At 43.4% G+C, this 57671-nt stretch carries 49 protein-coding genes and 1 pseudogene (1 of these 50 running past the window's edge); 22 read left to right on the plus strand and 28 right to left on the minus strand.

Translation table 11 applies throughout. The features are described from left to right. Together ACWJAO_RS03545 and ACWJAO_RS03550 are read left to right on the plus strand one after the other, a co-directional pair. Positions 1 to 249: pseudogene (locus ACWJAO_RS03545) on the plus strand (hypothetical protein); the annotation flags it as partial. Between the two features lie 12 nt (positions 250 to 261). Next, positions 262 to 411: a hypothetical protein gene (locus ACWJAO_RS03550; RefSeq protein ID WP_153091428.1), complete on the plus strand. Its 150-nt coding sequence runs from the start codon at positions 262 to 264 to the stop codon at positions 409 to 411. Positions 412 to 486: 75 nt separating this feature from the next. Here the strand turns inward: ACWJAO_RS03550 and ACWJAO_RS03555 are convergent, their stop codons facing one another. The 8 genes from ACWJAO_RS03555 to ACWJAO_RS03590 form a co-directional block, all read right to left on the minus strand. Beyond that, positions 487 to 1032: a hypothetical protein gene (locus ACWJAO_RS03555; RefSeq protein WP_449139282.1), complete on the minus strand. Its 546-nt coding sequence runs from the start codon at positions 1030 to 1032 to the stop codon at positions 487 to 489. Between the two features lie 9 nt (positions 1033 to 1041). After that, positions 1042 to 1620, minus strand: a complete 579-nt coding sequence (locus ACWJAO_RS03560; protein WP_294823740.1) for a hypothetical protein — start codon at positions 1618 to 1620, stop codon at positions 1042 to 1044. Positions 1621 to 1771: 151 nt separating this feature from the next. Further along, positions 1772 to 2371: a hypothetical protein gene (locus tag ACWJAO_RS03565; protein ID WP_449139283.1), complete on the minus strand. Its 600-nt coding sequence runs from the start codon at positions 2369 to 2371 to the stop codon at positions 1772 to 1774. An 18-nt stretch (positions 2372 to 2389) separates the two neighbouring features. Further along, positions 2390 to 3433, minus strand: a complete 1044-nt coding sequence (locus ACWJAO_RS03570; protein ID WP_449139284.1) for a toprim domain-containing protein — start codon at positions 3431 to 3433, stop codon at positions 2390 to 2392. 110 nt (positions 3434 to 3543) lie between these two features. Next, positions 3544 to 4161 (minus strand): hypothetical protein, encoded by a 618-nt coding sequence (locus ACWJAO_RS03575; protein ID WP_294823747.1) that lies wholly within the window; start codon positions 4159 to 4161, stop codon positions 3544 to 3546. Further along, positions 4148 to 5479, minus strand: coding sequence for a helix-turn-helix domain-containing protein (locus tag ACWJAO_RS03580; RefSeq protein WP_449139285.1), 1332 nt, complete (start codon positions 5477 to 5479; stop codon positions 4148 to 4150). Before ACWJAO_RS03580 ends, ACWJAO_RS03575 begins: the two co-directional genes overlap by 14 nt. Positions 5480 to 5784: 305 nt before the next feature. Further along, the gene (locus ACWJAO_RS03585; RefSeq protein WP_119226721.1) at positions 5785 to 6063 is read right to left on the minus strand and encodes a hypothetical protein; all 279 of its coding nucleotides are present in this window, start codon (positions 6061 to 6063) and stop codon (positions 5785 to 5787) included. 5 nt (positions 6064 to 6068) lie between these two features. Beyond that, on the minus strand, positions 6069 to 6332 hold the full coding sequence (locus ACWJAO_RS03590) for a hypothetical protein (RefSeq protein ID WP_151201707.1): 264 nt from the start codon (positions 6330 to 6332) through the stop codon (positions 6069 to 6071). Between the two features lie 149 nt (positions 6333 to 6481). Between ACWJAO_RS03590 and ACWJAO_RS03595 the strand changes: the two genes are divergently transcribed. The 3 genes from ACWJAO_RS03595 to ACWJAO_RS03605 all read left to right on the plus strand — a co-directional run bounded on the left by ACWJAO_RS03595 (position 6482) and on the right by ACWJAO_RS03605 (position 8239). Next, positions 6482 to 6895 (plus strand): helix-turn-helix domain-containing protein, encoded by a 414-nt coding sequence (locus ACWJAO_RS03595; RefSeq protein WP_287835126.1) that lies wholly within the window; start codon positions 6482 to 6484, stop codon positions 6893 to 6895. A gap of 357 nt (positions 6896 to 7252) precedes the next feature. Continuing rightward, positions 7253 to 7480: a hypothetical protein gene (locus tag ACWJAO_RS03600; RefSeq protein ID WP_117727049.1), complete on the plus strand. Its 228-nt coding sequence runs from the start codon at positions 7253 to 7255 to the stop codon at positions 7478 to 7480. A gap of 111 nt (positions 7481 to 7591) precedes the next feature. After that, a complete protein-coding gene (locus ACWJAO_RS03605; protein ID WP_449139286.1) occupies positions 7592 to 8239 on the plus strand; it encodes a DUF3256 family protein in 648 nt (215 codons plus the stop codon). A 208-nt stretch (positions 8240 to 8447) separates the two neighbouring features. Here ACWJAO_RS03605 and ACWJAO_RS03610 read toward each other — a convergent pair whose 3' ends face one another. Continuing rightward, positions 8448 to 9020, minus strand: coding sequence for a chromate transporter (locus ACWJAO_RS03610; protein WP_449139287.1), 573 nt, complete (start codon positions 9018 to 9020; stop codon positions 8448 to 8450). 29 nt (positions 9021 to 9049) lie between these two features. Next, complete coding sequence (locus tag ACWJAO_RS03615) at positions 9050 to 9577, minus strand: chromate transporter (protein ID WP_449139288.1); 528 nt, start codon at positions 9575 to 9577, stop codon at positions 9050 to 9052. Positions 9578 to 9750: 173 nt separating this feature from the next. Here ACWJAO_RS03615 and ACWJAO_RS03620 point away from each other — a divergent pair, with 173 nt between their 5' ends. From ACWJAO_RS03620 to ACWJAO_RS03660, 9 genes are all read left to right on the plus strand, one after another. Beyond that, on the plus strand, positions 9751 to 11052 hold the full coding sequence (locus ACWJAO_RS03620) for an MFS transporter (RefSeq protein WP_449139289.1): 1302 nt from the start codon (positions 9751 to 9753) through the stop codon (positions 11050 to 11052). Positions 11053 to 11137: 85 nt separating this feature from the next. Further along, a complete protein-coding gene (locus ACWJAO_RS03625) occupies positions 11138 to 11701 on the plus strand; it encodes a hypothetical protein (RefSeq protein ID WP_449139290.1) in 564 nt (187 codons plus the stop codon). Between the two features lie 50 nt (positions 11702 to 11751). Continuing rightward, positions 11752 to 12507, plus strand: coding sequence for a 16S rRNA (uracil(1498)-N(3))-methyltransferase (locus ACWJAO_RS03630; protein ID WP_449139291.1), 756 nt, complete (start codon positions 11752 to 11754; stop codon positions 12505 to 12507). Positions 12508 to 12563: 56 nt separating this feature from the next. Continuing rightward, positions 12564 to 13961: a DUF4836 family protein gene (locus ACWJAO_RS03635; protein ID WP_449139292.1), complete on the plus strand. Its 1398-nt coding sequence runs from the start codon at positions 12564 to 12566 to the stop codon at positions 13959 to 13961. Between the two features lie 21 nt (positions 13962 to 13982). Beyond that, entirely contained in the window at positions 13983 to 14627 is a 645-nt protein-coding gene (locus tag ACWJAO_RS03640) for an ATP-binding cassette domain-containing protein (RefSeq protein ID WP_449139293.1), read from the plus strand. Positions 14628 to 14663: 36 nt separating this feature from the next. Next, on the plus strand, positions 14664 to 15863 hold the full coding sequence (locus ACWJAO_RS03645; protein ID WP_264910023.1) for an ABC transporter permease: 1200 nt from the start codon (positions 14664 to 14666) through the stop codon (positions 15861 to 15863). A gap of 218 nt (positions 15864 to 16081) precedes the next feature. Beyond that, positions 16082 to 19345 carry a TonB-dependent receptor gene (locus ACWJAO_RS03650; protein ID WP_449139294.1) on the plus strand — a complete coding sequence of 1088 codons (3264 nt, stop codon included), beginning with the start codon at positions 16082 to 16084 and terminating at the stop codon, positions 19343 to 19345. A gap of 89 nt (positions 19346 to 19434) precedes the next feature. After that, positions 19435 to 20625, plus strand: coding sequence for an alkaline phosphatase family protein (locus ACWJAO_RS03655; RefSeq protein WP_287819020.1), 1191 nt, complete (start codon positions 19435 to 19437; stop codon positions 20623 to 20625). A gap of 248 nt (positions 20626 to 20873) precedes the next feature. Further along, entirely contained in the window at positions 20874 to 24080 is a 3207-nt protein-coding gene (locus ACWJAO_RS03660; protein WP_287796988.1) for a TonB-dependent receptor, read from the plus strand. Between the two features lie 83 nt (positions 24081 to 24163). Here ACWJAO_RS03660 and ACWJAO_RS03665 read toward each other — a convergent pair whose 3' ends face one another. After that, positions 24164 to 25477: a serine hydrolase domain-containing protein gene (locus ACWJAO_RS03665; protein WP_264910027.1), complete on the minus strand. Its 1314-nt coding sequence runs from the start codon at positions 25475 to 25477 to the stop codon at positions 24164 to 24166. A gap of 129 nt (positions 25478 to 25606) precedes the next feature. On the opposite strand from ACWJAO_RS03665, the gene ACWJAO_RS03670 reads away from it, so the two are divergent. Together ACWJAO_RS03670 and ACWJAO_RS03675 are read left to right on the plus strand one after the other, a co-directional pair. Continuing rightward, positions 25607 to 26740, plus strand: a complete 1134-nt coding sequence (locus tag ACWJAO_RS03670; RefSeq protein ID WP_287819016.1) for a metallophosphoesterase — start codon at positions 25607 to 25609, stop codon at positions 26738 to 26740. Between the two features lie 261 nt (positions 26741 to 27001). Further along, entirely contained in the window at positions 27002 to 27607 is a 606-nt protein-coding gene (locus ACWJAO_RS03675; protein ID WP_449139295.1) for an epoxyqueuosine reductase QueH, read from the plus strand. A gap of 64 nt (positions 27608 to 27671) precedes the next feature. Here the strand turns inward: ACWJAO_RS03675 and ACWJAO_RS03680 are convergent, their stop codons facing one another. Continuing rightward, the gene (locus ACWJAO_RS03680; RefSeq protein WP_449139296.1) at positions 27672 to 29336 is read right to left on the minus strand and encodes a formate--tetrahydrofolate ligase; all 1665 of its coding nucleotides are present in this window, start codon (positions 29334 to 29336) and stop codon (positions 27672 to 27674) included. A gap of 115 nt (positions 29337 to 29451) precedes the next feature. Further along, positions 29452 to 31818, minus strand: a complete 2367-nt coding sequence (locus ACWJAO_RS03685; RefSeq protein WP_449139297.1) for a beta-galactosidase — start codon at positions 31816 to 31818, stop codon at positions 29452 to 29454. Positions 31819 to 32053: 235 nt separating this feature from the next. Here ACWJAO_RS03685 and ACWJAO_RS03690 point away from each other — a divergent pair, with 235 nt between their 5' ends. From ACWJAO_RS03690 to pflA, 4 genes are all read left to right on the plus strand, one after another. Continuing rightward, on the plus strand, positions 32054 to 32743 hold the full coding sequence (locus ACWJAO_RS03690; RefSeq protein ID WP_449139298.1) for a thiamine phosphate synthase: 690 nt from the start codon (positions 32054 to 32056) through the stop codon (positions 32741 to 32743). Between the two features lie 375 nt (positions 32744 to 33118). Next, the gene (pflB, locus tag ACWJAO_RS03695; RefSeq protein WP_317585508.1) at positions 33119 to 35365 is read left to right on the plus strand and encodes a formate C-acetyltransferase; all 2247 of its coding nucleotides are present in this window, start codon (positions 33119 to 33121) and stop codon (positions 35363 to 35365) included. Positions 35366 to 35526: 161 nt separating this feature from the next. Beyond that, complete coding sequence (locus ACWJAO_RS03700; RefSeq protein WP_233401292.1) at positions 35527 to 35748, plus strand: DUF6722 family protein; 222 nt, start codon at positions 35527 to 35529, stop codon at positions 35746 to 35748. Positions 35749 to 35851: 103 nt separating this feature from the next. After that, positions 35852 to 36580, plus strand: a complete 729-nt coding sequence (pflA, locus tag ACWJAO_RS03705) for a pyruvate formate-lyase-activating protein (RefSeq protein WP_449139299.1) — start codon at positions 35852 to 35854, stop codon at positions 36578 to 36580. Here the strand turns inward: pflA and ACWJAO_RS03710 are convergent. The 11 genes from ACWJAO_RS03710 to ACWJAO_RS03760 form a co-directional block, all read right to left on the minus strand. Beyond that, a complete protein-coding gene (locus ACWJAO_RS03710; RefSeq protein ID WP_264899142.1) occupies positions 36577 to 36960 on the minus strand; it encodes a response regulator in 384 nt (127 codons plus the stop codon). The two genes, pflA and ACWJAO_RS03710, sit on opposite strands and share 4 nt — an antisense overlap. Before the next feature lie 43 nt (positions 36961 to 37003). Continuing rightward, on the minus strand, positions 37004 to 38260 hold the full coding sequence (locus ACWJAO_RS03715) for a nucleotide sugar dehydrogenase (RefSeq protein WP_449139300.1): 1257 nt from the start codon (positions 38258 to 38260) through the stop codon (positions 37004 to 37006). Positions 38261 to 38351: 91 nt separating this feature from the next. After that, positions 38352 to 39668 carry a glycosyltransferase family 2 protein gene (locus tag ACWJAO_RS03720; RefSeq protein ID WP_144150542.1) on the minus strand — a complete coding sequence of 439 codons (1317 nt, stop codon included), beginning with the start codon at positions 39666 to 39668 and terminating at the stop codon, positions 38352 to 38354. 26 nt (positions 39669 to 39694) lie between these two features. Next, the gene (locus ACWJAO_RS03725; RefSeq protein ID WP_449139301.1) at positions 39695 to 41314 is read right to left on the minus strand and encodes a TackOD1 domain-containing metal-binding protein; all 1620 of its coding nucleotides are present in this window, start codon (positions 41312 to 41314) and stop codon (positions 39695 to 39697) included. A 3-nt stretch (positions 41315 to 41317) separates the two neighbouring features. After that, positions 41318 to 42499, minus strand: coding sequence for a multidrug transporter (locus ACWJAO_RS03730; protein WP_449139302.1), 1182 nt, complete (start codon positions 42497 to 42499; stop codon positions 41318 to 41320). A gap of 18 nt (positions 42500 to 42517) precedes the next feature. Further along, positions 42518 to 43930, minus strand: a complete 1413-nt coding sequence (locus ACWJAO_RS03735) for a hypothetical protein (RefSeq protein WP_449139303.1) — start codon at positions 43928 to 43930, stop codon at positions 42518 to 42520. A 106-nt stretch (positions 43931 to 44036) separates the two neighbouring features. Further along, positions 44037 to 46505, minus strand: coding sequence for a hypothetical protein (locus tag ACWJAO_RS03740; RefSeq protein WP_449139304.1), 2469 nt, complete (start codon positions 46503 to 46505; stop codon positions 44037 to 44039). A gap of 153 nt (positions 46506 to 46658) precedes the next feature. Further along, a complete protein-coding gene (locus ACWJAO_RS03745) occupies positions 46659 to 49070 on the minus strand; it encodes a hypothetical protein (protein WP_449139305.1) in 2412 nt (803 codons plus the stop codon). 1197 nt (positions 49071 to 50267) lie between these two features. Continuing rightward, positions 50268 to 50876 (minus strand): zeta toxin family protein, encoded by a 609-nt coding sequence (locus ACWJAO_RS03750; RefSeq protein ID WP_218487724.1) that lies wholly within the window; start codon positions 50874 to 50876, stop codon positions 50268 to 50270. After that, entirely contained in the window at positions 50876 to 51067 is a 192-nt protein-coding gene (locus ACWJAO_RS03755) for a hypothetical protein (RefSeq protein WP_022121808.1), read from the minus strand. Before ACWJAO_RS03755 ends, ACWJAO_RS03750 begins: the two co-directional genes overlap by 1 nt. A 294-nt stretch (positions 51068 to 51361) precedes the next feature. After that, complete coding sequence (locus ACWJAO_RS03760; protein WP_233457742.1) at positions 51362 to 51631, minus strand: hypothetical protein; 270 nt, start codon at positions 51629 to 51631, stop codon at positions 51362 to 51364. 480 nt (positions 51632 to 52111) lie between these two features. Between ACWJAO_RS03760 and ACWJAO_RS03765 the strand changes: the two genes are divergently transcribed. Then, entirely contained in the window at positions 52112 to 52978 is an 867-nt protein-coding gene (locus ACWJAO_RS03765; protein ID WP_449139306.1) for a GIN domain-containing protein, read from the plus strand. A 100-nt stretch (positions 52979 to 53078) separates the two neighbouring features. On the opposite strand, the gene ACWJAO_RS03770 is transcribed toward ACWJAO_RS03765, so the two are convergent. From ACWJAO_RS03770 to pyrB, 4 genes are all read right to left on the minus strand, one after another. Beyond that, positions 53079 to 53876, minus strand: coding sequence for a DUF5020 family protein (locus ACWJAO_RS03770; RefSeq protein WP_449139307.1), 798 nt, complete (start codon positions 53874 to 53876; stop codon positions 53079 to 53081). 90 nt (positions 53877 to 53966) lie between these two features. Beyond that, entirely contained in the window at positions 53967 to 55247 is a 1281-nt protein-coding gene (gene glyA, locus ACWJAO_RS03775) for a serine hydroxymethyltransferase (RefSeq protein ID WP_119226701.1), read from the minus strand. Between the two features lie 132 nt (positions 55248 to 55379). Beyond that, positions 55380 to 55844 carry an aspartate carbamoyltransferase regulatory subunit gene (pyrI, locus tag ACWJAO_RS03780; RefSeq protein WP_117587317.1) on the minus strand — a complete coding sequence of 155 codons (465 nt, stop codon included), beginning with the start codon at positions 55842 to 55844 and terminating at the stop codon, positions 55380 to 55382. A 175-nt stretch (positions 55845 to 56019) separates the two neighbouring features. Further along, the gene (gene pyrB / locus ACWJAO_RS03785; RefSeq protein WP_118062888.1) at positions 56020 to 56967 is read right to left on the minus strand and encodes an aspartate carbamoyltransferase; all 948 of its coding nucleotides are present in this window, start codon (positions 56965 to 56967) and stop codon (positions 56020 to 56022) included. Positions 56968 to 57082: 115 nt separating this feature from the next. On the opposite strand from pyrB, the gene ACWJAO_RS03790 reads away from it, so the two are divergent. Next, positions 57083 to 57671, plus strand: partial view of a penicillin-binding protein 1A gene (locus tag ACWJAO_RS03790; protein WP_449139308.1) — the 5' end (the start) only. 1742 nt of this gene lie beyond the right edge of the window; the window shows 589 of its 2331 coding nt (coding positions 1–589); the start codon lies at positions 57083 to 57085; its stop codon lies off the right edge, out of view.

Consider the following 57671-nt stretch of genomic DNA (forward strand, 5'->3'; position numbering starts at 1 on the left):
ATCGTGCGTTTCAAGGCTTCTAAGAAGGACAGAAGAATACAGTGGCTGACACTCCAACCTGCGGTGCTCGGAAGTTCTGATGCACAGAAAAAGGGATATCTCTCCTTCTCTGGACACAAGTATGGCAATCAGAGTTATCTGCTCACCATCCCGGCTTCAGAGCTTGAACCAGGAGAGTATGGAATCATCTATATGGCAGTAGCTTCTGCACAGGAGATTCCTTTTGGAACGTTTAGTATAACAAAGTAAAATTACAAGATTATGGAGACATTATTAATGATATTGTTTGTTGGTGCCTTGGCTAAGGGCACAACAAAGGCTGTTGTTGGTGGCGGTAAGAGAAGAAAGAAGAGAACCAACTGGGATCGTCTCAGCTATGAGCAGAAAGCATGGCTGCATGATCATTCATAAGCTATAAATTCATCATCTAAATAAATTTAAAAGGTTCGCATTAAGGTTCCTCCGGTTCGTGAGAATCGGGGGTTTTTATATCTCAAAACAAACCCTTTTTGTTATCACTTTTTTTTCTTCGTCACTTAAAACGCCAACAAGTTTTGTTATAAGAGGTATCAGTGTTTTTGAATGTGGAATATAATCTGTATATACCACAGTAGGGATTGATAGTCTGGAAAGAAAATCATTGCAGAATTTTTGAATTTCGGCTCCATCGTTGAATAAGTTGGGTTCGAAAAATCTAGGAAAAGCGATAGAGGATATATTTCTATCTTGATAAGTTTCAGCCAGTCTCATGAAACTTGCTTTCACCACTTCTGGTTGGGGGGCAAGATTCGAGATTTCTTTAATGGGAAAATTCAGTATATTCTTAGTCTTACCTTGATACACCCATAATTTACCTGGAGTAAAGAGTTTCTCTTTACAGAACTGCAGATACTTGGCATACATGGCTGGATATCTCATGAAGAACCTCTTTGACAGATAACTGTCAATGGTTCCATCACAAGATACTGGGTTTACTAAGGTTTGACAGTTACTAAACAAGATATCTCCTTTTTGGTAACTTAACAAATCCATTTTCTTTATCTATTTAACTTTTCCTTCACTCATGTACTGAGCATACAAAAGTGAATCAACCAAAATCGTTTTATCTATTGAGTCTTCTTTTTTCGACAAACTTGCAAGTGCCTTCCTAAAGACAGACTTATCTTCAATATATGCATCCATGATGAAATATCTGACCCATTCTGTCATATCTTTCGGATATTCCAGGTGCAAACGTCTTACAAAGTAAGCGGATAGCAGTTTGACCTTGGTCTTGTTGTTAAACCTCACAGGTAATGCTGTTTTCGGATGAATCCAGGTGAATAGCAGATGGGCTGTATTGCTTCCCCTATCGATAGCAATTTGAAAACAGGATATGTTATAATCATTTTCAATGTCGCTCAGCAACTCCTTAATTTGTCCTAAGGTTGTGCGTGATGTTATTTTAAAACTGACTTCTCTAATGACTTTGGTGTTGCGAAATGGCGGATATCCGGTTTTCGCTTCAACAAGCTTTTGCAGTTTACCTATCATGGTTTCGTAACTTTCCGAAGCCCAATATTCAGGAGTTTCTTTTAGATCCTGTTTGGCAACCTCAATTTTTAGAATATCATTTTCCATATTATTCTTCTATATAGTGTTCTCTGAATTAACTGTTTGCTGTTTCGTTATTTCTTCCATAATCCTCCGTCTCTGTAGGTATACTTAATTTCGTAGATGTAAGCTAGAACTAATGCTAGGACAACTACAATAAATACTATTACAATTGTGTTCATATTTTATTTTCTTTAATATATGATTGTAAAAATGTCTGCAAGCTAGTATAATCTTTGTATGTATATGCCCAGTCTCTAGCAGCAGCGTTTCTGTCTAATATAGTCTTTGTGAGGGTTTTACCTGCTTCTGTATTGGGCAAAAACATATCTATAATATTGTAATCCTCGCTTTCTACGAGGAAGTAGCCAAGATTCTTATGATTATTAAGAATAATACAGTCACAGTTATCATCATAGAATATGACTGGCAAATTCACAAGAGCTTTGTATGCCAGATAATCCGTAATGGTAAGAAACAGAATGCATCTATTCTTGCTTTCATTATTCGATGGAATAATGGAAATGCCTCTTTTGTGAAGAGAAATAGGATCCTTCATGTTATTAAAATTCAGAAATTCAACGCCACCATTAATATTTCTGATGCCAATACCATGATGAGGATGGTTAAAAATCTTGCAGTCTATAGCATAGACGCAACTAGGGAAAAAGGATGCTAAATACCCTTCTTCCAAAAGCTTTTCTTTATCGCTTTCTGATATAGCGGAAAAGCATATATACTCAGATGAGTATTGTAGAAAACCAATTGCTTGTTTCATATTCTTATTATTTACCTTTTATACTATATTCGTTATCAGACTAGAGAAATCCTCAGAACTATTTCCTAGAGCAAAATAATCGCTTATATCCTTCTCTGCCTTTGTTCCGGCAAGAGGTAGCTGCACTCTTTTTACATTATATTTATTCTTGTACTCCTCTACTCTTAAACTCGATTCCTTAACTCCTGTAGTATCTGTATCGTAAAGAAATATTATTTTATGAAATCTTTCAGAAAGTTCTAGAAGCTTATTTTCTGGTATCTTTGCTGTTTCACTATTAAAAGCGATGGCACTATATCCGTGCGCCGCAAGAGAAAGAACATCCTTTTCTCCACCGGTGATGAAGACAAACTCCCCCTTGGCAGGAAGCTGTTTCCAACCGAAGACATAAGGAGAAGGTAAGTTCCCGGCATAAAGGAATCTGTTCTCGGCTTTGGGGCGGTACACCTTAAGCCCTGTCATTTCATTGAAGAAATATCCGAATGCTGGGATAGTTTTGCTTCCATATACATTAAAGTCTTTACCTTCACTTTTTGTGAAGGAAACACTTTTCAAACTATGAACATTGTATCTCAGCAGCGTATCTTCATCTATACCATATTTCCCCCAATATTCCTTTTCTGAAGGTTGGAAATCCTGTATCACTAGTGTGAAAGACTTTATACTAGATGTACGCCCTTTAGTAATTTCCTTCTTTATCTGAACAATATCAACCAGCGGACGTTTCTCTACGTTTGGATTACTAGGTTCAATGATATTGAGGCACAAATCCTGGTCAATCCTCTTCAGTAGTTCATAGAAATCCGTATTGATATTTATGTTCAGAACCTTTGCTGCGATTTCAAAACAGTTTCCGCAACATCTACTGTCTCCAAAATCTTGCAAATAGTAGGTTGTCTCACCATTTTTATTCTTATTCTCATACAGATGGCAAGACGGTCGCTTGTCATCACTTCGAAACGGACTCTTAAATTTCTTATTAAGACATTCCTTTCCCAAATAGTAGATGAATATTTCAAGGCCACTATTGGTTTTTCTAAGAACTTCTTCGTAAATCTTCATATTAATTATCGTTTTTGCCGTTTACTTCGCGTTTCTAGACGTTTTCTCGCACCAGTTGTGCAACTTACAGTCTTTCCTCTTTTTGACGCTTCTGTGCTCGCTTATTCGATCTATGGGTTCCTGAAGTTTATGTCAGGCATGGTCACAACTTGCATCATTTCGTTGAAACGGTCTGCAAGGCGATCACCATACTTCTCACGGATAGCCTTACCGCTGAGATTGGTTGTCACTATCGTTGGCAGCATTCTTTCATACCGATAAGACAACAACTCCTCTAGCGGTTTATATCTATTCCCATACTGACAGAATTCACTCTCTTCTGTACCCAAGTCATCGACAGCGAGGATGAACGTATTCATACATCTATCAAATCTCTTTTTATCTGAGGCATACAGATGATACAGTTCTTTCGATGTCAGAAACGTAATACTTGCATGTGTATAGAAGACTGCCTCTTCTTCATTCAGAGGATTCTTGAACTTGCAAATATTATAAAAGTTCTGCATGGCTTTTACCAGAGTGGTCTTTCCGTTACCGGTAATACCATTAAGGACAAGCCCAAATCTAGACTTTGATGTTGCCATCCAGTCTGCTACCTTGTGTATTGCTTCTTGTTGTTGCTTGTGAACTTTGTATTCTCTATATCTCAGTTTTACTTCTTCGCTAAACAGAAACGTCAGCCATCTGTAGCAGTAATCAGTATCGTAATTGAAATCAGAAAGGACCATTGTATATACCTCCTTCCGAGCTTTTAGGAACAAATTTCTCTCCTTCCCAACGTTCTGCATTAGGAGTGCATTTGCGTTTGCGTGGAGATTGCTCCATCAGGTTAAACTTAAGCCAATCGCAAAAATGGCTTTTGTAATCAACTATATCTTTGTGCTCCTTATTGCCTCTACAGATATGATCCAAATCAAAGTTCTCCACTTTGTCTTTCACTTCTTCAATGCTTTTGAAAGCAAACTTCTTCTTTATTGCACCCAACCAAACATCATCGTGAAGAGAAAGCGAAAGAAAACTTTCTTTCTCACCTTTCTTTTGTTGGTTTTCTTTTGATGTTTCTTTTTCTGAAAAATCAACGAAATCTTCTTCGTGCGTGCGCGCGTTGTTGGTGTTGATTTTCTTACTTTCTTTATTTCTTATATTCTTATATTCTTTAGGTAGGGGCGACATTGGGGCGGCATTGGGGCGGCATTGGGGCGACATCGGGGCGCAATTGGGGCGCAATTGGGGCGACATCGGGGCGGCTTGTCGTTTTGTGTCGTTGTAAACATCTGTTATTCTGTTACTTACGTTGCAGTTTTGCTGTGTTGAAATTTCATCGTTTTCTATTTTTAACACAGTACATTCTTCCATCGGGGCGACATCGGGGCGGCATTGGGGCGGCATCGGGGCGATTTGTCGTTTTGATGTTTGGTAACTATCAGAGTTGCAGATGGTTATGATGCTTTGTAGGTGTGTTGGTAAAGTTCTAAACGTTATTTCTCCAGTTCTTTGTAACTTACCGATACAGGTTCTGATGTTCTGCAAGCTAAGCCCAGTTTCCTTGCTTAATATTCTCAAACTAGTACACAGCTGCCAGGAATCAGACAAATCACTTCCTTTCATAATACTTGCCTTCAACATCAAATGCACGAACAGATGAACCATCTTGGCATCTTGATACCACTGCCAGTCACATATTTTCCTGTAAAGTTTAATCCAATTAGGCGCAGGCTCGTCGATTCCTACAGGCTGAAACTTATCAAAGTCGAGAAGGACAATAATACGTCCTTTGCTCAATTTTTTGTAGCTGATATCTTTGGTATCCTTGAGCTTTTTTAGGTATCTCTTAACGGAATCTCGTGATATTCCTGTATCTCTTGAAAGAGTAGATAGAGATACCAGACATTCGCCTCTCTGTATGGATATTCCAAAGTAGAGCTTATTTTCTATATTAGCATTGAGCAACAGATAGAGATACAGATGAACCATGTTGGTATTTTGATACCACTGCCAATTCATGAACATTCGTGGAAGTTTTATCCAGCTGTTATCAGTATTCATATCGTATCAGTTTAATTCTTCTATATAAAAAACCATACATCCCTTTCCGGACTTGTACTTTACCTCTATTTTATCATCTAATAAGAGTATAGTTCGTATATGGGATAGAGAGAAAGAACCACGTCTCCATCGTACTGGTAAAGACCGTATGGTCTTATTGATTTCCATGAGACTTTTTCGACAGTCATCTTTAGCCTCATAGAGAGCGAAATGCTTAGGATTTATCTTTAGAAGCAAATCCACAACCCAAGGTTGTTTCTTTACAACTTGATATCTTCTTTTTATTTTGTACATATCACCTGTTTCTAAAAGTAATCTTGCTCTCTCCGGTGAAGCTCCTGGAGATCGCTAACCTTATATTCAATTTTACCTTTACGCTTTGAAAACGGTTTAAGTTTACCTTCCTTTAACCATCTTCTTACGTTTCCTACCCCGAAGACTTTCATGGACTCCCTTTGACTATAAAACTCCTTAGGAGGGTTCTTAATCATCAGGGCTATCTTAGGAGCCAGGAAGGATGCTAGGTCGTTCAAGAAAGTCTCATAAGAAACATTCTTGTTTTCAAAAATAACTCTCTCACTCATAATACTTATTTCTTTGGAAATATTACAGGATTAAATCGTCCTGCATAAACACCTTCTCGTCGAAGAATATTGGTTACTCCTGCTCTGGTTAAACCAAACTCTTTTGCGAGATTTTCTATCACTGGTGTTGGCTTTAGCTTGCATTCAAGAATGAGATTTCCGTACTTGTACAAGTAAGACTCTACCAGCTGTTTCTTCTTCTTTATCAGTTCACCTTTCTTTGTGCCTGAATAAATTTTATTCAAAATATCTTCGTTATTCTTGGTCATATTATAATTATTTTGTATATTTGCATACGAAATACGCAAGTATTGCGTAACACTTTCGTGATATTTATCTGCAAAGATAAGTAAAAACTGATAAAAATATAAATAATCAGTGATATTTTAAGAATATTTAACTACAATATAATTGTTTTATGAATGGTCCTGAACTTCGTCAGATCTTGACGAAAAGAAAAATTAGTATAAGTGAGTTGGCTGAGAAACTTCATATGTCTCAGCCTAACCTCAGCAATCAGTTCAATGTACAAGACGTTAAATCTGGTGTTCTTGAACGGATATGTGACGCTTTGGATGTGAAGATGGACTTCTTTTATGAAGGAACCAAATACTTGAATGATAGTTCTAGCTCGGACAATTCCCCAGGCCTGAACCATCAGGGTGAACAACCTACTGAAGAAATGTCTGATAATGATAAAGACAAGGAAATAAGTTATCTTAGAGGACAAATTAAGGTATTGGAAAAAATAAATGAGAAGTTGCTGAATATGACTCAAACTGTTGGTCAAACTGTTGATCAAAGTGTGGCCTATCAGAAAAAACATGCCTAGTTATTAAACATGACTTTCAGAAAAAGTAATATATATAATAAGGTACGTGTATATAATAAGGTATATGGAAAAGAAATTGTTGACAAAAAAGCATAAGTTGTTAAAACTATGTTTAGAGCAATCGCTGAAATGAGGCTTTCCTACGTGATTTATTGCTGCGGCGCAGGCTGCTGTAGAGGAGTAAATCTCTTCTGAAAGAAGATTGTACGATTAATGATTAGATAATTAGAGGAAAGTGTTTCGTAATGAAGCGCTTTCCTCTTTTTCGTCTTTTTTAGGTTAAATTTCGAAAGAAAATGAGCAAATCATTTGCAGATTACATTTATTTTCCGTAATTTTGTCGGAAAATAGAGAAATATGGCAGCAAAAGAAGAAAAGGAAAAGGCAAAGTTTGTCAGAGAAACAATAGTGAAGTATTTCTTTGATATGAGTAAATCCACTTTTACTGTAATGGTATTAGGTGGGATGGCGGCTCTGTTTGGTATAGTTCAGACCAATCAGGAAGATTCTTACTGGGCGATATTTTGGGGTGTTTTCTTAACTGTCATTTTATTTATAATAGGTTTGTTAATTTCTAAAAGGTAGATATATGAATACATTAGCTTTAACTTTTGCCGTTTGCTCAATAGTAGCATTGGCCTTTCTTGCATGGCTCTTTACTCCTTGGGGAAAGAAGTGGTCTAAGGAATTGTAGTGATGAAGAAGATAAAATATATATTATGCGCTTGCCTGATGATGGCAAGTATGGGCATGGAAGCCAAGTCGATGAAGGACTTGCTGGTTTCGATGCCCGATTCTGTTGTGCCTTATCTCAACCACAACCTGCGGCTGGAATTTGCTGAGCTGCAGGAGATGGGAGTGAAGGCGGAAGTGAAGAATCTTTTAGGCGAAACGAGTGTGATGGATACGCTGACTGCCGATTTCGTCCAGTTGAGAACGAGTAAGAGCGCTACTTTGCAGATGAAGAAACTGCCATCGGCTGATGGCGATTCGCTGCTTTGCGTGGTGAAGACTTTTGCCGGAGTAGAGAAGGAGAGTGAACTCTATCTCTATAATCAGGATTGGCAAGAGCAGGATGCCAGCAGAATTTTCGATGGAAAATCATTGCAGGAACTGGTTTCTTCGCTTGTAGCTAAACCCGATACGATGAGCGAGGCTCGGTTTGATGAACTCAAGGGGAAAATTGAACTCAAAATCGTGAGTGCTTTGCTTCTGCAACACGAAAACAGCCTCGTAGTGCGCTTGGCTTTACCTTTCCTGTCTGCTGATGATAAGAAGGCTGTAAATGCAATAAAATTGCAAAGAAAGTTTAATTGGGATGGCAAAACTTTTAAGGAGAGTTAAATCCTTGAAGTTTTTTGCTATAAACTATTGCAGGTTACAAGATTATTTGTACCTTTGCATCGTGTTTTTCATGGTATTAGATTATTAAGGTTAATAAAAGATTGGTTGTCGTGAGACAATCAATTTTTTTTTGTCCCTATCTGAAGGCTTCCTTCCCCTTGTCTTCCCCATCGGCTGGAGCCCGTTGGTTCAGACTGCAGGGCGATGTTTAGAAGACGATCATTCCGATGATACCGCAGATGAAAAGCAGCAGGATAGGGTTGGTCTTTCTGAATTTTGTGAAGTAGAAAGCAGCCAGAAACAGTACGATGCTTACTCCGAAGACAAACGGATTATCGGTTGGTGATCCGAAGTTCTCCTTATTCATCAGGAGTACGGCGGCTGCAGCTATCAGTCCGATGATGGCAGGGCGGAGTCCCGCAAAGATATCCTTTACGATTTTAGAATCCTTGTGCGTAATCAGATAGCGGCTGATGAGAATCATGATGATGAATGGCAGCCACATGATGGAGAGCGAAGCCAATATTGAACCCAGACAGGCTGCCCAGACAGGATAGCCATCGTGCAGACAGGCGGTATAACCTACGTAGGTGGCACAGTTGATGCCGATAGGGCCCGGTGTAGACTGGCTGATAGCCACAATATCCGTAAACTCGGCATTGGTAAGCCAATGGTTCTTCACTACCGTCTCGTTATGGATGAGCGAAAGCATCGCATATCCGCCACCAAAATTAAATGTACCAATCTTGGTAAATATCAGAAATAACTTTAGAAATAGCATAATCTCTATATTTTTACTTTTTTACCTTTTTACTTTTTTACCTTTCCATAAAGCCAGCCCAGCACACCGGCAGCTATGATGATGTAGATAGGAGAGACACCGAAAGCTGCAATCAGCAGACAGCAAACCACGGGAATCCAGATGTTGTAGCGGTTGATGTTTGCCGTCTTTGCCATCTTGAAGCAAGGTGCAGCGATGAGCGCTACCACGGCAGGGCGCGCACCCATGAAGAACTTACCCACCCAATAATTGTCTTTGAAATGCTGGAAGAACATGGCGATGATGAGAATGGCGATGATAGAAGGTAGGGCAATACCTATGGCACCCACAATGCCTCCCCAGACTCCCTTCAGCTTATAGCCGATATGACTCGCCATATCGATGGAGAAGATGCCCGGAGTGGTCTGCGCCACTACCATGATATCCATGAACTCCTGCTTGTCCATCCACTTGTTCTTGTCTACAAATTCCTGTTCCATGATCGGTATCATGGCGTAGCCTCCACCTAGCGTGAAAGCCCCGATTTTATTGCACGTGAGGAAAAATTTTACTAACATATCTGTTGTTTCTATATTACTTTTCTCTTATATCTGTTGAAATCGGCTGCAAAAATACACATTATTTGTTAAATATGCTAGCTTTCATGCGGATAATTTTCAAAATCGTGTGCTTTTTACCCGAAAATTTGTATCTTTGCAGCTAATATTTTATAATAAAAAGACATTAAACTATGAATCTGAAAGTGCGCCTAGCAGTGATGAACTTCCTGGAGTTTGCAGTTTGGGGAGCTTATCTCACGTCTATGGGCAACTATCTCGGCAAGGCTGGGATGGGTGCCGAGATTTCCTGGTTCTATACCATCCAGGGAATCGTATCTATTTTTATGCCTACATTGATGGGTATTGTGGCAGATAAGTATATCCAACCACAACGCCTTTTGGGCTATTGTCACCTTTTGGCAGGAGCTGCCATGATAGGTTTGTTCGGTATGGGACAGGCTAGTCAGACGCCTAACGAGGTCCTGTTTATTGCTGTTTACACCTTCAGCGTGGCATTCTACATGCCTACATTGGCATTGTCAAATACTTCGGCATTCAGTATATTGAAGAGCAACGGGCTCGACACCGTGAAGGCCTTTCCGCCAATCCGCGTGTTCGGTACCGTGGGCTTTATCCTTACGATGTGGATTGTGAACTGTGCTACCTGGGACAACGGTTCCCTCTCGTTTCTGTTGAGTGAGAACGCCCATAAGTTCCAGTATACCCACTATCAGTTCCTGGTATCGGGTGTGCTCAGCATCCTCCTCTTCCTCTATTGCTTCTCATTGCCAGCCTGTCCTCTCGTGAAGAAAGAGACAAAGAGCTGGGTAGAGACATGGGGCTTCGATGCCTTCAAACTCTTCAAGAGCCGCGAGATGGCGATGTTCTTCATCTTCTCTTGCATGCTCGGTATGAGTCTGCAGGTAACCAATGGCTATGCCACTCCGTTCATTACCAGTTTCAAGGGCGATCCTGCGATGCTCGATACTTTTGCAGCTAACAATGCCACGCTCCTGGTATCCATCTCTCAGGTTGCCGAGGCGCTCTGCATCCTGCTGATTCCGTTCTTCCTGAAGCGTTATGGCATCAAGGTTGTTATGCTCATCGCCATGTTGGCATGGGTTTTGCGATTCGGTTTCTTCGGATTGGGCAATCCTGCATTCCCGGGTGTTACCTTCTTCATCCTCTCATGCATCGTTTACGGTGTAGCCTTCGACTTCTTCAATGTGTCGGGCGGTCTGTTCGTTGACCAGAAATGTGATGTGAAGGTAAGAGCATCGGCTCAGGGACTGTTCATGCTGATGACCAACGGTCTGGGAGCATCTATAGGAACCATTCTCGCAGGTATGGTCATCAACCATTACTGCCACTGGACAGATGATGGCTACCTGATGGGTGACTGGAAAACCTGCTGGTTTATCTTTGCCGGTTATGCGCTCGTGGTAGCTGTTGCCTTTGCGGTTCTCTTCCGTCCAAAGAAAGAACAGAAATAAGAAAGAAAAGGTCATACTCAACGCGAGAGTAAGAACAGATATAACGTAAGAATATAAATAAATTTAAATAAAGAAAGGGTACATAATGATGTTGTACAAACTTAAACTTGCAGCCTGCTTTGGCATTCCGGAAGCTTTCGGGACATGTATTATTAGTTTGGTAGACGAAGCCGAAAAAAGAGCTTTGTCTATTATGACTAATGAATATGTAGCAGAGCAGCTGAAGGCATGTAATTCGAAAACTTCTGATTTTAATAATGATGTGATCTCTGTACTTTGGACACTATTTGACAGGCTCAATGTAGACGATTTCTATCTCGAATTCGATGCTACGCCAGAGAGGGGAGTATATGCTACTCTTGTGAATAAAATCACAAATGAACGTATGAGCATCAAGACTGACCAGGCTGTGTTGCTGTCTGTGGCTGCGGATATAGAAATGTATACAACAGAGCTGGTTATAAAGGAAATTTCTACTCCTTTTAATAAAAATGATATGAGTTCGACTTCTTGTGCGGTACCAATTTCGGCTTTGCCAGACCAGATGCTCGAAAAAGCATTGGATTGTGCCATTAATGAAGAAGATTACGAAACAGCCTCAGCCATCCGCGATGAGATAGAGCGCCGCAAAAGTAAAAAGGGTAAGTAATTGCAACGGATATTCTTACGGAATAACAGAAAAAGAAATAATAAGAGGAAATGAAAGAAGTTAGATTTTTCTATGTGCCAGATGCGGCAACACAGACAGAACTGCCTCAGGAAGAGGCTACTCATGCGCTCCGGGTTTTGCGTATCCAGGCAGGAGACGAATTGTTCCTGATGGATGGCAAGGGGGTGTTTTATCGTGCTGAAGTATCGCTGGCCACCAATAAACGATGCATCTATGAGGTGAAAGAGGTTATGCCGCAGCAGCCTGCCTGGCGCGGACACATTCACCTGGCCATCGCCCCGACAAAGATGATGGACCGCATAGAATGGATGGCAGAGAAGGCTACGGAAATCGGCTTCGATGAAATCTCTTTCCTCAACTGCAAGTTCTCTGAACGAAAGGTAATCCGCATCGACCGCGTAGACAAGATTGTGGTTTCTGCCGTCAAGCAGAGCCACAAGGCTTGGAAGCCTGTAGTCAATGAGATGCAGAACTTTAAAGATTTTATTACGGCTCCCCGCAATGGCAGAAAGTTTATCTGCCATTGCTATGAGGAGATAGCAAAGAAAGACTTTTTTACCGAGATTTCCAAGTCATGTCCAGCTGCTGATGTTGCCGGAGCAACCCCGGAGGGTACTGATGACATCACCGTGCTGGTAGGACCTGAGGGCGATTTCTCTATCGATGAGGTGAGACTGGCTCTGGAAAACGGATATGAGAGTGTTTCGCTTGGCACCAGTCGTCTCCGTACGGAAACGGCAGGATTGGTGGCTGTCAACATGTGCCATTTGGCAAGAAGAATATAGCAAGTTATAGCCATACGCCCTTGAAGGGCTGAAGCTTTAAAATATTTACTAGTGTGATGAAAAGATTGTATAAGAGTTTGATGTTCATGTGCTTGGCAGTTGTATTGGGATTGCTGAGCTCATGCTCGGGCACTGACTATCTCAATGCCATTCCAAAGAAAAGTACTGCGCTCATCTCTGTTGACATGCAGCAGATGGCATCCGGCAAAAGCGATGCAGACAAGGCGGGAATGCTCAAGTCTCTCTTGCATGTTGAGGATGCATCGATGTGTGGCATCGACATCTCTGAGAAGATATTCCTCTTTGAGAGTGCTGATGGCAACCTCGGACTTTGTGCCAAGGTGAGCGATGAGGGCGATGTGGAAGACTGGCTTGCCTCGCTTGCCAAACAGCATATCGCTACAGAGGTGAAAGAGCGCAAAGGCTTTCATTTCTCTGTATTGAAAGATTCGTGGCTGGTCGGCTTTTCTAATCAGGCACTCCTCGTTATGGGACCGGTTGTAGCCGATGCGCAGGCCCAGCTCCAGCAGCAGATGGTGAAATATTTGAAGGCTGATGAGGACGAAGGTATCACCGCATCGCCTATGTTCGAGCGTCTGGAAACCATCACTTCGCCTATGGCTATGGTGGCTCAGGCTCAGGCGTTGCCGGAGAAGTTCGTAGCTCCATTTACCCTCGGTACTCCTAAGGATACCGACCCTTCGCAGGTAGTAATTGCTGCCGAGATGGACGTGAAAGACGGTATTCTGCAGGTGAGGGGAGAAACCTTCTCCTTTAATAAAGAAATAGATGAAGCCATGAAGAAGGCGGCCCAAACCTATCGTCCGATTAAAGGCAGCTACGTCAAATCGATGCCTGCTGATGCCCTGGCGGGTATCTTCATGAACGTAAAGGGCGAGCAGTTCCTGCCGATGATGCAGAGCAACCGCAGCCTTCAGACTCTCCTGATGGGTATCAACCAGGCCATCGATATGGATAATATCATCCGTAGTGTGGATGGAGATATGGCTATCGTGATGCCTTCGCTTACAGATAATAACATGCAGATGACGATGGCAGCTAAACTGTCGCATGCCAAGTGGTTGGGCGATGTTGATTATTGGAAAACTTCATGCCCGGCTGGTGCGAAGATTGCCAATTGGGGCAAGAATGCTTACTTCTATACCGACGGCAAGACCTCGTTCTATTTCGGTGTAACAGACGACAAGCAGTTCTTTAGTGGCAGCGACCAGCTGATGGCGCAATATGCCGTAAAGCCAAGCAATCATCCGATAGATGCAAAGATTCAGAAGCTCATCGTAGGTCAGAAACTGGCAATGGTCATCAATCTAGCCAAGAGTTCTGATAGTGACGGCTCGGGCAAGGATGATGCCATCTCTACCGTTACCGGTCTGCTCACCCCAGTCTTCGGAAATCTTACTTCGGTGGTTTATACTTTAAAGGTAAAAAGATAAAACATTAAATAAAAGAACAAAGTGGAAAAGATTCAGCTTCATTCCGTTCTCCCACAGGTTTTTGCCCAGCGCAACGACCTTGATTCGGAGATATGGAAGCAGGATGTTACCTTCGAGAAAGGTCATCTTTATCTTATCGAGGCAGAGAGTGGCAGCGGAAAGAGTACTTTCTGCAGCTATGTGCTCGGCTATCGTCACGACTACAGCGGAAGCGTGATGTTCGACAATGATGTTACCGCCAACTATAAGGTGAAAGACTGGGTTGAGATGCGCAAAAAGCACATCAGCCATCTCTTTCAGGAACTCCGTCTCTTCCCAGAGCTTACTGCCCTGGAGAATGTAGAAATCAAGAACAAAATTACCGGATTCAAGACGCGTGAGCAGATACTGAAATGGTTTGATATGCTCGGTATTGCTGATAAGGTAGATGCTAAAATCGGCAGAATGTCGTTCGGACAGCAGCAGCGTGTGGCTATGATGCGTGCGCTCTGTCAGCCTTTCGATTTCATTCTGGCTGATGAGCCTATCAGTCACCTCGACGACAACAATTCGCGCATCATGGCAGATATCATGATGACCGAAGCGAAGGAGCAGGGGGCTGGCGTCATCGTTACCAGTATCGGTAAGCACATGGACTTGCCTTACGAGCATACATTTAAGTTGTAATTTAACATTTAACATTCAACACTTAACATTCAAAAAATGAATCTGGTTTGGAAATTACTTCGTCAGCATATCAGCATACCTCAGTTTGCGGGCTTTGCCTTCGCCAATCTCTTCGGTATGCTCATCGTTCTTTTCGGCTTTCAGTTTTATAAAGACGTGCTGCCTGTCTTCACTCAGCAAGACAGTTTCATGAAAGCCGACTACCTCATCATGAGCAAGAAGATAGGTATGGGAAATACCATCAGCGGCCGTTCCAATACCTTCTCCGGTTCTGAAATAGATGAAATCGGCGACCAGAAGTTTGTAAAGAAGATAGGAAAATTCACCTCTACTGAATATAAGGTAGATGCCCAGATGGGTGTAAACGGCGTGAACGTTCTTAATAGCGAACTCTTCTTCGAGAGTGTGCCTGACGGTTTTGTTGATGTGCCGCTCAAGGACTGGAAATATACGCCGGGAACTCAGGAGGTGCCAATCATCCTCCCGCGTACCTATATTAATATGTATAACTTCGGTTTCGCCCAGAGTCATTCGCTCCCTAAAATCAGCGATGGACTGATGGGCATGATTGATTTCAATATCCAGATTCAGGCTGGTGGCAAGAAAGAGCAGTTCAAGGGAAAGGTTATCGGTTTTTCTTCGCGACTCAATACCATCCTTGTTCCACAGGCTTTCATGGACTGGAGCAACCAGGAATTCGCTCCAAACCAGAAGAGCGATCCTAACCGTCTCATCGTAGAGGTAGGAAACCCGGGAGACGAGAACATCACCAAATACCTGGATGATAATGGTTATGAGGTAGAGACAGACAAGCTGGATGCTGAGAAAACTACCTATTTCCTCCGCATGATGGTATCGATGGTGATGATTATCGGTTTGGTTATCTCCGTTTTGAGCTTCTACATTCTGATGCTCAGCATCTATCTGCTGGTTCAGAAGAATTCTTCTAAGTTAGAGAATCTTCTTCTGATAGGCTACAGTCCGAACAATGTAGCAAAACCATATCAGGTGCTTACCATTGCGCTGAACATCGTGGTACTCATCATCGCATGGATCATCCTCTTCTTCCTCCGCGATTATTACATGGGCTTCATCGAAACCCTCTTCCCTGATATCGACGAGGGCACCATGCTTCCAGCCGTCGCCCTAGGTCTGCTCCTGTTCCTGATCGTTTCTATCCTGAACATCGTAGCCATCCGTCGCAAGGTGATGAGCATCTGGCAGAGAAAGGAGTAGGGGAGCCAACCCCGGAAAAAACTATAAGCAAACCCCTGTTATAAATAACAAATTAAAGGAAATCTGCGTTATTTGCTTAACGCAGATTTTTTTATATTATAAAATACTATTTTTCATGCTTTTGTAACAATTAAAAGAGATTTTTTTATTAATTTTGCAAACGATAACAATATAAGAGGGGATTATATCCCGTATTATTTAATTATTTATTTTAAGGTATGCAGAAAAGATTTTTTTTATTTGTGGCTTTGTTGTCCTTTATGGTTTCCACAGCCATTGCGCAGATTACTACATCTGGCGTCAAAGGTTTGATTAAAGCTAATGGTGAAGATGTAATAGGTGCAACTGTTACAGTGACCCATGTGCCAACAGGTGCTGTTTATCGTTCTGTGACTAACAGCGTAGGCCGCTTTACTATTCAGGGTATGCGCGCTGGTGGTCCTTACACGGTAGAGATTTCCTACATTGGTTACAAAACCAAGGAAATCAAGAATGTAACACTCAAACTTGGTGAAATGTCAGACCTTTCAACTCAGTTGGAAGAGGATGCACATGCTTTAGGTGAAGTGGTTGTTAAGGGTAAGTTAGGCTTGGATGCCAGCAAGACTGGTGCTGCTGCCAGCTATAGTGCCAAGGATATAGCCAATATGCCTTCTATCAGTCATAGTATCGGTGATATCACCCGCATGAATCCTATGGTAAGTGTCTCTCAGTCTGGAGCAATGTCTTTTGCTGGTGTTAATAACCGTTATAACAGCTTCCAGGTTGATGGTGCCGTAAACAACGATGTTTTCGGTCTTACATCTAATGGTCAGAATGGTGGTCAGGCTGGTACTCAGCCTATTTCTACAGAGACTATTGATCAGGTACAGGTGAGCGTGGCTCCTTTTGATGTCCGTCAGTCTGGTTTTACTGGTGGTGCCATCAATGCCATCACTAAGTCGGGTACCAATACCTTCCATGGATCTGTTTATGGCAACTGGTTGAACAAAGACCTGATAGGTTCTAAGTATACTTTGATGAATGGCAAGGATAGCCAGAAATATGATGATGAAACAGACTATCGTTATGGTGTAACTCTTGGTGGTCCTATCATCAAGAACAAGTTGTTCTTCTTTGCAAACTACGAGAAGTCAAACAAGGAATATCCAAATAACTATGGTTATGGTTCTGAGGCTTCAAAGTTAGGAACAGAAGGCTTTAATATTGCAGATGAAGTGCTTTCTATCCTGAAGGAAAAGGGTTACAATGCTTCATATAATAACCCTAAGAATTATACTAAGAGCGACAAGGCTGGTATCAAACTCGACTGGAATATAAACGACAAGCACAAGGCTACCTTCGGATGGCGTATGGTTAATGCTAAGCAGTTGAATAGCAACAGTACAGCCGGCTATCTGAATGCTTCTGATTATCAGTTTGATTTCATCTCAAAGACTAATACTTTTACTGCAGAATTGAACAGCTCTTTCAGCGACAAGATAAATAATCAGTTCCAGGCTTCTTATGTATCTGTAAGAGATCATCGTGATCCAAAGGGTATTGCACCAATGATTCAGATTAAGAATGTGGGTGGTGGTACTCTCTGTCTCGGTACAGAGCGTTCTTCTACAGCAAACTCTCTGAATCAGGACATCATCACCTTTACAGATAATCTGAACTGGTATGTGAACAATCATACTCTGACTTTTGGTACTCATGGAGAGTACTACAAGTTTAAGAACCTCTTTATCCAGGATAATTATGGTACTTACTATTTCAACAATTTTGATGATTTCAAAATGTTTGCTAATGGACAGACAGTTGCTCAGTCTGTTAATTCAAAAACAGGTGAAATTACATATTACAACACATTGAACCAGTATCGTTTCGGTTCTGCCAATGTAGCAGTAACCGGTGATCCTCGCTGGGCTCCAGAGTTTGCTGCTGGTCAGATTGGTTTCTATGCACAGGATAAGTTTAATGTTACTCCTAATTTTGAGTTGACTTATGGCTTGCGTATGGATATCCCATTGTTCTTTGATACTCCTACTGAGAATGCTGAGTTTAATGCTTCTGCTGCCAAGCAGGGATGGAATGTTGTTACAAACCATAAGTTGAGCAGCACTCCGATGTGGTCTCCACGTGTAGGTTTCCGTTGGAATATCGAGAAGGAGCATAATATGATTCTCCGTGGTGGTGCTGGTATTTTTACCGGTCGTATCCCATTCGTATGGTTGAGCAACAACTTTACAAATACTGGTATCCAGACTTCTGTATATAATGTTTATGGTTCTACTGGTCTGACAGAGAATAAGAAGGGAACTGGCAAACTCAATGATGTAAGTCTTATTGTTGATCCTTACAAGCAGAGTGAGAATACTGCTAAGTTGGCTGCATCAGGTAACCAGACAGTAAATGTATTTGCTAAGGACTTCAAGTTTACTCAGAACTTGCGTCTTGACCTTGCTCTTGATTTTACATTAGCAGGTATTGACTTTACTTTGGAGGGTGTTCTCTCAAAGAATCTGAATGATATCTATTATAAGGATTTGACCCGCACTGAGGCTGGTAAGACATTGGGCGAGACTTATGAGTCTTTGGCTTTTGACAATCGTCCAATGTTCCAAAAGGTTACCAGCACAGAAGATGCTAACTTGAAGAAGTTTGCTAATGTATATATGTTGGATAACACCAGCAAGGGATACAGTTACAATCTGTCTTTGTCTGCTGTTAAGCACTTTGACTTCGGTTTGGATCTGGCTGCATCTTACAGCTATTCACGCTCAAAGTCTGTTAACTGCGGTACATCTTCAGTAGCTCAGTCAAACTATAACTACAATTATACATATCAGAATCCTAACTCACCTGAGCTCGGTTTCACTGCATTCAATGTGCCTCACCAGATCAAGGCTTCTGCCTTCTATCATAAGGATTACGCCGAGCACTGGAATACTACAGTAGGTCTTATCTATACAGGTACTTCTGGTTCACCTTATAGTTTGTACTATAATGGTGATTTGAACCAGGATGGTTCTAATGGTAACGATTTGATGTTTATCCCAACAGATGAGCAGATTGATAAGATGCAGTTTAAGGCTAACAAGAACTATACTGCTGAAGAGCAGAAGGAAAACTTCAGAGAGTGGATTGCCAATGATGGCTATATGAGCAAGCATCGTGGTGAATACTTCAAGCGTTATGCTGATAACTTGCCATTCGAGAGTCACTTCGACTTCCATCTTGCTCAGACCTATAAGTTCAAGGTTGGTGCTCAGGTTCATTCTGTAGAATTGTCATTTGATGTATTGAATGTGGGTAACATGTTCAATAAGAAGTGGGGACGCTATACATCAACAGGTGCAGCTAAATACTATTCTCCTGTTACCTACAGTGGTAACGGACAGTTCCAGTTCCTGCACCCAGGTAATTACGAAATGCGTTCTTATGACGACTATTATAGCCGCTGGCGCGGTCAGCTTGGTTTGAAGTATACATTCTAAGTATTAGTCCATAAGTACAGTTATATTTGGGGGATGTTCTTCTGTTTGGCAGTACATCCCCTTTTTGATTTCAAATAAAATAGATCATAATGAAAAAAATATTATTATTATTGATTTCTTTCCTGGCTCCCTTTTCTGTAAGCCTGGCACAGGAACATCGAACCGTGATAATTTCCTTAGACGGATGCCGTTGGGATTATCCCGAGATGTATGATACGCCTTTTCTTGACAATTTGGCACAGGATGGAGTAAAAGCTATTATGCAGCCTTCGTTTCCATCTGTTACGTTCCCTAACCATTATACTCTGGCAACGGGCTTGGTTCCTGATCATCATGGAATTATAGCCAATAAATTTCTTGATAAAAAGAGTGGACTGGTGTTTAGTTTAGGTGATAAAACAACAAAAATGGATCCCCGCTTCTGGGGAGGTGAACCTGTTTGGATTACCGCCAAACGACAGGGAAAGCGGGTAGGCGTGGTTTATTGGCCTGGCTCAGATGTTGCCATACAGGGCACTTATCCTGATATCTATTATAATTATGAGCAGAAACCGTTGCTGACTTATGTTGAGCGAATAGCAGAAATAGAGCGGATGCTCAAAATGCCGGAAGATAAACGCCCACAGCTTATCATGGCTTATTTTGATGAGCCTGACCATTCAGGTCATACTTATGGTCCTGAGAGTAGGCAAACCCGTATGCAAGTAGAGACCTTAGATTGCCTTCTCGGACAGTTATGGAAAGATATCCAGAAGATGCCCGATGGTAAAAATGTGAACCTGATTGTGACAGCAGACCATGGTATGGACCGTAACTCGAATGAACGTATCATTAATCTGACCCATTATTTGGATAAGTCATGGTACAAAAACATAGCAATGGGATTCCCTACGATGATATATACCAATAAGGGATGTGAAAATAAAATACTGAAAGCTCTTTCTAAGGTACCTCATATTAGAGCATGGCGTAAATCAGAAATGCCTGCCTATTTAAATTATGGTACAAATGAGAACATTGCCGACATTGTTGTTACTACAGACATAGGTTGGGTACCCAGTGATAAGAATGAGGTCTTAGCCGGAAATCATGGCTTTGATCCAACTTATAGCGATATGCATGTCCTATTCCGTGCAGCTGGCCCTGATTTTAAAAAAGGATATGTTAAGGATAAAGTCTTTAAAAACGTAGATGTTTATCCTTTGCTTAATTATCTCCTTTCAATCAAACCTGCTGCCAATGATGGTAATTTGTCAGAGGTCAAAGATTTGTTGAAATAAGTTTGATGCATGGGAAGAGTTCCCATTAGAATAATTCTATCGCGATGCACTTCTCTTTTTCGAGGGAAGTGCATTTTTTTTCGTTTATTTGCATATTTTTTGGTGTATTCTATCATTTTTCTCTGTTTTTTGCTTGTTGTCTCAAAAAAAATGTTTATATTTGCAACATATTTGTTTATAAGAGTGAATGCACACGGTACGAGGTGCGCGGTTCTCTCTTTATTTATTCACAAAAGAATCAAAACAACATGCAGAAAAGATTGCAACTACTTCTGGCTTTGCTCGCCTTCATGGTGACTTCGGCAATGGCTCAGATTACCACTTCAGGCATTAGTGGTAAAATTTCTTCCAATGGCGAAACCGTTATTGGGGCTACTGTTACTGCTACACACCAGCCATCTGGTACTGTGTATCGTGCTGTAACAAATGTAGATGGTCGCTATACTATTCAGGGTATGCGTCCAGGTGGTCCTTACAAGGTAAGTATCTCTTATATCGGATATAAGGACAAGGTTTTCAACAATGTCAGTCTGAACTTGGGTGAAAGCCAAAATCTCTCTTGCTCTCTTCAGGAAGATGCCAAGCAGCTTCAGGAGGTTGTTGTTTCGGGTAAGGCTGGTCTGAATGGTACGAAGACCGGTGCGGCCATGAGTATCAATGCTCAGCAGATAGCTGATATGCCTTCTATCTCGCACAGTATTGCGGATGTGGCTCGCCTGAATCCACAGCTTACTACGAACGGACAGTCTGGTTCTATGTCATTTGCCGGTATGAACAACCGTTATAATTCATTCCAGATTGATGGTGTGATGAATAACGACGTGTTCGGTCTTACTGCTAATGGCAGTAATGGTGGTCAGGCAGGATCTCAGCCTGTTTCTATGGAGACTATTGACCAGATTCAGGTAAATATCGCTCCATTCGATGTTCGTCAGGGTGGTTTTACCGGTGGTGCCATCAACGCGGTAACCAAGAGCGGTACCAATGACTTCCATGGAAGTGGCTATTTCTATGGGAACAACCAGGATTTGGTAGGTCGTCATTATAAGAATATGGATGGTACCTATGCTCAGCCTTATGATGATGAGAAGGAAACTTTGTTCGGATTTACGCTCGGTGGTCCAATCATCAAGAACAAACTCTTCTTCTTCGCAAACTATGAGAATTCAGAAAAGTCGTACCCAACTCAGTATACCATCGATTCTCCAGATGTTAAGTTTAATCCGGATTTGGCTAAGGACTTGATGTCTAAGATTTATGACTTGGCTAACCGTCAGGGTTATGATTATGCAACTTCATGGGCAGATAAAGATAAGAACGTGAAGAGCCAGAAAGCTGGTTTGAAGTTGGATTGGAATATCAACGAGTTCAACAAGTTCTCTGTACGTTGGAGTTATGTTGATGCTAAGCAGACGCTTGGTCTGGGTGGTATTGCTACATTGAATACTACCGATCACTTGTATGATTTCAAATCTAAAACTCATTCTTTCGCCGCAGAGTTGCAGAGCCGCATCTCTCCAAACCTGAGCAATGAGGCACGTGTATCTTACGTTCGTGTTCGTGATGAGCGTACTTCTGGTAAGCCAGCGCCATCTATCACTATCTATAAGGTAGGAAATGGTACCATGAATATCGGTAATGAATATTCCTCAATGGCTAATGGATTGAATCAGGACATTTATACCCTCGAAGATAACTTTACATGGTTCAAGGGGAATCATACACTGACATTCGGTACACATAATGAGCTTTACAAGTTCTCTAACCTCTTCCTTCAGAATCTCTATGGATGCTATTATTTTGATACTCCAGACGACTTCCTAAATTATTATAAGGGTTGTGGAGCTGATGGTTTTGGAGGTGATGGTAAGTATATCAAGAACTTCTACTTCACACAGGCTAATGTTGAGGTGACTGGTAATCCTCGTTGGGCACCAGAGTTTAGCGCAGCTCAGCTGGGCTTTTATGTACAGGACAAGTGGGATGTGACAGACAGCTTCCAGCTCACCTATGGTCTCCGTATGGATATGCCTCTGTTCTTTGATACGCCTACCGAGAATGCTAAATTCAATGAGTGGGCAGCAGGTAAGGGATATGGTTTCAAAACCAATCAGAAACTTGCCAGTACACCAATGTGGAGCCCTCGTGTAGGTTTCCGTTGGGATATTGAGAAGAACCGCAAATATATCCTTCGTGGAGGTATCGGTGTATTCACTGGTCGTATTCCTTTCGTCTGGTTGAGCAACAACTTTACGAATACTGGTGTGCAGACATCTTCTTACTCTGCAAAAAATAATTCTGATGTGCAGCTCATCATGGATCCTAACAAGCAGACTCAGAATGCAGATAAACTGAAGGCTCTCGGTAGCCAGCTGATCAATGTGTTTGACAAGGATTTCAAGTTCACTCAGTCTATGCGTGTTAATCTTGGTTTCGATTTCAATCTCCTGGGTATCGACTGGACTGCTGAGGGTATCTTCAGCAAGAGTCTGAATGATGTTTATTACAAGAACTTGGCTTATGAGGAGACTGGTAAGACCTTGTCTCAGACCTCTTACATGAACTGGGATAACCGTCCTCTTTATACAAAGGTGGCAGATGCTAAGTCGTTTAACAACATCTATGCAATGTATAATACCAGCAAGGGCTACAGCTACAGCCTGTCTTTGTCTGCAGCTAAGCACTTTGCGTTCGGTCTTGATCTGAATGCATCTTATACATTCACTCACTCAGAGTCTGTAAGCAGTATGACCTCATCCGTTGCTCAGAGCAACTGGCGTAATACTCATACTTATCGCTTCTCAAACAACCCAGAGTTGGCTAATAGTGCTTATAATGTGCCTCATACAGTGAAGGCTTCTGCTTTCTATCACTTCAACTGGGGAACCAACAAGTTGTTTACCACTACAGTAGGTCTTATCTATCAGGGTCAGAGCGGTTCTCCTTACTCTCTCGTTTATAGTGGAGATATTAACGGAGATAATGGTACAAGTAATGACTTGATTTTCATCCCTACAGATGCGCAGGTAGACCAAATGAAGTTCTTGGGTACTGATGCTTATACTGCTGAGCAGCAGCGTGCTAATTTGAAGCAGTGGCTTGCTACTACAGACTATGTGAAGGATCATCGTGGTGAGTACTTCGAGCGTTATGGTGCTAACTTGCCGTTCGAAAGTCATTTCGATTTCCACTTCGGTCAGAAGTTTGGCATCCGTACAGGTAAGTATGTACATGCTTTGGAACTTACTTTGGATATCATGAACGTGGCTAACCTCCTGAACAAGGATTGGGGCCGTACCTTCAGTAGTGGTTATAACAGCGAGATTATTTCTCCTATCACGTACAAGGGTGATGGCGTGTTCCAGTTTGCTAACTCATCTGATATGCCTCTCAAGTATCCTAGCTCATACTACAGCCGCTGGCGTGGCCAGGTTGGTTTGAAGTATACATTCTAAGGTATAATTATCTTTTCAGACAACATATCATTAATATAAAAAGAGGGTGAATCATTTACTTATGATTCACCCTCTTTCTGGTTTTATAAGAACAAGTCTTTCTTTGGCATGTTTGTCATATATTTCTTTCTCAGTTTCTCGAAGAAAGCTATAGTATCGTTAGAGAAGCCGTGGCCTTTCCATGTAGATGTGTTCGTGATGAGAATCCAGCATTGGTTATCCGGATATTTCAGGACGATGGCTGATGTGCCTGCCAGCGAACCGGTACGAATCCATGGTTTGTCGCTCTTTGGTGTATAGTTCCAACCGATAGAGTATTGGTGGTCAGCCTGCTCGCACGTCATAAACTCGATACTCTTCTTGCTGAGGATATCCTTGACATGTGGCAAACCATCGATGCTGGCTATGAAACGGCTCAGCTCGGCTGCCGAACCACACCAGGCTCCTGCACCCGACAGGCGGGGAAGGTCGGTGTCACCATAGCATTTCTCCACCAGTCGTCCACTGTTGTTGTATTCATACACTGGGATGCTGCCCTGGTGCATGTAGTACTTCGTCTCGTTAGGTCGGCGGTCCTTTAAGTAAGTTCCTGCAATATGCATGTCGTAGCAGCCGGCAGGGTGGAGCACATACTTCTGAATGAAGTTTTCATATTTCATTCCGCTCTTCTTCTCTATGATCATGGAGAGAATCATGTAGCCCAGATTACTGTAGCATTTGCCTTCGCCAGGAGTATAACCCAAGTGGCGCTTCAAGAGAATCTTGAGCAGGGTAGGGTGATCAGGTGGCGTTTTGAGATGGTTCTGCATCATGATGTAGCGGGTGGAAGATACAGGATCACCGGCATAATTGTTGAAACCTGCCTGATGGCGCAGCAGTTGTTCTACGGTGATATCGTAATATCGCTTGTCCTTGATACTGTTGTTGTAAACGGTATCGCGCAGGATTCCCTTTTCGCCAAACACCTTCTCGTTCAGCTTGAGTTTCTTCATCTCCTGCAATTTCATGATACCTACTGCTGTAATCAGTTTCGATACGGAGGCGAAGCGCATCAGCATGTTAGGCTCCATTCTGATGCCTCGCTCCTTATCCGCCATTCCGAATCCGCGGGCATAGAGTAGCGAGTCGTTGCGGGTGATGACGAGTTGGGCTCCATTGATTTCCCATCTCTTGAGATACCTTTCTATTACCGAGTCCATCTCATGATATTCCTTCCCCTCTGTCAGGGCATTTGAGATGGAATCGTTGATGTGAACCCTAGGGAGCGAATCTGCCGCCTTGTTCTTATCTGATGCTGATGTACAGCGAGATACACAGCTGTGTGTAGTCCATCCTACGATTGCTGTAAAGGTAAGCAATATGATTGCTATGCGTTTTTTTCTTAGTCGTCGTGCCATTTTATTTAATTTTTCTTTTGCAAAGATAATGCAATCTTCTCAAATAACAAAACATTGAAAATATATTTAAATTTATTTTGTATTGTCTATGAATTATCGTACCTTTGTACCCAGTTATAAAGAAAAACAATGAAGAAGGTATTAAAAAAGATATTAAGATCCATATTCTATATAGTAGTCATGTCGGTTCTGGCATTCCTGCCCGACTTCTGGCTTTGGCACATCGGGGTGAGTGAGTGGCCTTTGCTGCTAGCCATCTTATGGTGGGTTCCCTCGTTGTTACTTGTTCTTGCCGAAGTGGGGTTGCAGATGGGGTTCTTCCATAAGTTGTCAGTCCGTGTACTCTTTACTACCATACTTTTCTCGGCATTCCCTAAGGTTGTCTTCATCCTGTTCGATGCATTTCTTCCTTGGTTTTTTGCTCTGATTCCTGCTTTGGGTGTAATGGGGTGGTTTGCCTTCGGCTTTATAGAGGGTTGGAAGCGGTTAGAACTGAAACATATTACCTTTACCTCGCCCGATTTGCCACCTTATTTTGATGGTTACCGTCTGGTACAGATTACCGACTTTCATCTCGGTTCGTTTCCTCCCGGCAATGATTTCGTGCAGAAGGTGGTGGATGCGACCAACAATGAAGAACCCGATATGATTCTCTTTACGGGCGATCTGGTCAATAACCAAGCCAGCGAAGTGGAGCCTTATCTGGATACGCTGGGGCAGCTTCATGCGCCAGATGGCATCTATTCTATCTGGGGAAATCATGATTATTGTGAATATGGCAACAATCATTCTATTGGCGCTTTGAAGAGAAACCGCCGTATGCTCTATGGTTATCAGGAAAGTCTGGGGTGGCATCAGCTGATGAACGAACATCATGTGGTGAGTCATGGTATGGCATCTATCGCTGTAATTGGCGTAGAGAATCCCGGTCAGCCTCCTTTCACCAATCGCAGTAATCTGAAGAAAGCGATGAAGGGGTTGAATCCAGATATGTTTAAAATCCTCTTGAGTCATGATCCTCACCATTGGCGCAGAGAAGTAGTTGGTAAGAAGATACAACTTACTCTGGCGGGACATACGCATGCCGGACAATTGAAAATAGGTAAATGGACGCCTGCCCGCATGGCTTTCAAAGAGTGGGGCGGAGCTTACCGGATTGGTGAGCAGATGCTCTATGTATCATCGGGTATTGGTGGTTCTTTCCCTTTCCGCCTAGGCGCATGGCCTGAACTGACAGTTATCACGCTGAAACGTGATTTATAGTTCTTAAAGATAACAAAACTGGTGTTTAAGTGTTAAAATACAGTTAAATGTTTGCCGCTTGAACCATTGTGATGAAAAAAACGCGTTAAAAATTTGGCGGTTCGAATAAATGTTGTACCTTTGCACTAGTTTTCGCATATATTTGGGCAAATGGGGGGTGTCGTGAGATTGTACTCCATTTGTTTTTTGAAGCAAAGCGAAAATACTTCGTAACAGAAGTAGCTGTTCACATTTTATATTTTATATTTAATATTGATAATAATGAAGATTCCTGTAGAAGAACAATATAAATACGTAAAACTTACTCTCCCGGATGGAAGCAAGGCTGAAGGTCAGGCTGTCTTGTTGCATGCCTGTTGTGCACCTTGTTCGGCGGCTATCGTAGAATGTATGCTTCGTAATGGTATGAAGCCTACAGTATATTTCAGTAACAGCAATATCTATCCTCAGCAGGAGTATGATGTACGCAAACATGAACTGAAACGATTTCTGGAAGCCCAGAATGTACCTTATGTAGAGGATGAGTATGATCATCAGGAGTGGCTTTCTGTTATTAAGGGTTTAGAGGATGAGCCCGAGCGTGGCGGCCGTTGTTTTGTCTGCTTTCAGTTCCGCCTCTCTCATGCAGCCAAGTATGCGCAGGAGCATGGATTTCATCTTCTTACTACCACGTTGGCATCTTCGCGCTGGAAGAATATCAGGCAGATAGATACTGCCGGTCATCTTGCCGTTGAGGCTTATCCTGATGTAGAATGGTGGGATATGAATTGGCGGAAGGGCGGTTTACAGAATCGCCGAGGTGAACTCTTGAGAATCAATGAATTCTATAATCAGTTATATTGTGGTTGCGAATTCAGTATGAGATAAATGAAAAAGCCCAAGACATCACGCCCTGGGCTTTTTTTATATGAATCTGTGAAATCTGTAGTGCTTAAGAAAGACCAATAATCTCACCGTTTACTACATCAATGCGCTCAGCCTGTGGACTCTTTGGTAAGCCCGGCATACGCATGATAGGACCAGCGATGACTACAATCATCTCGGCACCCATATTTACGGTGATGTCGCGAACGTGGAGTTCGAAACCTTCTGTAGGACCGTATGCCTTGGCATCGGTAGAGAAACTGTACTGAGTCTTGGCAATACAGATAGGGAACTTTTCAGCACCCAGCTTCTTGATCTCTTCAATCATCGCCTTGGCAGAATCGCTCAATGTCACGCTGCCTGCTCCGTAAAGATTGAATGCAACCTTTTCTATCTTCTCCTCAACGCTATCGTTATCATCGTAAGCAAAATAGAGAGGGGCTGATGGACGCTCATCAATGGTCTTCACTACGAGGTTGGCAAGTTCAATAGCTCCGTTTCCGCCTTCGGCAAAGGCGCTGTTTACGGCGAAACCGCAACCCATCTCCTCGCAATGCTTGCGCAATACTTCAATTTCTTCATCTGTATCGGTTGCAAACTTATTGAATGCAATCACTACAGTCTGACCAAAGCTCTGCAGGTTCTTTACGTGCTTGTCGAGGTTCCAATAACCGGCTTCCATACCTGAGATGTTTGGCTTCTTGATATCTTCCAGAGCTACACCACCATGCATCTTCAACGCCTGGAGGGTAACAACGAGAACGGTGAGGTCTGGTTGCAAACCTGTCTTGCGGCATTTGATGTCATAGAACTTCTCTGCACCGAGATCTGCACCGAATCCTGCCTCTGTAATGGCATAGTCGCCATACTCAAGAGCTGCAGCAGTAGCCATGACAGAATTACAGCCATGAGCAATGTTGGCAAAAGGACCGCAATGAACAAATGCCGGTGTTCCCTCTGTTGTCTGAACCAGATTTGGCTTCAAAGCATCGAGAAGGAGAGCAACGATACTGCCACCTACACCCATATCCTTTACGGTAAATGGTTTGTCATCCTCGGTGATGCCCAAGAGGATGTTATCTATACGGCGACGAAGATCATCGATGCTTGTTGCAAAACACATGATAGCCATGATTTCAGAAGCAGGAGTGATATCGAAACCAGTCTCTGTCTCGATGCCGTTCTTATCGCCGATACCGGTGATGATGCGGCGGAGACCACGGTCGTTTACGTCCATCACGCGACGCCAGAGAATCTTCTTCAACTTGAAACCCTCTGCCTCGTGCTGGAAACGGTAGTTATCCAGGAGGGCAGCAATCATGTTGTTGGCCTCTGTAATGGCATGGAAATCGCCAGTGAAATGGAGATTAATCTTATCCATAGGCAAAACCTGGGCGTAACCGCCACCTGCAGCACCACCCTTCATGCCGAAGCAAGGACCCAGAGATGGTTCGCGAAGAGCCACTACAGCCTTCTTGCCAATCTTCTGCATACCCAGGGCGAGACCTACGGATACGGTGGTCTTGCCATTACCAGCCTTGGTAGGACTGATAGCGGTAACGAGGATGAGATGATGGTTCTTAAACTTGTTTCTGTCAATTCTGTCCGTAGTAATCTTAGCGATGTAACGGCCGTAGTTTTCCACTTGGTCTTCGTGAATTCCAAGTTCTGCTGCCACTTCATTGATAGGGCGCAATTTTACTGATTTAGCTATTTCAATATCTGTTAACATAAAATAAATAGTTTTATGGTGCAAAGGTACAGAAAAGTATTCATATATTAAAATAAGAAAGTATAAAAAAACAAAATAAAAAAAAGAGGAAGACTTTCGGTCTCCCTCTTTTCATTTATTTCTTTACATAGAGCTTGAATGCCTTCACGCTGCCTGGAGCGCCCTGCTCGGCACATGGCAAGTACTCGAAGGCTGAGATGGTAACTTCCTTGCCCATATCCACGATGCCGAGATGTGGGAAGTTGGCTCCCTTCTCTGTCTGCCAGTAGGTGCTCTCCTGAAGGTCGAACATCTTGTCGAGGGTAGAGTTGCCCTTTTCGCTATCTGCGTAGAAAGCTACCCAGTTATTCCTGTCTATTCTGTTGCCCTGTGCGTCCTGAAGATGTACCTCAGCAAGGGCAATCTGACTGTCGCCGCTCTGGCTGCTTTCTGCCTGAATGGCGAAGTAGCGACCTGTTACAGGCTTGTCGAGCTTGATGGTCTGCCAGCCGTTGCCAGCCTTGAACTCACCCTTCAATACAGGGGTCTCAGAATTCAGATCCATGCGATGGCCCGGCTCGTTGTGCTTGTTGCTCTTTTCGAGATTCAGCTTGTCGAGTTCTGGATGATCCTGGCAGAAAGCGGTAGGAGCCACAGTAGAACCTGGCTTACCAGCCTCGCCCTTCGGACCAACTACATCGAGCACGATAACCTCGTTCTTTCCCTTCTTCAACCAGCAACCTGGGAGATACAGGGTCTGCTGAGGACCAATCTGCCAGAAGCGACCGAGGGCATGACCATTCACGTAAACCTGACCCTTGCCGAAAGCCTCCATATTAATAAAGGTATCGCCCACCTTCTTGATGTTGAAGTAGCCACGATAGTAGCCTGCTTTGGTCTGAAGACCGCGCATCTTGTTGGTTGGCATGGCGAGTGCCTTTACCGCTGTCTGATAATCATCAGTAATGGTACTGTTGTTCCATCGGGTAGGGGTGAGAGTCAACTCGCAATCCTCTTTCTGTGTAGTGATGGTTACGTTGCCGATGATACCCTTGTAATCCTTGATGGCACGACCGAAGTTGATTCTTCCCATACCTTCTACCACAATGGTGAGCTGGGCTCCCTGTGGCATCGCTGGCAATTCGAGTGATTTCTCGTTCTTTACACGGTCAATCTTGCCAACATATTTTCCGTTCACATATACCTGGGCAAAATCATGGAATTCACCAGTCAAAGTAGATATGTTTTCGATGGCAGGAACTGTGGTCTCGTAAACTAAGGTTCCCCATCCCATATCCATATCTTCGAAGCTCTGTGGAGCATTGCTTTCCTTTTCCTTTCCGATACCGTAGCTCAAAGGCTTGTATTCGGTAAACTTGAACTCCGGTACCTTGATGATAGACATTGGAGCCTTAGGCACGGCTGGCAACTTCTTGCCATCGTTGTATTTCGCCATCATCTTCTGGAGCTCATAGAATTTAGGTGTAGCCAATCCCCATTCGTTGATAGGGGCATCGTAATCGTATGAGGTTACGTCTGGCTGGAAACCTGGAGAGTTGGCTCCTGCCCAGTGACCGAAGCTAGTTCCGCCGTGGGTCATATATAGAGAGAAACTGATGCCTTTGCTCAGCATCTCGTCCATTCCTTCAACCATATCTTTGGCAGGACGGGTCTCGTGGCGGGCTCCCCACTTGTCGAACCAGCCGCTCCAGAACTCAGAACACATCTTTGGAGCGTTAGGACGAACCTCGCCGAGACGCTTAAACTGCTGGTCGATGTTGGCACCTGTACCGAAGTTCATGGTCCAGGTAAGGTCATCGAGACCATTGTTCAGGAAGTTGGATGACCAGTCGCACTGAAAGAGACTTACCTTGTCGAAGCCACTCTTGCGAACGATGTCACGGATAGCACTTACGTATGGTTTGTCCTTTCCGTAAGAACCATATTCATTCTCCACCTGAACCATGATGATAGGGCCACCATTCTGGATCGTGAGCGGAGCCAGCTGCTTGCCTACTTCCTTTTCGAATATTTCTACACGCTGCATGAAGTATGGATCTTGCTCACGCAGACGGATATCCTTTTTCTTCAAGAGCCACCAAGGCAGACCGCCCATTTCCCATTCTGCACAAACGTATGGACCCGGACGTACAATCACGTACATGCCGTTCTTCTGAGCCAGTCGGCAGAATGCAGCCACATCGTTATTACCCGTAAAATCGAACTTTCCTTCTTGCTGCTCATGGATGTTCCAGAAAACATAGAGGCAGATGGTATTCATGCCAAGCGCCTTGCACATCTTGATGCGATGCTCCCAATAAGCGCGAGGAATACGAGGGTAATGCAACTCGGCAGCCTTTACTACGAATGGTTTGCCATTAAGGAGGAATGTCTTGTCTCCAGTAGTGAAAGTACCGCCTTTCTGTGCTGCCATCATCTGCGATGGAGCCAACGCCAGGATAGAGGCAAAGGCGAGTGTCTTGATTGTAGTTGATAATGTCATATTATATATATTGTTTTTTGTTTCAACTAATAATTCGGCTGCAAAATTAATAAAAAATCTTCTTAATGATGTTTACAAATCGTTTAATAATGAGGATTTTTCGTTATTTTTGCAAATTTGTAGCCTATTTTGGATTATTTTTGCCGAAAATGACGAAGTTTAAAAAAGGTAAATTGTAGGATTTTGTCGGGTGAATGTAGTACCTTTGCAAGCGAATTGATATTTTATAGTACGTATGAACAAGTCTTTAGCATTAGCTCATTTTCAGACGAGCTTTCAGTTTATCACGCATCAGAACGAGCGCTTCTCTTATCTCGAAGGAGCCTATCTGGCACTTATCGGAGGATGTGATTGGGTTCAGCTTCGCATGAAAGGTGCTACCGATGAAGAGGTTGAGCCTATAGCCCGTAAGTTAAAGTTGGCTTGCGAGGGTGCCGGTGCAACTTTTATCCTCGACGACCGTGTAGAACTGGTGAAGAAGTTACAGATAGATGGTGTACATCTTGGAAAGAATGATATGCCGGTTGATGAGGCCCGTAAGTTCCTGGGTGATGAATTCATTATCGGAGGCACAGCCAATACATTTAATGATATTCGTCGTTTGCATGAACAGGGGGCTGACTATATCGGTTGTGGTCCGTTCCGCTATACTACTACCAAGGAGAAACTCTCTCCGGTGTTGGGTATAGAAGGTTATCGCCAGATTATTGAGAAGATGAGGGAGAATAAAATCTCTCTGCCTATGGTAGCCATCGGAGGTTTGACTCCAGACGATATAGATCCGCTTGCAGAATTGGGCATCGGTGTGGCAATGAGCGGTACCATTCTGAATGCGGAGAACCCTGTTACCATGACACGCCAGATTCATGACAAGTGTTTCGGATTATTCATGGAAAATCTCAATCATTTTTTTGAGAATCAGTAGAATGATACTCATAAATGATGATTTTTCATAGAAAAGAGAAGAATGTTTCGGTTTTCTTCTCTTTTCTCATTTTATTGTCGTAACTTTGCACCTGCATTGCAAAACTGTTGCAAGCCAATTACAAATAATGAATTTAAAAGACATGAAATTAAAAGTGGGAATTAACTTAGGATATGTAGGAAAAACAGATGCTGTCGGAAAGAACGATAACATCATGATTTACGCACCTTCAAATGAAGGTGCTTAAAAACCCGGGCACAAACGTGTTCGGGCTTTTTTATTTTACTATATATAATAGGTATAAAACCAACTCAAAATAGATAGTGTGTGCAAAATATATAATTATTAACTTTATAAAAAAAAGGTATCAAAATGATGAAAACAGAATGGAGAGGTTTCAAAGGAAACATGTGGCAGAGTGAAGTGAATCTTCGTGATTTCATTCAGAACAACTACACTTGTTATGACGGCGATGAGTCGTTCCTTGCAGAACCAACTCAGGCAACTAACACCCTTTGGGGTATGTTGAAGGAACTCCAGAAGGAGGAGCGCGCCAAGGGTGGTGTGCTTGATATGGAAACAGAAATCGTTTCAGGATTGACAGCTTATGGTGCTGCCTATATCGGTGAAGGTACCAAGGATTTGGAGAAAGTGGTAGGTCTTCAGACTGATAAGCCTCTGAAGCGTGCCTTCATGCCTTACGGTGGTATCAAGATGGCGGAGCAGGCTTGTACAACATATGGCTATCAGCCATCAGAGAAGCTCCACGAAATCTTCCACAAGTATTGCAAAACTCATAATGATGGCGTATTCGATGCTTATACTCCAGAGATGAAGCTCGTTCGCCATAACCACATTCTTACCGGTCTTCCTGATACATACGGTCGCGGCCGTATCGTAGGTGACTATCGTCGTGTAGCGCTCTATGGTATCGACTTCCTCATCGAGGAGAAGAAGAACGACCTCGCTAACATGGGCGACCGTGAGATGATTGACGAAGTAATCCGTCTTCGTGAAGAGGTTTCTATGCAGATTAAGGCGCTCAAGGGCTTGAAGGAGATGGCTCAGTTGTATGGTTACGACATCTCTCAGCCTGCTAAGAACGCTCGCGAGGCTGTTCAGTGGTTGTACTTTGGTTACCTCGGAGCTGTGAAGACTCAGAATGGTGCTGCGATGTCTGTAGGCCGTATCTCTACATTCCTCGACATCTATATCCAGCGCGATTTGAATGAGGGTACTCTTACTGAGGATGAGGCTCAGGAGCTTATCGACCACTTGGTTATGAAGTTCCGTATGGTTAAGTTCGCCCGTATCCCTTCTTATAACGAACTCTTCACCGGCGACCCAGTTTGGGCTACTCTCGAGGTTGGTGGTATGGGTCAGGATGGCCGCTCAATGGTTACCAAGAACGATTTCCGTTTCCTCCACACATTGGAGAACATGGGTCCTTCACCAGAGCCAAACTTGACAGTACTCTATAGCTCTCGCTTGCCAAAGGCATTCAAGCATTACGCTTCTTTGATTTCTGTAAAGACAAGTTCTATCCAGTATGAGAACGATGACGTAATGCGCCCGGTTTGGGGTGACGACTATAGCATCTGCTGCTGTGTATCTGCTACTCAGACAGGTAAGGAAATGCAGTTCTTCGGTGCACGTGCCAATTTGGCTAAGTGCTTGACCTACGCTGTATCTGGCGGTGTTGATTCAAAGACACGCGAGCAGTGCGGTCCTAAGTATCGCGCCGTTGAGGGTGATGTATTGACATACGAGGAGTTCATGCCACGTTTCATGGATATGATGGACTGGTTGGCTGGCGTTTATGTGAAGACATTGAACCTCATCCACTACATGCACGATAAGTACTTCTACGAGGCAGCAGAGTTGGCGCTCATCGATACTGATGTTCGTCGTACTTTCGCTACAGGTATCGCTGGTTTCAGCCACGTGGTTGACTCTATCTCAGCTATCAAGTATGCCAAGGTAAACATCGTCCGTGATGAGACTGGTTTCCCTCTCAGCTTCAAGACCGAGGGTGACTTCCCACGTTACGGTAATGATGATGAGCGTGCTGATGAGATTGCAGTATGGTTGCTCAAGACCTTCATGAACATGATCAAGAAGCATCATACATACCGCAATTCTGAGCCAACTACATCTATCTTGACTATCACATCAAATGTAGTATACGGTAAGTTCACCAGCAACATGCCTGATGGTCGTCCTGCCGGTGCTCCTTTGGCTCCAGGTGCTAACCCATCTTACGGTGCAGAGAAGAACGGTCTTTTGGCTTCATTGAACTCAGTAGCTAAGTTGCCATACGAGTATGCTCTCGATGGTATCTCTAATACTCAGACCATCAGTCCAGGTGCTCTCGGTCATAACGATGAGGAGCGTGCCCAGACATTGGTAGGTGTATTGGATGGTTACTTCAACCAGGGTTCTCACCACCTGAACGTGAATGTATTCGGTATCGACAAGCTCAAGGATGCGATGGAGCACCCAGAGAAGGAAGAGTACCAGAACTTCACTATCCGTGTAAGTGGTTACGCTGTTAAGTTCATCGACTTGACACGCGAGCAGCAGCTCGACGTAATCGCTCGTCAGGCTCACGAGAGACTCTAAGGAAGTGAAGAATGAAGAGGGAAGAGTGAAGAATTCTCTTGTCTCTTTGTAACATATAGATTGCCCGCTAGATTTTCTTTTCGAGGATATTTAGCGGGCAATTTTAGCTTATTTAACTGCAAAATGGAGCAAGATATTGATAAATTTACTATCTTTGCGGTATGAAACTCAATATAGAACAACAAAAAGCTCTTTTGGAAGAGGGCTATAAGTTCTGCTTTGATGTTGTCAAGCTAATTATTGGCGGTGTCATATTAGCAGGTATTATGCAGGAAAGCATAAATAAAGTACTCCTTTATGGGGCAGGTTTCTTTTTTATAGTACTTTTTCTTGTAATAGGAGTCTGGTTAATAATATTATTAAAAAGAAGGAGAAAGAAATAATGGGACTGATTTATTTTTTAGGTGCCGTAACTTTTTTGATTTGCGGAGCATGTTTAACTCTTGTTTATATAATCCACAAACAAGAAAAGACTGAAGTTGGCGCATGAAAGGATTTGTTCACAGCATAGAGAGCTTTGGTTCTGTAGATGGACCAGGCATCAGATTTTTGATCTTTCTGCAAGGTTGTCCCATGCGCTGCCAGTTCTGCCATAACCCGGATTCATGGAAGATGGGAGTGGGAGAGGAATGGAGTGCCGATGACCTGCTGGATAAGGCAGAGCGATTCAAGAGTTATTGGGGTGACAAGGGCGGTATTACTGTGAGTGGTGGAGAAGCCCTGATGCAGATAGACTTTCTCATCGAACTTTTCGAGAAAGCCCATCAGCGTGGCATCAATACCTGTCTTGATACATCAGCGCAACCATTTAGGAAAGAGGGTGCTTTCTTCGATAAATTCGAGCGTCTGATGGCCGTCACAGATACTGTTCTTCTTGATATCAAGCATATCAACGATGAAGAGCATCGTAAACTCACCCGCCATTCTAATGTAAACATACTGGATTGTGCACGATATTTAAGCGAGATCCACAAACCAGTATGGATTCGTCACGTCCTGATTCCAGGTATTACCGACAAGGATGAATACCTCTATCAGTTGCGCGATTTTCTTTCTACACTCTCTAATATTGAGCGTATAGATGTCTTACCCTATCATAAGATGGGTATCTACAAGTATGAGAAACTAGGTGTTGCCTACCCGCTGGAAGGCATAGATCCTCCTACTAGTGATCGCATAGCTCATGCAGAAGCAATCTTGCAAGAGGCACTTTAGCCTCTTGCAAGACTGCTTAGATGAGCGTCTAGCGAACTGGTGAGACGGGCTTTGATGATAGGCTTTGTGATGTAGTCGTTTACTCCAAGCTCGTAGCATTCATCCACATTATCCTTGTTGCTTAACAGGGAAACCACGATGATGACCATTTCACTTTTCGAGTATTTAGAGCGTACATGGTCTATTACATCCCACCCAGTTACATCTGGCATCATCAAGTCGAGCAGTATCACGTCCGGCTTGAATGAGTCAATCAGTTCAATGGCTTCTTTTCCGCCATTTGCAGTTTTCACGTCGATGTCAAAGTCCTTTATCATTTCAGAAATAGTTTCAATATTTTCTGAAATATCATCGACGATTAGCACTTTGTTCTTTTCCATTTTTCACTGGTTTATTATAAAGGTTCTATCTGGTCTTGAAGCTCTAGCTTCTTGGCTTGTGAATGCCATAAATGTCGCACATGAATCCTTTATCCGAGATAAGTTTGTTCATGTCAATACTGTCAAACACTTTGTGATGGGTACCGATTACCACAATCTGGTACTCCTTTTCCAGAACTTTAGGATCATCTGTCACCTTAATGTTATATTCTTTTTTTACTTCCTCTACATCTACCAATGGATCGTAGAGTGTGGTTTTGTAACCTGCTCCTACCAGGTTGATATAGAGATCGGCTACTTTTGTGTTTCTGATATCATCGCTGTCTGGCTTGAACGAGAAGCCGAGAATCAGCACGTTAGTCTCCGGAGCCTTGAACTTTCTGCTTTCAGATGCATTCTTTATCTTTCCTGCTATCCATACCGCCATCTGCTCGTTAACCTCGCGGGCTGTAGAGAGCAGCGATGGTACCACGTCAACCTCCTGTGCCTTGTTAATCAGGTAGTATGGGTCTACCGCGATGCAGTGGCCTCCAACGAGTCCTGGAGTAGCTGGCACGAAGTTCCATTTTGTGCTAGCTGCCGCCGTTACGTCTTCGATGTTGATGTTCATCTTGTCGAAAATCTTTTCCATCTCATTGAAGAAGGCTATCTGTATGTCTCTCTGGCAGTTCTCCATCAGTTTACATGCCTCTGCTATTCTGATACTCTTCGCCCTGTAGGTGCCATGGGTAAGTACTGAAGCATAGAGACTGTCGATGATAGCTGCTGCTTCGGGTGTAGAACCGCTGGTAACCTTCACGATGTTCTCGATGGTATGAACAGTATCGCCCGGGTTGATGCGCTCTGGCGAGAAGCCTACAAAGAAACTCTGGTTCAACTTCAATCCTGATGTAGATGCCAGTAATGGAGCGCAGACCTCTTCTGTCAGACCTGGGTAAACGGTACTCTCGTAGACTACGATATCACCTTCTTTCAGAATCCTGCCAACCTCAGCTGTAGCATTGCGCACGCAACTGATGTCTGGCTTGTTCGATTTGTTCACCGGTGTCGGTACAGCGATGATATACACATTACACTTCTTCAGGTCATCAATATTGCTGGTCAGTTTCAGTCCCTGTTCCAAAGCTTTGGATACAGGTCTGTTGTCTTCCATCGCGCTTTTGGCTAACTTGGCTACCTTCTCAGCTTTGATGTCATAACCCCATGTATCGTATTTCTTTGAGAATAAGCATGCCAGTGGAGTACCAACATATCCCAATCCTATTACTCCAATCTTAAACTCAAAAGACTTGTTTATCATATACTATATTCTGTTTATGTTTTATATAATGTTATTTCTTTTATTGGGAGCTCCCTGCTGTAAGTATGTTACAGCAAGTAGCTCAGGTCTTTTAGATTCCTTCAAGCTGAGCATAGCGCGAAGTCTTCTCCGGATTCCAGGCGTCCTTGTATGAACGGCGGAAGAAGATCTCTTGCAGATGAGCCGACAGACGGGCGATACGCAGGAAATAACCTGTATAAGGCGACATCAGTGGCAGATATCTGTAGAGGAACCACACATCTTTCTTTCTTTCTGAAACCATCAGCACCAGGATGAAGGCAAGCTGCGAGAAGCATACTCTGATGAAGTAGCCCAGTGCCAACACTTCAACGATGTGCGTGTTAAACGTGATGGCGAGCTTGATGATATACCACAACCACAGAAAATTGAGGAAGCAGTCGAAAACTACACTCTCCATATTAGATAACCAGTTAAGGATACTCCAGTTCTTTGTAGGCAACAGAATGTCGGCATGCTTGCGTAGTCGGAATCTCACGAGCGAGCGCGACCATCTGATGCGCTGATGATACAGCTTGTACCATTTGGTAGGCACATTGGTCATGCAGATGGCATCTTCGGCAAATTTCACTTTATATCCGGCTTTGCGGAGCTTCTGTGTCAGGTCACCGTCCAGTCCCGGTCCGATATCCCAGTAGCCTATTTCTTTCAGCGTCTTTCTTTCGAAGGCTCCGAATGCTCCCGAGATGATGTGGTAGATACCCAGTTCGCTGGTTACGATACGTCCCACCTGTATTCGCTTCAGGTATTCGAAAGCCTGCAGCGATGAGCAGATGGTTTCCTTGTAGTTGCGCACCTTCACGCATCCGCCTACGCCCTTTACCATTCCGTCGATGTAGAAGGGGAGTAGAATCTTCTCCAGTGCATCACGGTCGAGCGAAGAGTCAGCATCCAGACATACGATGTATTTGCCTCTTGCCATCTGGGCTCCATAGTTGCTGGCGGCAGCTTTACCGCCTCTTGTATCCAACCTCAGGTAGTGGGTAATATACCCAGCCCGGTAGAGGTCGTTGCAAATCAGTTTGGTGTCGTCGTCGCTACCATCGTCTACCACGATGATTTCGTAGTTGCGGTAGGTTTGCTCAGCCAGCGAGTTCACCATTTTGAATATATGTTTGCCTTCGTTCTTGCCCGGTACGAGGATGCTTACGAGTGGATTCTCGCGGTACAGGAAGAATTTGGCATATTCTTTCTCTTTATCTATCTGGTTTCTCTTCATCAGTCGGTTTCCGATTACGAGATATTCCAGGATATAATATCTTGGCATCTCGATGAAGAAGAGGAACCAGTAGGTTTTCACGATACTGCTAAACGATAGCGTGCTGATCCAGTCGAAGAAATCGTTCAGATGTTCTGCTATGCTAAACATACGCTTTTCCCTTTCTTCTTGATGGCTTATCTCAGCACGGTAAGTGCTAAGAGTACCATAAGTATGAGTATACCTGCGATGGTGACAAGGATGGCAACGAGTTTCTTGTAGAGCACGATGCGCTTCTGTATCTTGTCGTTTTCATCTTCCTTCGGCTCCGTGTCGAGCAACTCTTCCTGCGGCTGCACCTTTTTCTCTTCTTCCTTCATCAGAGGTTCCTCTGAGTAGCGGCAGTAGTCGTCTGGAGTCATATCCACATATTGCAGTTTGTTGAAGAACTCGTCATAGTTGTTGGCGATGGTCTTCGTCTTGGTTTCCAGCATGCTGCAGATAATCTCGTCCGGTTCTATCGAGTTGGCCAGCTTTCTGATGGCTACCGACATCTCCTTGCTCAATTTCTGCTGGGCCTCTTCCACCGTTTCTCCCTGCTCATAGAGGGTAGAGGATACGTAGAAGATATTGTTGTTGTAAGACACCTTGTGATTGGAGAAGATTCTACAGAGCTTGCCCAGTATGCTTTCCTTTATCTTTACGGTATCCTTGTTATCATCTATAATCCATATCTTGCCTACCATGACCGAGAGTTCATCCTTGCGGTAGGTTTCCATCAGCTGGCGTCGCAGTCGGTTTATCAGCAGGTAATATTCCATGAAGTTATCATAGATGTTCGCCATGTTGTTGAACATGATGTTGCCGTTGGTCAGTGTTCTGATTCCTTCTTCCGTTATCTCGTAGTCCACTACGTCTCGTGGCACCAGGGCATTTACCGGATAGGTGCTCTGGCAGTAGCAGCAGGTTGACTTGGTGATAGGCGCGGTAAACGAGTTCTCGCAGTCGTTGCAGGTATATACCACGGCTGGTCTGTCATAGTCAACACCGATGTGGCGCAGTTTCTTGTGACACTTCGGACAGATGAGCATACCGCCCACATTATAGCTGCTTTCCGGCGATACGTTGGCGCAGCTGAAGTGGTGGATGATGTTCTGAATCTTCAGGTTCGAACTTCCGCACTTCGGACAGCACTCTGTATAGAGCAGGTGAGAGTGGTTACACTTAGGGCATAGGTGCTCCTTGAGCAGGAAGCGGTGAATGCGCAGTGAACCGTACTCCACCATAGAGTCGATGAACATGAACATCTCGTTGAGATGGAAGAGACCCATACTGTGGTAGTGCTCGAAGATAGGGTTGATATATCCCAAAGACGATTTTTCCAGCAGTCGGTGTCCCATGATTCGCTGGTCTCTTGAGAGCAGGAATCTCAGAATATTGGCAAAGAGCTGGTTAGGCTGTGTAGGACGGCTTGTTTCGCTTTTTACACCAAACTTCTGTCTTGCCATCTTGATTCTGTCAATAATCTCGTATACCTTCTCATTGCTCATGTCGCTCACATAGGCATCGATGATATAGTCGATAATCTGTTCCTTTCCCGATACCGCCGTATTGACGAATATCGGTTTGTAGCTACATTTCCACGATAAGATTGGACTGGCTCCATACAGTATAGCATGGAACGCACGCTCACTCTTCGTATTGATGTAAACACAATCGAAGTAGTCGGACTGGATGTCCGGTGTCGAGTCGATATCTATATAGCTATCGATGGTGAGCACCATGTCTCCACGTTTGTTTCTTCTAAGTCCAATCATTCTTTATTCCGTTTTATCTTGATGATTATTGTTGCCGCTCGAAATCATGTTGCTTCGCTTCACGTTTTCGTTCTTGCCCACTGGGATGGTGTACATCGGTAGTGGCTTCGGATCGAGCATGGCATCAATCTTGTTCACTCTTACTCTTACCGGTAGTCTGTTGCTCATTACCCATGCCGGTACTCTCTGGTTCGGGTTCAGGGTGAAGACGGCAACCACTGCGTTGGCATCATGCGAGAAGTTACTCAGCAGATGCTTTGGTATTTCCTCTACTCTCAGACCTACCATCTGCAACTTAGCCTGCAGTTTCAGGTCTTTGTTGATGATGATGTCGGCATCGTCAGGGCTTTCCATATACTTCACCATGTCGTTGGGTACGTATGCGATTACGCCCAGATGACAGTCTGCATAGTCGGTGTGCTGGATAACCATCACCTCCTCGCTTTTGAACACCAGGGTTTTGTCGCTCACATTGATTTTTTTGATGTAAGCATCGGCTGGTGCACAGCAGTAGTGTATCAGACTTGGGTTGTAGATGCTAGTGTTGGAGTAAGGCATGGCAGCATTTGTGGTGCCGGCTCCTCTGTGGCTCATGAAGTTATAGGTGGTGTTCTTAGCCTGTGCGTAGATTTCCACCTTGTTAGCCTGCTTTCTCAATTCCTCTTCTACCTCGGCAATCTCGGCATCCAGTGCATTTCGCTTGGTGTTGTCGGTAAGACCGTAGTAGATGTCCGAACTTTCAGAGGCTTTCTGTTTTCTCAGTTCGGCAAGTCGGGTACGCAGCACCGGAATCTCCTGCTGTGCGAGTTTAGCCTGTACCTCCATGTCATGAGTCTCCTTTACGGCAGAAGGCAGGATGTTCGGGTCGTATTGGTTCACAATATTACCTAGCAGTACATAAGAGTAGAGCGTATCTCCCTTATGTACCACTTCACCCATTTCTTTGTTCACCTTAAGGATATAGATGTCGTCAACGGCACTGATACGGTTTTCATCGAGGGTTATATAACCGTCGAAGGTTGCCCATATCATACGAGTGACAATATAGTAGGCGGCAAGCACGATAACCAGCAGGAAGATCAGGGCAAAGACAATCTGCTGTCTGGCAAGGCGGTGACCCTGCGACTTCAGCAAGTCTGCCATCGCCTGTTCTTGTGGCGTGCCATTATATTGGAATTCATTCATATTCTAGTTTCCTTGCATTCAAAGTTCTATTTCTTTGAAGATGTTGTTGTTGTCATAGATGCTCACGGCTTTCTCTATATTGATGATAGCGAGGGCCCGGTTCTGCATCAGTTTGTACATACGCTCCATACTTTCCAGGAGTCCCGTATATTCGTCCATACGCATCAGATAGTTGTATCCCTGTTTCTGGTTCTGGTAGGCAAACCGCCGCATTTCGATATATTTGCCGGTCTGGTCTATATGGAAAGCCTCGGTGGCTATAGCCTTGTTCAGGTTGTCTATCTTCTTGAGCAGGATGCCTACCGACTGTTTTATTTCCTTCACATCGGTACCGCGGCTGCTGCGTATGATTTCCTTCTGGGTCTCCAGTGCCTGTCGTTTGCGTGGCGTTTCGTTCCATATAGGAATGGTGAATCTCACGCCCACGTCGGCATTGTTCGAAATCTTGTTGTTGCTCTGCCAGTAGCTCGACCATCTTGCGAATGGTGTGAGTCGGGTAGTGCTTAAATAGTTGGTCAGCTTGCTGTCGTTGTCAGCAATCTGTTCTTTCACCATCATGATGCGTGCATCCAGACTTTCCTGGTTCAGATGGTTCCAGAGGGCTGTTGTGTCTACCACTATCTTGGTTGGTTTGATGCGGTAGATAGGCTTATTGCTGATATCTCTGTCTGTGCAGAGCACGGAGATGTCATATTCAGCCTCCAGCTTATCGTTCATCACTTTCAGCATCTTGTCGTTGCTGATTCGGTCTTTTTCTAGCATAAACTGGTAGGCTTCGTTCATGATGTCGAGGTTGTCCAGTCTGTGTGCTATAACAGTACCGATATAGAAATTATATTGTTCGGTCAGCTCGTCGGCTGCCTTTTCATAGATGTCTGCAGTTTGGCGCTTTTTTATTTGCAAGCGGTCGAGTTCATTGGCAAGAGCAATCTTCGTTCTTTTCTCTTTGCCTTGGTAGAACTTCGAGTTGATGATGTTCCATCCGAGTTCGGCTTGAACCTTCATCTTATATTTTGATACCTCTTTTGCGTCGTCTTCATCAGAGTCGAAGTACGCGTCAGGTCGGGCATAAACCTGTCCGGTCACTTCCAGACCGTTTTGTCGGTTGAGGGCGAGTTGTTCGTGTGCCGTCTTCGCCCAGTACAGGGAATCAGTCTTTTTGATGTCCGCTGTATGTTGTTTGTTGAGTCCCAGTTCGATGACCGGTGATTTTACCCATATTGGGTTATTGAGTAGGGTGTCGAGTTGAGCGAAGCGTTCTTTGAAGTGTCTGAGCACGTTATTGTTTTTCAGATTTTCATATACGAGCATTTTAGGGCTAAAGCTCTTTTTCTTCAGCTGTTGCTGCTTTTGAGCCTGAGCCATAGTGCTTTGTCCTCCGAGTGTAATGAGGAGAGCAGTAGTCGTATATAGTATCAAATTTTGCTTCATTGTTTTTTTGGTTTAAACACTATGAATGCAGCCGCAAGCTGTTGCAGCTGCATTCAACTAGTGTCTTTTTTTTATTGTTCAATGATAATCATTATCCATTTCTTATTTAGTAAGAAATCTCAGGATCCGCATTCTTGAGCTGGAATACCTGCAGTCTGTTCTGTCCGTAGGCTACGTAGATATAGCCCTTGTATTCTATAACGTAGTTGGCAGACTTATGTACTGAACGGTGAGCAATAACCTTGTGAGTTTCCTTGTCGAGAACTACAAGTCCGAATCCGCCGTATGCGATATATACATACTTCTTTCCTACGTAGCAGCCATTGGCATAACCTTTATACTTTCCGGCATTCTCACCCTCACTGATGGTAGGGCTAGGCATCTGGTAGTGCCAGAGTTCGTTGCCTTTCATGTCGTAAACATACATACCGGCTGCACCGCGGCAAACGTAAATCTTGTTATCATCCACACGAACCACGTTCTTACCATTGTTTGGCTCTATAGTGCTGATAGAGAAACTCTTGGTAGGGTTGCTAAGGTCTTCTGTCTTCTGGTCGAAGATTTCCACGGTAGCAGGGATAGCCTCTGTTTCGTTTGTAGCTTCTCTATCCAGGTGAACGGTAACAATCTTTCCATTGCCGATAGCTATGTGCTTTACCTTTCCTGGCTTACTGATCTTGTCTATCTCATTATTGGTGTCTGCGTTGTAAACCAGATAGCCCTTGGTTGTTGCAACAATCAGATGGTTTGTTTCGTCGTTATAGACTACACAGTTCTCATCATAGCCCTTTTTCGCATATTCTGCTGTCGCAGGATTCATCTGGATGAACTGCAATGGCTTCTCGTATGTCACGGTATCCTTACCATTGATGGTTGTTGTGATAGACTTTGATTTGTCTGCCAGCAGCTGGTTGTCCTGGATTGGGATATATGCGAGCATTGCACCCTTCTTGTTGGAACTTCCTGGTAAGTAAACCATGCGTTTGTCAGACTTGAGCTTCACTGCCAGCAGATGGTTGAAATCGAGGTCTTTCTGGTCATCGCAGAGATACTGCTCCAGTTTTATCTTGTTGTTTTCTACAGGGCTGAATACCTCTACACAGCCACCGTGCTTCTTGTCACCACGGGTGTGGTAAGACATATATAGTTTTCCGTTGAGTGACTGGATGCAAGTTGCCGAGATGTCATGATCGTGATTATAGTCAATGCTTGAAATCAAGTCGAGTGTGGGCTCCTTTGTAGGCTTCTGATCTGCATTGTAGCCGTTAGGATTGCACTCTGTCTTCTTGATGACATAGTTCTTGGCTTCAGAATCATCCTTGAAGAGGATATTGCCATTATTGTTCCATACAATAGTGGTATTGTCATCCGTAATCGGAGTGGTAGCCCATTCACTGCCATAGATGGCTTTTGTATCAATGATGATATGGGCATTATTACCTGATGTGGAGAAGATAGAGCAATCCACTGTCTTAGCTCCACCAGGGTTCCAGTCGCCCTGTTTTCCTGGCGCATTGTAGTAGAAGGCATTTGCCTTGATAACAGCTACTCCATCCTTCTCTTCTAAGTCGGCATAGCCCTGTCCATCGTTCAGGTTTTTGTAGTTTCCTTCGATGTCAACCATGCTCTGGTTTTGCAAGTGAAGGGTAGCACCTGAATCCTGCCTGTAGTTCTTTGCCTTCAGATACATGATATAGAGGTTTGTACCATTGGTGGCGTAAACATCTCCATCTACCTTGAGGGCACATCCGCTAAGAAGCGTGGTTGTATTTTGAATCTTCACGCTGGTGGTTGTCATGATGTTGTTTACCCATGCTTGTGACTGGTTTGACATTTCGAGCTTTCCTGTCAAAGTAGCATTGTCTGTTACATACAGTTGGGCATCTCCGCTCATGGTAACATTATCAGCAAAGAGGGAGTTTTTGACAAACAACAAAGAGGTTTTTCCGCCTTGTATGTTCAAATTGTGTCCTTTAACGTTTAAATCACCAGCATTCTGATAGAATGTATTCTTGATGAGATATTCTTTCTGGTTCGCTGGAAATTCAATGGTGCCCCAGTTGGATACCTTTGTATCTCCAAATACTTCATTGCTGTTTCTCGCAATCAGTTTACCTCCGTTCAATACATTGACTGAGGCTCCTGATCCGTAGGCTGAACTATATTCCAATGTACCTTTCACATAGATGGTCATTCCTGCTATGTTATAGCCATCAGCCTTCAGTGTTTCACCTGCTGGCACTACATAGGCTTTTCCTGAATGACTGTTCCATTTATCTTTTTCAATGGATGAAAGATTTGGAGTTCCTGCAGGAACTGGTGGCTCTGCTGCATCTGCTCTTGTAGCCAGGAATCTGGTTTTTGTTGTTGTGGTAGCGTATGCGCCTTTATAGTTCCATACTCTGGATGCCAGCTGGTCTGCATACTCTGCGGTTACGTTAGAACCAACGATAGTAGTAGCTTTACCGACAGGATCTATTACTGAATCATCACCAGATGTTCCGCTATCGTTACAAGATACCAGGAGCATTGCTGCAAATGAGAACGTTGCAAGTTTTATATTTATAACTTTCATATTATTCATATATTATTCGTTAATACTTTAGTCACTCTTTATGCATACCTTATATTATATAATAGCTAGTTAATTTAGCCTTTTATAAGGTTTGTCCTCCCTCACTCTATGAAATACTTAGAGTGGGGGAGAACAATATTTATTGGTTTTGACTTACTTAGTCTTTGTAACCTTGAATACCTGTACACGGTTCTGACCGTATGCAACGTAGACATACTCTTCGCTATTTACAGTATCAACTGCTACATAGTTGGCAGAACCACATTTCTCATCTTTGTAAGCGTTTGCTTTACGATGGCAGACAACTTTTCCGTTTGTGTCGAGTACGACGAGACCATATCCACCACATGCTACATAAATGTATTCACCACCGATAGCGATACCATTGGCACGACCCTTGACTGTACCTGCCAATTCTGTCTTCTCAGGCTTTGTAAATGTAGGGCATGTAAAGAAGTCTGTTTTTACGTCGCCTGTGGACGAAATCTTAGCGACACCATTTTCACCCTTGCATACATAGATAGTTCCATTAGATTCATCAACAGCCAGAACTGCCTTATTGTTTGTTGGAGTTACTTCGCCTACATTATATGTATTGATAGGATTCTCCAAATTCTTGTTGTCGTAAACATTAACATTACCCTTTACATCCAATGTGTAGAGCTTGCTGTTAGCTACAACAACAGACTTTCCTTCATCTCCTGTCTTATTCCAATGGCTGAATTCGTTGTCGAATGAGGTGAGACCTTTGGTTGTCGCAACAATGTGCTCGCCATCGAATGCAGCTACACTGTTAGCGTCCATCTTGGTCTTGTTGTCGATAGCGTAAAGTTTTACTTCATCGCCAAGGTTGCCACCATTGAGGTCTATCTTGCCTAAGAATGCACCTGCTGACTTTGTACCGCTACCTGCCAGATAGAGGCTGTTACCATCTACGATAAGATGGTTGTAGTCGTAGTTTTCTGCTGCCTTGCTAGCATCTACTTGCAATTGGTTGCCAGTCATTGAAAGAACCTCAATGTTGCCACCAAATTTCTTGTCGCCATATGTGTGATATGATACATAGAGCTTACTATTTGCAGATTGGATACATGTAGCAGACTGACCATCAGTTGATTCCTCAGATGCAATCAAGTCAAGCTTAGCTTGGCTTGCGATAGTTGCAGGGTCGCCAGACCACTGGTAACCATATTTCTTGTGATCCTTATCTACGAGAGTTACATTAGGAGTAGTTTTGTCAGCTACCTTGTCATAGTCTGCGTATGTGGCAGCGATGTCCAAATCCTCGAAAGTATTGTATTGTGTTGAACCACTATAATTCTCCTGGAACTGGAGCAAGAATGTAGAGTTTGTGCCTGGTGTTGCAAAAGCGACAATATTGCTTTTTCCATTATTGGTAAACTTATGTGCCTTGATGACAGCTACTGCATTTTCTCCAGCCAAGGTTATCTGACCTGCAGATGCATTGTCTGTAACCAAGTTGTTGGCTGTAATAACATTCTTGTCGCCAATAGTAATCTTACCAGTACCATTGAGAGTCAAAGTAGCTTCTCCCTTTGCAATTACTTTATCTCCGTCCTTTGTGTTGTTTGTAACGTTAATGTAGGATGCTTCTACGTTGGCGCCATTATTAACATTGAATGCATTTGTTACCTTGACGGCTTCTACAGCCTTCAAATAACCATTTACGTCCAATGTACGTGTCTTGATAAAGCCTCCAATCCAGAGGTTACCATTGATGGTAGCGTTACCATTGTTGTCATTGTTGAAGAGGTTCCCTTGAGCGTATACATTTGCACCATTTTCTATCTTGAGGTTGATAGCACGGATAGAACCGTTGATGTATGCCTTGGCACCTTGACCGAATGTGATATTCTGTGTAGGAGTGATTGATTTTTCTTTTTCAGCTTTTGTCTGCTCTTTGATTGCACCAAGACCGCTACTCAGATCTTCTCCAGCCTCGGATGTACTTCTGAGGTCGGCATACAAAGTTCCATTGATTAGCATGTCACCTTTAGCTGCCAATGTACCTATTGCTTTTTTAACGTAAACAATATCGTTTTCTGCAACCATTACGCCGTTGCCAGTGTATTCCAATTTTGCACTACCTTCCAAAATAAATTTATTGCCACCTGCGGTTGCATTATATTTCATAGTGCTACCACTATGAATGAAAATGGTTGCATTTTTGATGGTCTTGCCCGTGAAGTCAATAGTCTTTTGGCCGCTGATAGCGAATGCTTTGCCTTCACCGATAAGGTCACGTGTGCCATTAACATTTAGAGCATTTTCTGGTTCTTCAGGCATATCTTTAGGCATACCTGTAATGAAATTAGTCTCACCGGCTCTTGTCAAGAAGAACTTTCTGGCATTAGCTGTACTGTTCTTGTAGTTTACAACACGGCTGTTGTCTACGTCCTGAGATTCAAGAGTTACTTGGGTGAGGTCTGCAGGGATAATAACAGGTGCAGTTCCATCTGCAGGGTCACTGTTACTGTCGCTACAAGATGCGAATACGAATGCCGCCAAACCGATGGCAGCAAGTGTAGAATTGAATACTTTCATATCTATTTAAGTTTAAATTGTACTTTCAGTTTCTGATTAATACCATTTACTTATATTCTTGTCCTTCAGCTCGTTGTTTTTTTTGGTAGTTCGACTATCGTTTTGGTAGTTTGACTATCATCATCTTGCGTACACTTACAAGTGGAGTGGAGCTGTTAGACGGTTGCAAATTTAATGTAATTTTTTCATAATCAGTTGTTTTTTTTGTTAAATAAAGTTAATCCGTTATTTTTCGCTCTGATGGTCACGAGGTTAGCTTGGGGTGGGCGGTAACGAATTGGCTCTTCCACTTGTCGAATGATAACTATCTCTGAAATCAATAACACGAAAATTACTCCGAAAGATAGCAAAATATCTCCGAAGAATATGAGAATATCTCCGAAAGATAGCAGAATATCTCCGAAGAATACGAAAATTTCTCCGAAAGATAGTGTGATATTTCCGAAGAATAAATCAGGAAAACAAATGTTGGGAATACGATGATGGATATGTGTTGTGGTGGCGAGGTGAAGGGTGAAGGGTATATTTTAAATCTTATATTATATTCTTTTTTTAGGATTTTTGGAAAAACCGGAAAGTCAGAAAAATGAAAAAACGGATTTTTTCCCTTGCCGCGCGTATATATAAAAAAGAGTTTTCAAACCTTCACCCTTCACCTTTTTATTTAACGTTTTATGTGTCAAATAGTTACGGGTGAAGGGTGGTGAAGGGTGTTTTTCGCTTTTTATAAACATATTTTAAGGATTCGGCCCATTTTTACATATTTTAAGCGTTTATTTTTGGTTCCGAAAGAGGTGCCATTTTTTTGGGTCCCATTTTTTCTCTTTTCTTACCGCTGAAATCTTTGAAAAGCGAGTGGGGTAGGGGATTCCGTGTTATGTTGTGTTAAACAATTATCAGATAAAAGAAGTTAACGATACCGAAAAAGGACTGGGATTTAAACAAATATTAACGCAGAAAACTTGAAGTTTCGCATATTTGATTGAACTTTCGTATGTGGGAAAATTAAGAGAAGTTAAAGAAGTTATCATTCTCTACGGTCGTTCAGTAAACCAGGAAAACAATACTGTTTCAGTGAGTAACGAATACTGTTTCAGTGACTAACGAAGGCTGTTTCTGTAAGAACAGGAGGCTGTTCCTGTGAGAACAGAAATCTCAACTTTACGCAGGATGATTTGAGCGAGAAACCTTTCAAGGCTATCCTTCTTTGTTGGCAATGCCTATAGCCCATTCCGGAATCTCCTTCACGTATTCCTTAAATATTTTACCTTCTGTCATTCTGAAAAGAAGTTGAGCTTCTACACCGTCTTTTGAGTTGTCATATACGTATGTGCGGTCGGCGTATTGGGATGCTATTTCGCAATTGATGATGGATTTGGCATATCTTGAAATAATCTTTGTAATCGGTACATCGTGTCCACCTTTCATTACTCTAGTAGCAATTCTTGAAGCATTTATTGTTGGCGAGGAAGTTCCTACAAAAAAGAGACGAATAAAAAATCCAGCTTCTTTAGCTCTTTTGATAAAGTCAATTTTCTCGGCAGTGGACATTACTGTTTCGAAAATCATACTATGTTTATTGTTGAGGCATTCTTCTCTTTGAGCCTGGCAGTATTGGGCTGCTTTTAATACTGCATCTTGATTGTTCCAATCGCCAAACATATTTTGTGCAATATTGTCTGGGTTGATATAAATAGAATCTTCTAGCCATTCGTGGTGTAATACACGACTGGTTATTGTTGTCTTCCCAGAACCATTAGGTCCTGCAATGACAATTAAAACGGGTTTGTGTATTTTTGCCTCCATTAATTCAAATTGAATTTTTGTCGTTGTTCTTTAGCCTGTTTTTGCATATTGGCAAAATAACTTCTGTAAGCTTCTTCGTTTTCTCTGTTGTATATTTCGGCTGCCTCATGCATAATCTGAGCCAGCATTTCATCTGTTGGCTCTTCCATGCTTGTCAGCCGATAGCTATTTAATTCTTTTTCTGAAATCATAATTCTAATCTTTTAAAACCTGCTGCAAATTTTCCGTTACTGAATTTTCGCAAGTTGGCTCCACTCGCCCTGAAAGGGCAGAAGCTCCTAGCCCAGGGCAGCGCCCTGGGTAATCAAGGACGCAAGCCTGTCGCCCTGTAAGGGCAAAAGCTTTCAAGTACCAGGTAATAACAAAGCTTTTGCCCTTACAGGGCGCCTTGCTGTTTGCTATTATACCCAGGGCGATGCCCTGGGCTAGGAGCTTTTGGGCCTTCAGCCCGTACTTGAACCACATGCGAAAGTTCAGTAAGTAATCTATATTTCTGCTTTTAGCTGCAGTATATGTTCCGCCGACAGCCCGGTTATTTCCTTTACCGTCGCTTCATCTATGCCCTTTGCCAGCATCTTTCTGGCAATCTCAAGACTTCTTTTTTCCATGCCTTCGGCTATACCTTCACGCTTGGCGGTGTCTACGGAATTCTTGATGTCACGATATGCCATCTTGCTGGTTTCGTACTCCCGCATTTCCTGCGGAGTGAACTTGGCTATCTCGGCTTTGATGTATCTTTCTTCTACCTGCTTCATACGCGATTCATTTAAATTAATACTTTTGCAAAGATTATGTCAGTGAGTGCAATGAAAGCTTGCTTTCGAATTGCCGAGCGCCGTACAATCTTCTGCAAAGATACGCTGAAAATTTGTAACTTCCAAATTTTTAGGCAATTTTTTGCATTGGTGGATAGAGAAAAATAAATCTATTGGAACGCCTTGTAGAATTTGTGCCTTTTCCTTGAATACCTTAATGTTATGGCGTGTTGCTTGCTTGAAAATGGAGTGAGGCTTACTTCAATAGTCAACGAATATTATTTCAGTGACTAACGAAGGCTATTTCAGTAAGAACAGGAGGCTGTTCCTGTGAGAACAGCTTTCTGTTGCACTTTTTTTTCTGCATTTTTTCTCTTATCCTGCAACCTTTATGTATCTTCTTACGTCTAACCGTCAGATTTCCGAAACAGAAAGGTATTCGGTTTATCACGTATTTAGAAACATAAAAATAGAAATGATATGAAGAAATTTGGTATTTGGGCGGTGGCTGCCGCTTTATTCTTTGCCCCAATGGGCTTGAGTTCTTGCAGTATGGGATCTTCAGCCAGTGAAATGAAGGGAAGTCTCAACTTTACGCAGGATGATTTGACCGAGAAGCCTTTCAAGGCTATCGACGTGGATGTGATTGCCAGCGTTTATTATACCCAGAACAATGGCGATGAATGCAGCGTTCGATTGGATTACTCTGCCATCAAGGATGCTGAGTTCGTACAGAAACTCAAGGAGAAGCTCAAGGTGGTTTATCGTGACGGCGAGGTGAAGATCGGACTCAGCGGAAAGCTCAAAGTGCCTGCCGCGTGTAACTCTGAAAAGAATAGACTCAAGATTTATATCACCAGTCCTGACCTGGTGAAGATTGCACAGGAAGGCGTAGGTTCATTCTATGCCAAGACGATTAATAGTGACCGCCTGAAAATCGATAACGAGGGTGTAGGCTCTGTCAAGATTGGGAAGATTCTTGCCAACAAACTGGAGATAACCAACGAGGGTGTTGGCTCGGTAAATATCGATGATGTGGCTGGAGATGATATGAACATTGATAACGAAGGCGTAGGCTCGGTGAAAATCTCTAAGATTGAGATGGGAAGTGTGAAACTGGATAATGAGGGCGTAGGCTCTGTTAATCTGGGAATGTTTAAGGGCGGCAGTCTGATTATCAAGAACGAAGGTGTGGGCAGCGTGAAAGCCAAAGTTGACTGCCAAAGTGTAAACGCTACATCCGAGGGTGTTGGCGGAGTTAACTTAAGCGGTGTAACCCGTCAGTATAATAAGAAAAAAGGCGGAATCGGAGGAATTTCTGATGGCGGATTGACAGTAAGAAAGTAACGTAAGCTGTTGAAAAACAGAAAATAAAGTGGTTAAGAATTAGTGCGGAAAATTTTTAAAATGAATTTTTTTAAATTTTCCGCAGCTAAGAAATTCGTAATTAGAAGTCCCACTTTACACCGAGGCAAGGGCGAACCATCCAGCCGGCATTGCTGCCGAAGTTGTGGCTGATTTCTACCTCGCTACCTACGCTCAGGTTCTCGCAGCCGAAGTGCTGGCCTACATTGTACCAGAGCTGTGGCTCAGTGGTGAAGACAGTGTGCTCGGGAGTGAAGGCTATGTTGCCATCCTTGTCGAACTTCAGGTTGCCATCCTTATCCTTGAAAGAACTGTGATTCTCCCACCAGAAATCTGCGAAACCGCTAAAGTTCAATCCCTTTAATCCAAAGATGTCTTTGCATCCCCAAACAGCAGTAAACTGCATTGGCACGTTCTGGTCGGTCTTGCGGATAGTCTTGTAGAGTGCCTGGAGTGTCAAGGTGTTCTTGAAACTCTTGTCGTGCATGAAATACTCCACACCGAAGAGCCAGGCATTGTTGATAGGGTAGTCCTTGTAGATACCGCCGTTGTACTCTACGTGGAGGCTCAGGTTCTTCAACTTCGTGTTCTGCCAGAAGTTGAGGGCGCGCGAAATCTCGGTATAGGTTCCACCCTGTGACATGTTGTGCTCGTACTTCTTGCCTGTATCAGTGTTTGTCATCTGATCGAGGTTGAAGTCGTGGTCTACAAAGAAATAGGTGCTACCCCATTTGTCCTGCTTGAACATTTCGAGTGTGAGGGTAACAAACTTGCGGTCACTGCCGAAGTCGTAGAAAACTTGGGCGTTGGTCTGTGCTAAAGTTTTGCTCGCAGGGAGCAACGCAAGTGCCATGAGCAGTAGGCTTTTCATCTTTTTCATAAATTTTTTCTTTTCTTTATTATTTATTAAATGAAACAAAAAACTGCGGACGGAAGGCCCGCAGTTTGTAATTATATTTATCCGTAACGATTAGTATGCAAAGAGAGGGTAATCCTTCATTGTAGCATTCACCTTTTCGCGAACGCGGGCAATGACCTTCTCGTCCTCAGGAGCATTCAGAACCTCCTCGATGAGTTCGGCAATGAGGTGCATCATATCTTCCTTGGCGCCACGTGTGGTCATGGCTGCTGTACCCAGGCGGATACCTGATGTCTGGAAGGCAGAACGGCTGTCGAATGGAACCATGTTCTTGTTGACTGTGATGTCGGCTGCAACCAGCGCATTCTCAGCTACTTTACCTGTAAGGTCTGGATATTTACTTCGGAGGTCTACGAGCATAGAATGGTTGTCTGTACCACCGCTCACGATACCGAATCCACGACCGATGAGGTCATCTGCGAGTACGGCAGCATTCTTCTTTACCTGAGTAGCATACTCCTTCCATGAAGGCTGCAGATTCTCATTGAAGGCTACTGCCTTGGCAGCGATGACGTGCTCCAGCGGACCACCCTGCTCACCTGGGAATACGGCAGAATTCAAGAGCATGCTCATCTTCTTAACCTCGCCCTTCTTGGTAGTCAAGCCCCATGGGTTGTCAAAATCTTTGCCCATCAAGATGATACCGCCACGAGGACCACGGAGGGTCTTGTGAGTAGTAGAAGTAACGATGTGCGCATACTTCAATGGGTTGTCGAGCAGACCGGCTGCAATCAGACCTGCAGGGTGAGCCATATCGATCATGAGGAGAGCGCCTACCTCATCGGCAATCTTGCGCATGCGGGCATAATCCCACTCGCGGCTATAAGCGCTACCACCACCGATAATCAGTTTTGGTTTGTGCTCAAGAGCCAGTTTCTCCATCTCGTCGTAGTCTACACGGCCTGTTTCCTTGTTCAGGTTGTAGCCGATAGGGTTGTAGAGAATACCGGATGTATTGACGTGGCTACCATGAGAGAGGTGGCCGCCGTGGTCGAGGTTCAAACCCATGAAGGTATCACCTGGCTTCAATACGGCAAGCAGAACGGCAGCGTTAGCCTGCGCACCAGAGTGAGGCTGTACGTTGGCATACTCAGCACCGAACACCTTCTTTACGCGCTCGATGGCGAGGTTCTCTACGATGTCTACTACCTGGCATCCACCATAATAACGCTTGCCTGGCAGACCCTCGGCATACTTGTTAGTAAGGTAAGAACCCATAGCGTTCATCACCTCGTCACTAACGAAATTCTCAGAAGCGATAAGCTCCATACCCTTCAGCTGGCGCTGATGTTCTCTTTCGATTAAGTCGAAAATCTCTTGATCTTTTACCATTTCCCTTTACTTTTTATGGTTGATGTTTAATGAAATCGGATGCAAAAATAAGCAATATCTCTCAAACTACCAAATAAATCGTAACATTTTGAGTGGTATTGCTTACTTTTTGTTATAAACTACCTGTTTTTATTACTTGCAGAGCTCTACTTTGCCCAATTGCTGCTCTTTGTCGCAGTAGTGGCAACGTACGATACCGAGCACTTTGTCTACGGTATGGAAGAGGGTCTGCATAGGCTCGTTGTTGGTGATGCACTTAGGGTTGTTGCACTTTACGATGCCCTTCAGCGTATCAGGAGTCTTGACGGTCTTCTTCTCTACGATTTCGTAGTCTTTGATGATACTCAGTCCGATGTTAGGCGCAACGACAGAGAGTCGGTTGATTTCCTCATCGGTAAAATACTTGTTGGCAACCTTGATGATGCCCTTCTTGCCAATCTTCTTGCTTGGCAGGTTGTAGCCGATAGTAACAGGAGTCTCCATCTTCTCCAACTGGAGCAGATTTACTACCTGATAGGTCTTTTCGGCTGGTATATGGTCGATTACGGTACCGTTCTCGATAGCCGCAACCACTAATTGACTTTTATTGTTTCCCATCTCTTTTTTTTTAAATGTTGAGTGTTGAATGTTGAGTGTTGAGTGTTTAATGTTGAATGTTGAGTGTTGAATGTTGAGTGAGGCTTGCGCCTTTGAGGGCCATGTTAGGTGTCCGTTAGGCAACTTAACATTCAACATTCAACATTCAACATTCAACATTATTCAACATTCAACATTATTCAATTATGCTTTTATCGTTCTTCACATCATCGAGCGAGATGCCGAGGCAGTGGCAGAAGATAGCCTCACGCGCATAGAGGCCGTTCTGAGCCTGCTGAATATAGTATGCATGTGGATCATCATCTACATCGTAAGCAATCTCGTTGACACGTGGCAGCGGATGCATGATCTTCATGTTCTCCTTAGCCTTGCAGAGCATGTCGCGCTTCAGGATATACACGTTCTTTACGCGCTCATACTCCATCAGGTCGCTGAAACGCTCCTTCTGTACACGGGTCATGTAGAGAATGTCGGCACCTGCAATCACATCTTCGTTAAAGTCCTCGTGCTCAACATATTTGATGTTGTGCTCCTTGCAGTATAGTTTATACTCTTCTGGCATGGCAAGTTCCTTAGGTGCGATGAAATGGAAGGTAGGATTGAAATGGCGCATAGCTGTGATAAGTGAGTGAACGGTGCGGCCATATTTGAGGTCACCCACAAGATAGATGTTCAAGTTCTCCAGGGTACCCTGGGTCTTGTAGATAGAGTAGAGGTCGAGCAGGCACTGTGAAGGATGCATGTGAGCGCCGTCGCCTGCATTTACGATAGGCACTGGTGCTACCTCACTGGCATACTGGGCTGCTCCCTCGATGAAATGGCGCATGGCGATTACATCGGCATAGTTGCTTACCATCAGGATGGTATCCTTGAGGGTCTCACCCTTGGTGGTGCTGGATGTCTTGGCATCAGAGAAACCAATGACACGGGCACCAAGACGGTTGGCAGCGGTTTGGAAACTGAGTTGGGTACGAGTAGATGGCTCGAAGAAAAGGGTCGCTACGACCTTTCCCTTCAACAACTCCCTGTTCGGGTGCTTTTCGAACTCTTGCGCCATTTCCAGGAGGTACATGATTTTCTCCTTGGAAAGGTCTGCAATGGTCACAAAATTATGTTTTTCCATTTGAAATATGATTGAATGTTCTAAAATCGCCCCCAAAGTTACATAAAAAATCTGATTTATGTGCGATAAGTCAAAACTTTTATGTAATTTTGCACAAATATTTAAAGAAATAGTGATGAGAAAGCGATTTATACATATTTTATGGGCTGTTTTCGGCACTGGAATACTCATGGTAATTCTTGCCTTTGTTGCCATCTGGTTTGGAATGATTGGCTACATGCCCGACATCGAGGATCTGCAGAATCCTATCAACAGATTTGCCACCCAGGTTTACTCTGCCGATGGCAAGGTGCTTGGTACGTGGAACCTGAACAAGGAGAACCGTATCGTGATTCCTTACAAGAAGATGTCACCTTATTTAATTAAGGCGCTGGTGGCTACTGAGGATGAGCGATTCTATGAGCATTCGGGTATCGACTTCCGTGCACTGGGACGTGCCATCGTCAAGCGTGGTATCCTGGGACAGACTAATGCGGGTGGTGGAAGTACCATCACGCAGCAGCTCGCCAAGCAGCTTTATTCTGAGAAGGCAGGCAGTACGATGGAACGATTGTTGCAGAAGCCGATAGAGTGGGTGATTGCGGTGAAGCTGGAACGCTATTATACCAAAGAGGAGATTCTGGCTCTCTATCTCAATTACTTCGATTTCCTGCACAATGCTGTAGGAATCAAGACGGCGGCAAATACCTATTTTAATAAGGAAC

This window comes from Segatella sp., from assembly GCF_977051555.1.

Excerpts from the sequence above, each read along its gene's own strand:
- ACWJAO_RS03765 (WP_449139306.1), top strand. The coding sequence starts at position 52,112 with ATGAAGAAATTTGGTATTTGGGCGGTGGCTGCCGCTTTATTCTTTGCC.
- ACWJAO_RS03580 (WP_449139285.1), bottom strand. The coding sequence starts at position 5,479 with ATGAATACTGATAACAGCTGGATAAAACTTCCACGAATGTTCATGAAT.
- glyA (WP_119226701.1), bottom strand. The coding sequence starts at position 55,247 with ATGGTAAAAGATCAAGAGATTTTCGACTTAATCGAAAGAGAACATCAG.
- ACWJAO_RS03680 (WP_449139296.1), bottom strand. The coding sequence starts at position 29,336 with ATGTTAACAGATATTGAAATAGCTAAATCAGTAAAATTGCGCCCTATC.
- ACWJAO_RS03575 (WP_294823747.1), bottom strand. The coding sequence starts at position 4,161 with ATGGTCCTTTCTGATTTCAATTACGATACTGATTACTGCTACAGATGG.
- ACWJAO_RS03740 (WP_449139304.1), bottom strand. The coding sequence starts at position 46,505 with ATGAAAGTTATAAATATAAAACTTGCAACGTTCTCATTTGCAGCAATG.
- ACWJAO_RS03610 (WP_449139287.1), bottom strand. The coding sequence starts at position 9,020 with ATGCTATTTCTAAAGTTATTTCTGATATTTACCAAGATTGGTACATTT.
- ACWJAO_RS03700 (WP_233401292.1), top strand. The coding sequence starts at position 35,527 with ATGAAACTCAATATAGAACAACAAAAAGCTCTTTTGGAAGAGGGCTAT.
- ACWJAO_RS03570 (WP_449139284.1), bottom strand. The coding sequence starts at position 3,433 with ATGAAGATTTACGAAGAAGTTCTTAGAAAAACCAATAGTGGCCTTGAA.
- ACWJAO_RS03555 (WP_449139282.1), bottom strand. The coding sequence starts at position 1,032 with ATGGATTTGTTAAGTTACCAAAAAGGAGATATCTTGTTTAGTAACTGT.
- ACWJAO_RS03725 (WP_449139301.1), bottom strand. The coding sequence starts at position 41,314 with ATGATTGGACTTAGAAGAAACAAACGTGGAGACATGGTGCTCACCATC.
- ACWJAO_RS03560 (WP_294823740.1), bottom strand. The coding sequence starts at position 1,620 with ATGGAAAATGATATTCTAAAAATTGAGGTTGCCAAACAGGATCTAAAA.
- ACWJAO_RS03650 (WP_449139294.1), top strand. The coding sequence starts at position 16,082 with ATGCAGAAAAGATTTTTTTTATTTGTGGCTTTGTTGTCCTTTATGGTT.
- ACWJAO_RS03615 (WP_449139288.1), bottom strand. The coding sequence starts at position 9,577 with ATGTTAGTAAAATTTTTCCTCACGTGCAATAAAATCGGGGCTTTCACG.
- ACWJAO_RS03550 (WP_153091428.1), top strand. The coding sequence starts at position 262 with ATGGAGACATTATTAATGATATTGTTTGTTGGTGCCTTGGCTAAGGGC.
- ACWJAO_RS03730 (WP_449139302.1), bottom strand. The coding sequence starts at position 42,499 with ATGAATGAATTCCAATATAATGGCACGCCACAAGAACAGGCGATGGCA.
- ACWJAO_RS03715 (WP_449139300.1), bottom strand. The coding sequence starts at position 38,260 with ATGATAAACAAGTCTTTTGAGTTTAAGATTGGAGTAATAGGATTGGGA.
- pflA (WP_449139299.1), top strand. The coding sequence starts at position 35,852 with ATGAAAGGATTTGTTCACAGCATAGAGAGCTTTGGTTCTGTAGATGGA.
- ACWJAO_RS03770 (WP_449139307.1), bottom strand. The coding sequence starts at position 53,876 with ATGAAAAAGATGAAAAGCCTACTGCTCATGGCACTTGCGTTGCTCCCT.
- ACWJAO_RS03655 (WP_287819020.1), top strand. The coding sequence starts at position 19,435 with ATGAAAAAAATATTATTATTATTGATTTCTTTCCTGGCTCCCTTTTCT.
- ACWJAO_RS03720 (WP_144150542.1), bottom strand. The coding sequence starts at position 39,668 with ATGTTTAGCATAGCAGAACATCTGAACGATTTCTTCGACTGGATCAGC.
- ACWJAO_RS03710 (WP_264899142.1), bottom strand. The coding sequence starts at position 36,960 with ATGGAAAAGAACAAAGTGCTAATCGTCGATGATATTTCAGAAAATATT.
- ACWJAO_RS03675 (WP_449139295.1), top strand. The coding sequence starts at position 27,002 with ATGAAGATTCCTGTAGAAGAACAATATAAATACGTAAAACTTACTCTC.
- pyrI (WP_117587317.1), bottom strand. The coding sequence starts at position 55,844 with ATGGGAAACAATAAAAGTCAATTAGTGGTTGCGGCTATCGAGAACGGT.
- ACWJAO_RS03625 (WP_449139290.1), top strand. The coding sequence starts at position 11,138 with ATGATGTTGTACAAACTTAAACTTGCAGCCTGCTTTGGCATTCCGGAA.
- ACWJAO_RS03605 (WP_449139286.1), top strand. The coding sequence starts at position 7,592 with ATGAAGAAGATAAAATATATATTATGCGCTTGCCTGATGATGGCAAGT.
- ACWJAO_RS03620 (WP_449139289.1), top strand. The coding sequence starts at position 9,751 with ATGAATCTGAAAGTGCGCCTAGCAGTGATGAACTTCCTGGAGTTTGCA.
- pflB (WP_317585508.1), top strand. The coding sequence starts at position 33,119 with ATGAAAACAGAATGGAGAGGTTTCAAAGGAAACATGTGGCAGAGTGAA.
- ACWJAO_RS03585 (WP_119226721.1), bottom strand. The coding sequence starts at position 6,063 with ATGAGTGAGAGAGTTATTTTTGAAAACAAGAATGTTTCTTATGAGACT.
- ACWJAO_RS03660 (WP_287796988.1), top strand. The coding sequence starts at position 20,874 with ATGCAGAAAAGATTGCAACTACTTCTGGCTTTGCTCGCCTTCATGGTG.
- ACWJAO_RS03685 (WP_449139297.1), bottom strand. The coding sequence starts at position 31,818 with ATGACATTATCAACTACAATCAAGACACTCGCCTTTGCCTCTATCCTG.
- ACWJAO_RS03630 (WP_449139291.1), top strand. The coding sequence starts at position 11,752 with ATGAAAGAAGTTAGATTTTTCTATGTGCCAGATGCGGCAACACAGACA.
- ACWJAO_RS03745 (WP_449139305.1), bottom strand. The coding sequence starts at position 49,070 with ATGAAAGTATTCAATTCTACACTTGCTGCCATCGGTTTGGCGGCATTC.
- ACWJAO_RS03735 (WP_449139303.1), bottom strand. The coding sequence starts at position 43,930 with ATGAAGCAAAATTTGATACTATATACGACTACTGCTCTCCTCATTACA.
- ACWJAO_RS03670 (WP_287819016.1), top strand. The coding sequence starts at position 25,607 with ATGAAGAAGGTATTAAAAAAGATATTAAGATCCATATTCTATATAGTA.
- ACWJAO_RS03565 (WP_449139283.1), bottom strand. The coding sequence starts at position 2,371 with ATGAAACAAGCAATTGGTTTTCTACAATACTCATCTGAGTATATATGC.
- ACWJAO_RS03665 (WP_264910027.1), bottom strand. The coding sequence starts at position 25,477 with ATGGCACGACGACTAAGAAAAAAACGCATAGCAATCATATTGCTTACC.
- ACWJAO_RS03595 (WP_287835126.1), top strand. The coding sequence starts at position 6,482 with ATGAATGGTCCTGAACTTCGTCAGATCTTGACGAAAAGAAAAATTAGT.
- ACWJAO_RS03755 (WP_022121808.1), bottom strand. The coding sequence starts at position 51,067 with ATGATTTCAGAAAAAGAATTAAATAGCTATCGGCTGACAAGCATGGAA.
- ACWJAO_RS03590 (WP_151201707.1), bottom strand. The coding sequence starts at position 6,332 with ATGACCAAGAATAACGAAGATATTTTGAATAAAATTTATTCAGGCACA.
- ACWJAO_RS03760 (WP_233457742.1), bottom strand. The coding sequence starts at position 51,631 with ATGAAGCAGGTAGAAGAAAGATACATCAAAGCCGAGATAGCCAAGTTC.
- ACWJAO_RS03645 (WP_264910023.1), top strand. The coding sequence starts at position 14,664 with ATGAATCTGGTTTGGAAATTACTTCGTCAGCATATCAGCATACCTCAG.
- ACWJAO_RS03600 (WP_117727049.1), top strand. The coding sequence starts at position 7,253 with ATGGCAGCAAAAGAAGAAAAGGAAAAGGCAAAGTTTGTCAGAGAAACA.
- ACWJAO_RS03690 (WP_449139298.1), top strand. The coding sequence starts at position 32,054 with ATGAACAAGTCTTTAGCATTAGCTCATTTTCAGACGAGCTTTCAGTTT.
- ACWJAO_RS03635 (WP_449139292.1), top strand. The coding sequence starts at position 12,564 with ATGAAAAGATTGTATAAGAGTTTGATGTTCATGTGCTTGGCAGTTGTA.
- pyrB (WP_118062888.1), bottom strand. The coding sequence starts at position 56,967 with ATGGAAAAACATAATTTTGTGACCATTGCAGACCTTTCCAAGGAGAAA.
- ACWJAO_RS03750 (WP_218487724.1), bottom strand. The coding sequence starts at position 50,876 with ATGGAGGCAAAAATACACAAACCCGTTTTAATTGTCATTGCAGGACCT.